The sequence below is a fragment of the Streptomyces sp. HP-A2021 genome (assembly GCF_022807935.1).
GTDB classification, from domain to species: Bacteria; Actinomycetota; Actinomycetes; order Streptomycetales; family Streptomycetaceae; genus Streptomyces; species Streptomyces afghaniensis.
On the sequence record NZ_CP094344.1, the window covers coordinates 7,567,024 to 7,622,294 of the forward strand.

Here is a 55,271-nt window from a genome sequence, read left to right on the forward strand (position 1 = left end):
GTCCCAGGACTCCTCGTCACCGCCCGCCGAGGCCTGCGAGGCGTGGGTGCCGCCGGCGGCGAGGACGGTGGCGACGAGGGCGTCCGCCCGCCCGAGGATCTCGTACAGCCCCGCGTCGGCCCCGCGCAGCGAACCGCAGTACACGGGCAGCGCGTTGGAGCCCCGCGCCTCGATCGCGTCGCACAGGGTGTCCACGAAGGCGGTGTTGCCGCTCAGCTCATGCGCCCGGTAGAAGAGCACGCCGACGGTCGGCCGGCCCTCGACCCGTGCACGCTCGCCCCGGACGCCGTACTCCGGCATCCGCTGCGGCGCGGCGAACCCCTCGCCCGTGAGCAGCACGGTGTCGGACAGGAACCGCGCCAGCTCGGTGAGGTTGTCCGGCCCGCCCTCCACGAGGTACTTCAGCGCCTCCGCCACGACACCGGCCGGCACCGACGACTCGGCCATCAGCTCCGCGTCGGGCACCGCCTCGCCGCCCAGCAGCACGGTCGGGACGCCGGACGCCCTCAGCGCGGCGAGCCCGTCCTCCCAGGCCCGCTTGCCGCCGAGCAGCCGTACGACGGCGATGTCCGCGCCGTCGAGGAGGGCGGGAAGCTCCTCCCGGACGTCCACGCGGGTCGGGTTGCCGATCCGGTACGAGGCACCGGAGGCGGCCCGGGCCGCCAGCAGGTCCGTGTCGGCGGTCGACAACAACAACACAGTGCTCATGCGGGCGCTCCCGGTGGAATGAAGGGCAGTCCTCGCGGCGCGCCCGACTCGATGAGCCGCCACAGCGCGTCCGTGTCCGCGTGCTGTTCGATCAGGTCGCCGAGCCGGTCGAGCTGCTCCTCGCGCAGCGCGGCGAACGAGGTGTCGGGCGCCGGCTCGAAGCGGCGCCCCGCGGCGGCCGCCACCTCGCGCAGGAAGGCCCGCCGGAACCCGTCCGACTCCAGCGAGCCGTGCCAGTGAGTGCCCCAGGTCTGGCCGACCCGGCAGCCGTCCAGGAAGGGGTCCCCTCCGGTGACGTCGGCGACGCCGTGATGGATCTCGTAGCCCTCGACGCGTTCCCCGAGGGCCTCGCCCTCCGGCCGCGTGAGGGTCTTCTCGGGGGCGAACCGCACCCGCACGGGCAGGACCCCGAGCCCCTCGACATGACCCCGGCGGCTCTCCACGTCGTCCTCGATGTGCTCGCCGAGGATCTGGAAGCCGCCGCAGATCCCGAGGACGGGCCGCTGCTCGGCGGCCCTGCGGACCAGGGCCTCGGCGAGCCCCCGCTCCCGCAGCCACTCCAGCGCACGGACGGTCCCCCGGGTCCCGGGCACGATGACGAGGTCGGCGTCGGCGAGTTCCTCGGGCCGGTCCACGAACCGCACGACGACACCGGGTTCGGCGGCCAGCGCGTCGACGTCCGTGAAGTTGGACATCAGCGGAACGGCACAGACAGCGACGCGCAGCACGTCCTCGCCGACCGGCGGTGCGACGACGGACTCCCGGACCGTCCCCCGCAGCGAGACCCGCAGCCCGTCCTCCTCGTCGATCCCCAGCCCGTGCCGGAAGGGCAGGACGCCGTACGTGGGCCGTCCCGTGAGTCCCTTGAGCATGTCGAGCCCCGGCTCCAGCAGGGACACGTCCCCCCGGAACTTGTTGACGAGGAACCCGGCGACGCACTCCTGGTCCTCGCGCGACAGCAGGGCGACGGTCCCGAAGAACGAGGCGAAGACACCGCCCCGGTCGATGTCGCCGACGACGAGCACGGGGATCCCGGCGCCCCGGGCGATCCCCATGTTGACGATGTCGGTCCGGCGCAGATTGATCTCGGCGGGACTGCCCGCCCCCTCACAGATCACCGCGTCATACGTGCCCCGCAACTGCTCCAGACAGTCCAGCACGGTTCCGAGCAGCTTCTGCTGTCGTCCCCCGTGGTACCCGCGTGCGCTCAGCTCCCCGACCGGCTTGCCCAGCAGCACGACCTGACTGCTGCTCTCGCCACCGGGCTTGAGCAGCACCGGGTTCATCAGCGCGGTCGGCTCGACACGGCAGGCCTGCGCCTGCATGGCCTGCGCGCGCCCGATCTCGGCCCCTTCCTTCGTGACGAAGGAGTTGAGGGACATGTTCTGCGCCTTGAAGGGCGCGACCTTGACGCCCTGTCGCACCAGCCACCGGCAGATCCCGGCGGTCACGACGCTCTTGCCGGCGTCGGAGGTGGTACCGGCGACGAGGAGTCCACCGCCCGTCATGACGTACGCCCTTTCGCGATGCGGCGCGCGGCGACACAGACGCCGAGCGCGAGCCAGCCGACCCGCCTGGACAGCCGTACGGCCCGTTCGATGTCCCGGGTGCGGACGGCGCGCCCGGACCCGTTGAGCACGGGCCGGTGCTCGACGCGCCCGCCGTACGACAGGGTCCCGCCCAGCCGCACCCCGAGCGCCCCCGCGAACGAGGCCTCCACGGGCCCGGCGTTGGGGCTCGGATGCTTGGCGGCGTCGGCACGCCAGGCGCGCACCGCTGCCCGTGGATCGTCTCCTGCCAGGACCGCGAGCACGGCGGTCAGCCGGGCCCCGGGCCAGCCCGCGAGATCGTCCAGCCGCGCGGAGGCCCACCCGTAGCGCCGGTACCGGGCCGACTTGTGCCCGACCATGGCGTCGAGGGTGTTGACGGCCCGGAACCCGACGAGTCCCGGCACACCGCCGACGGCCCCCCACACGAGCGCCCCCACGACCGCGTCGGAGGTGTTCTCGGCGACGGACTCGACCACGGCCCGGGCGATCCCGTCGGCGTCGAGCGCCTGAGGATCCCGCCCGCACAGATGCGGCAGCCGCGCCCGGGCCCCCTCGACGTCCCCCGCCTCCAGGGCACGCCCGATGGCCCGGGCCTCCCGCGCGAGTGAAGTCCCCCCGACCACGGCCCAGGTGGCGGCAGCCGTCAGCGCGGCGGACGCGACGGCGGAGTCCCGCACGGCACGGGCGGCGACGCCCCCGAGCGCGACGGCACCTCCGGCGCACACCGCGGTGTGCAGCGCGCCCCACCCCCGGTGGTCCCGCCACAACACCCGTTCCACGGCGCCCGCGGCCCGCCCGAACACGGCGACCGGATGCCCCCGGCGGGGATCGCCGAGCAGCAGGTCACCGATCAGACCGGCGGCGGCGCCGTACGCGAAGACGCGACCGGCACCCATGGGCTCAGCCGGCCGCTGGGGCAGGCAGGGGTGGGGTACTGAACCTCGATCGGCAGCCGCGCATGGCGATATGTCCTCACTCAGGGTGTCCACGCCCTGGTTCGACTAGACCGGCGGTGAGAGTTCCTGGCTCCCGGGGATTGCTACCCCGGTGACAGTGGCGGGACCGCGCCGGACTCGCACCGGCTTCCTCTCCTGCCGCCGTACTGGCCCCGGCAGTCCACCACGGCCGGGAACAGCCGTCAACTTGCCGTTGACCTGCGAGGGGAGAGTGTGGAGAAGCCCACACCGCCGCTCTGACACCGAGTTGGTGTCCCCCCACCACACGACGACCGGGCGGTACGGGACCCAAGTCCCGTACCGCCCGGCGGAGTCGATCGTGATCAGGCCACGATCAGATAGATCCCGTATCCCACGGCAGCCGCACACGCCGCGAAGCACGCGTACGCGCCCGTCACCGCGAGCCCCGCGGACCCGCCCTCCGCGGCCGCCCGCTCGCGGCGGGACAGGCCGGTGATGCCGAGGGTGAACAGGCCCACCAGGGCCACGGTGACCACGAGGCTGACGCCGAAGACGGAGCCGAGGGCCGCCCAGTCGATCTTCATATCGGAGACTCTTCCTTGTTACCGGTCGGCGGGGTCAGACCGTGGTGGTCGTCGAGGGCGTCCGCTCGGCGGCGGCCTGAGCCGGGAACGACGGCACCGGGTCCTCCGTCGCCGTGCCCGCCGGAGGCGGGGTCACCGCGGCCATCGCCGTGGTCACCACACCGGCCGGCTCCGCCTCGTCGGCGTCGTTGACGTTGGTGTGGTCGACGACCTCACGCCGCGAGATCTTCCAGATCGCCGCGCTGGAGGCCACGAGGAAGACGGCCACCACCGCGGTGCCCCAGCTGCCGAAGCCGGTGACGTACTCGGCGAGCGCGCCCACCAGGGCCGCCGCCGGCAGCGTCAGACCCCACGCGACGAACATCCGCGTCGCCGTCGACCAGCGGACGACGCCGCCCCTGCGGCCGAGCCCCGCGCCCATCACCGAGCCGGACACGGAGTGGGTGGTGGAGAGGGAGAAACCGATGTGCGAGGAGGCCAGGATGACCGTGGCCGCGCTGGTCTGGGCGGCGAAGCCCTGCTGCGGCTGGAGGTCGGTCAGGCCCTTGCCCATGGTGCGGATGATGCGCCAGCCGCCGAGGTACGTGCCGAGCGCGATCGCGAGACCCGCCGAGAGGATGACCCACATGGGCGGGTCGGAGTCGGGGGCGACGGCGCCGCCGGCGACCAGGGCGAGGGTGATGACACCCATCGTCTTCTGGGCGTCGTTGGTGCCGTGGGCCAGCGAGACCAGGCCCGCGGAGGCGATCTGGCCCGCCCGGTAGCCCTTCTCGGAGGCCTTGCCGTCGGCCTTCTTGCCGAGGGAGTACGTCAGCCGGGTGGCGAGCAGTGCCGCGATGCCCGCGACCACCGGGGCGGCGATCGCCGGGATCAGCACCTTGGTGACCAGGACGTCGCCGTGCACCGCGCCGACGCCCGCCGAGGCGATCGTGGCGCCGATCAGGCCGCCCATCAGGGCGTGCGAGGAACTGGACGGCAGACCGACCAGCCAGGTCAGCAGGTTCCAGAGGATCGCGCCGACCAGGGCGGCGAAGATGACCTCGGGACGGATGCCGGCCTCGTCGACGAGGCCTTTGGAGATCGTGTTGGCGACTTCCACGGACAGGAAGGCGCCGACCAGGTTGAGGACGGCGGACATGGCGACGGCGACCTTGGGCCTCATGGCGCCCGTGGAAATGGTCGTGGCCATCGCGTTCGCGGTGTCGTGGAAACCGTTCGTGAAATCGAACGCGAGTGCGGTTACCACCACAATCGCGAGGATCAGCGAGAAGCTTTCCATTTACCCAGGCAATCGTTCGAGGTCGTTGGCCCGTCGAACGTAGGTAACCCGAGTGAACGGAAGATGAACTGGGAGGGGCGCAGGGGTGTCCGCAAACGAGGACTGTCGTTCCGTCCTCCTTGGGCTCCCCGCGCCCCGAAGGCTAGGCGCCGCGCGCGAACTGTTTCAGCCGATCGAGTGACCCGTCGAAGAGGTTCTGATCACCCGGAAGGGTCCCCGATCCGTTGTCGTACTGCCAGAAGGTCCACGAGGACCAGCCGGCCGGCAGGGTGCCCGCGCTCGCGGCGTCGTAACGGGCGATCCACAAGGGGTGGTCGGCGGCGAAGGCGCGGCTGCTGCCCGTGCAGGTGTTCCACCAGTGGGTGGTCGTGTAGATCACCGGGCGGCGTCCGGTGAGCCGCTCGACCTCGTCGCTGAACGACCTGATCCAGCCGACCATCCTCGCCTTGCTCAGGCCGTAGCACTTGTGCTTCTTGTCGTACGGGTTGTACTCGATGTCGAGCGCGGGCGGCAGCGTCCAGCCGTCCGCGGTCCAGCCGCCGCCATTGCGTACGAAATGCGCCGCCTGTGCCTGGCCCGACGACCTGTCGGGCACCGCGAAGTGGTAGGCGCCGCGGACGAGACCCGCCGTGCGCGAGCCGTTGTACTGCCGGCCGAAGTAGGGGTTGCGGTAGGTGGTGGACTCCGTCGCCTTGACGTAGACGAACCTGGCGCCCTTCGCCTTCGCGTCCTGCCAGTCGATGTTCTTCTGGTGCGACGAGACGTCGTGTCCCTTCGGGCGGCTCGCCCCCGAGGCGGGAGCCTCGGCGAGGGCGGTGCCTCCCAGGGCGAGTGCCGCCGCGTACGCGGCGAGCCATCGGGTTCGGCGTCGGAACGGTATGCGGTCACGGGCCATGGTTCCCCCCGGAATGGCGACGTGCACGGCAAATCCCCCAGAGAGTACTGGGAGATCGTTGAATGCCCGAAGATCTCCGGCCAAGAGAGGTGCATGGGGTGTCTGTCCCGGTATGCGCCCTTACGGAGGCGCGGCTTCCGGCCTAAAGTGCCCCCGCCCGGCGGCGCGTTGAGGGCCCGCCTGGCAGGATCGCCGCATGGCTGAGGAGCGAGGGAACGGGCGGGGCGCGGGGGACGTCCGGGGTGGCGGACAGGGTGCGGGGGAGCCGCGGCGGAGAAGTGTGCGCCCCGAGGAGGCGCGCGCCTGGGAGGAACTCGTCACGACGGCCCGCCGGACCGTCTCCGACGGACTCGTCGTCGGAACGTCCGGGAACGTCTCGGTGCGCGTCGGGGACACCGTGCTGGTCACGCCGTCGGGCGTCCCCTACGACCGGCTGAGGCCGGAGGACGTGACCGGCGTCGGCCTCGACGGCCGGCAGGTCCTCGGCACACTCGTGCCGACCAGCGAGCTGCCCATGCACCTCGCGGTCTACCACACGACCGGCGCCCGTGCCGTCGTCCACACCCACGCCGTGCACGCGACGGCCGTCTCGACGCTCGTGAACGAGCTGCCGCTGATCCACTACATGGCCGCCGCGCTCGGCGGACCCGTCCGGGTCGCCCCGTATGCCACGTACGGCACCGACGAGTTGGCCGAGAACATGCTCCGCGCCCTCGCCGACCGCTCCGGCTGCCTCCTCCAGAACCACGGCACCGTCACCCACGGCGCGTCCCTGGACCAGGCCTACGACCGCACTGCCCAGCTGGAATGGATGTGCCGCCTGTGGCTGACCGCCGCATCGGTACCGGGCCTGTCCCCGAGCCTGCTGTCGGGGGAGCAGCTGGCGGAGGTGGAGAAACAGCTACGGGGCTACGGCCAGCGCCGCTGACCTCCCGCCCCGGCCGTCCGCCCCCGTCACCCCGCGGCTGCCTCCCACTGGTCCGTCGCCCGGTCCGCCGGGACACTGGAGTCGTGCGCACTGCCAGAGCGACGGCCGCTGCCGTCACCGCCGTGGTCGGAGTCGGTGCGGCCGCCGTGGCCGCCGGACGGTTCGCCAGTGACGCGGCGCTCAAGGCGCCTCCCGGCCGGCCCCTGCCCACCGAACCCCGGCTCACCGTGCACGGCACCACCGCGGGGAAGATCAGCCTCACCCGGGACCTGGCCGCCCTGAGGCCAGGCCGCTACGGCCTGTCCGGCAACGGCTCCCACGCGGTCGTCGGCCCGGTGCTGACCGACGCCCCGCACTCCGCCGACACCGTCGTACGCCGCCTGGAGCGCGTCACGCACGGCACCCTGAAACCCGGCGACAAGGTCTGGCTCACCCCGAACGTGTACGTCGGCAACCCGAGCGCCGCCCTCGGCATCGAACACACCGACGTCGACATCCCGGGCGAACTCGGCGCCCTGCCCGCGTGGTTCGTACCCGGCGCCCGGGACACCTGGGTGATCGCCGTGCACGGCCTCGGCACCACCCGGGAACTCGCCATGAACGTCATGGGGTTCCTGCACCGCAGCCACATCCCGGTGCTCGCCCTCGCCTACCGCGGCGACCTGGGCGCACCCCGCCCACCCGACGGCCTGAACCACCTCGGCGAGACCGAGTGGCGCGACCTCGACGCGGCGATCCGCCACGCCGTACGCCACGGCGCCCGGCAGGTCGTCCTGCACGGCTGGTCCACCGGCGCCACCATGGCCCTGCGCGCCGCCGCACACTCGGAGCTGCGCGACCGCGTCTCCGGGCTCGTCCTGGACTCCCCGGTGCTCAGCTGGGAGGCCACCCTGCGCGCCCTCGCCGCGGCCCGCCGCACCCCGGGCGCGCTGCTGCCCCTGGCGGTCCGCGCCGCACAGGGCCGCACCGGCCTCCACGGCGACCGCGCTCCGGACGCGGCCCTCGCCGCCGGGCTCCGGGTCCCGGCGCTCGTCCTCCACGGACCGGACGACACGGTGGCCCCCTGGCACCTCTCCCGCCGGCTCGCCGACGCCCGCCCCGACCTGGTCGCCCTCCGTACCGTCGGCAACGCGCCCCACGGAGCCATGTGGAACGCCGACCCGCAGGCCTACGAGGAGGCCCTGCGCCGCTTCCTGACCCCTCTCATGTGACCCCGGCGCGTCAGCACCCCCCCGTTCACGCCCCCTTCGCCCCGTCGCAACCACGTCCTGTCCCGCACCCCGACGACCGGTCGTGATGATTCCGTTTAGCGTCGTACCACTGGCCTGTTTGCGGCCCTCGACCACTCGCGGGACCCCGTGCGTTGGCCATCCCCGTCGCCCGCCGTGACATTCCGTTTGGGTTTTCGGACCGTCAACCGGAAGACTGCCCTCGTGACGTCCCGTATCCCGCGCGACTCCAGGCTTCGACTCGTCCGCCCGCGACCCCTGGCCGCCGCCCCGCAAGCGATGAACCAGCGGCGCTCGCGCCGCCCCGCACCGCGCCCCCCGGAGGGCACCCCGGCACCGGCGGAGCTGGCCAGAATGGCACGCTCAGGTCTGGCCGACGCGGCCCGCGTCGCCCGCTGGGCCGACACCGAGCTCGGCCCCGGACGGGGCAGCGCCACCGCCGACGGCAAGGCCACCCTCTCCGCCGCGACCGCCGAACGGGCCGCCCGCGAGCTGGGCCTGACCCCGGATCAGGTCAGAGCCGACTGGGACACCGCCCGTCTCGCCGGTCTCGTCGAGGTGCACGGCGACAGCGCCCGTCCCGGCTGGCGGCTGCGCGCCTGGGACCGCGACGACAGCGCCGTACTGCGCGGCTGGGTCGCCCTCTTCGACGCCTGGTCGCTCGCCTATCCGGAGCCCGACGACCACGAGCCCGCCGCCGTCGCCGAGGTCGTCTCGGCCATGCCGCAGGCGCTGTCGTTCCTCCAGCTGTCCGCCGGCCCCGTCCCCGTGGAGCAGCTCCTCGACCTCCTCGAGCAGCGCGTCACCGAGCTGCGCACCGCGCGCTGCGAGATCCCCTACGGCCCGCAGCCCGAGCCGCCGGCCGAACCGGCGCCCGCCGACGCCCCGCTCGCCCCGCTCCTGGACTGGGCCCTGCGCGCCCTCGCCTCCGTCGGCGCCCTCACCTACGGCGACGGCCAGGCCACGCTCACCCCGCTCGGCAGCTGGGCCGTCTGGGTCAAGCTGGAGCAGATCTGCGTCGCCGCCCAGAGCCCCGCCGGGAACATCGAGCAGGCGGCCGAGGACATGCTCCGTGGCTGCGCCCAGCTGCGCCCCAACGCGGCCCGCGCCGAGTACCGCGCCTGGCTCGCCGCCCGCCCCGTCGGCAGCGCCGTCACCGAACTCCTCGGCGCCGCCCGCGGTGAGGACGCCCTGCTGCGCGGCCTCGCCTTCGAGGCGCTGCGCGTGGTCGGCGCCCCCGCGGAGCCGGACGTCCGCGCCGTGCTGGACGAGCCGACGCTCAGGCCGTACGCACTGCTGTGGCTGGCCGAGCACGACGGGGCCGACCCCGAGGACGCCCACGAGGTCCTCACCCGGGAGGAGGCGACCTGGCTGTGGGTGGACACCGCCGCAGCCGTCGCCGACCACGGTGAGGCCCCGCTGCTCGTCCGCCATCTGGAGTCCGCCGTGCAGCCGACCATCCCGATGCTGCTGGACGAGGTGCGCGCCGTGGGTCATCCGAGGACCGTGCAGGTCCTGGTCGCCCTCGCCGCGGCACACCCCGACCCGGCCCTGGCCAAGGCCGTCCGCCGGGCCGCCTTCCAGGTGCACACCGGCGGCAGCTAGGGCCGACGACAGGCCCTGGAGCCCGGCCGGGACGTCAGCCGGACATCTCCGGCGCGTACGTCCCGAAGCTCCACACGTTGCCCTCGAGGTCCCGGGCCATGTAGTCCCGCGAGCCGTAGTCCTGGTCCGTCGGGGGCATCAGGATCTCCGCGCCGTGATCCACGGCGCGGCGGTGGTGCGCGTCCACGTCGTCCACGACGACGTACACCCCGGTCGTGCCCGCGTCCTTCATCGCCTTGTCGAAGACGCTGCCCGTGCCCTTGCTGCCGATCATCACCGCGCCGTTGCCCTGCACCAGCTCGGCGTGCATCACCGCGCCGTCCTCGCCCTCGAACACCGACAGCTCCGTGAAACCGAAGGCCTGCGTGAGCTGCCGGATCGCCGCCTTCGCGTCGGCGTACAGCACCGTGGGATAGATGCTCGGACGCCCGCCGGACGTGCCTGCCATACCGACCACTCCCTCCTGCTGCCCAGTCTGGCACCCATCACTGACACCGACCCGGCGAGACCAACCGAACACCCGCACGCAGAAAAAGTGGTTGCATCGCCCCGTTAGACTGTCCCCCATGGCCTTTCTCCTCGCGCATTAGACGGCGGGAACGTCCTCAGCCGCCCATCCCGCCCCCGTATCCGCCCTGGAGTCTGTCCGTGATCTCCGCCTCCGGTATCGAGCTGCGCGCCGGTGCCCGCGTCCTCATCGAAAACGCCACCTTCCGTGTCGCCAAGGGCGACCGCATCGGCCTCGTCGGCCGCAACGGCGCGGGGAAGACCACCCTCACCAAGTGCCTCGCGGGCCAGGGCGTGCCCACCGGCGGCACCATCACCCGCTCCGGCGAGGTCGGCTACCTTCCGCAGGACCCCCGCACCGGCGACCTCGACGTCCTCGCCCGCGACCGCATCCTCTCCGCGCGCGGCCTCGACGTACTGATCCGCAAGATGCGCGACAACGAGCAGCGCATCGCCAACGGCCAGGGCGCCACCCGCGAGAAGGCCCTCAAGCAGTACGAGCGGCAGGAGACGGAGTTCCTCACCAAGGGCGGGTACGCCGCCGAGGCCGAGGCCGCCACCATCGCCGCCGCGCTGAACTTGCCCGACCGGGTGCTCGGCCAGCCCCTGCACACGCTCTCCGGCGGTCAGCGCCGTCGTATCGAGCTGGCCCGGATCCTGTTCTCCGACGCGGACACGCTGCTGCTCGACGAGCCCACCAACCACCTCGACGCCGACTCGATCGTCTGGCTGCGCGACTACCTCAAGACCTACCGCGGCGGCTTCATCGTGATCTCCCACGACGCCGACCTGGTGGAGACGGTCGTCAACAAGGTGTTCTATCTGGACGCCAACCGCGCCCAGATCGACATCTACAACATGGGGTGGAAGCTCTACCAGCAGCAGCGCGAGGCCGACGAGAAGCGCCGCAAGCGCGAGCGGCAGAACGCCGAGAAGAAGGCCTCCGCGCTGCATTCGCAGGCCGACAAGATGCGGGCCAAGGCCACCAAGACCGTCGCCGCGCAGAACATGGCCCGCCGGGCGGACAAGCTGCTGGCCGGCCTGGAGGCCGAGCGCAAGTCCGACAAGGTCGCCAAGCTCCGCTTCCCCGAGCCCGCGCCCTGCGGCAAGACCCCGCTGATGGCCGAGGGCCTGTCGAAGTCGTACGGCTCGCTGGAGATCTTCACCGACGTCGACCTGGCCATCGACAAGGGCAGCCGCGTCGTCATCCTGGGCCTCAACGGCGCCGGCAAGACCACCCTGCTGCGGCTGCTGGGCGGCGTGGAGCAGCCCGACACGGGCGCGGTCGTCCCCGGCCACGGTCTGAAGCTCGGGTACTACGCGCAGGAGCACGAGACCCTCGACCCGGAGCGCACGGTCCTCGAGAACATGCGCTCGGCCGCCCCCGACCTGGACCTGGTGGAGGTCCGCAAGACGCTCGGCTCGTTCCTGTTCTCCGGCGACGACGTCGACAAGCCCGCGGGTGTCCTCTCCGGCGGCGAGAAGACCCGCCTGGCGCTCGCCACCCTCGTGGTGTCCTCGGCGAACGTGCTGCTCCTCGACGAGCCGACCAACAACCTCGACCCCGCCAGCCGCGAGGAGATCCTCGGCGCGCTGCGCACGTACAAGGGCGCGGTCGTCCTCGTCACGCACGACGAGGGCGCCGTCGAGGCGCTCCAGCCGGAGCGGATCATCCTGCTGCCGGACGGCGTCGAGGACCTGTGGGGCGCCGACTACGCGGATCTCGTCGCCCTCGCTTGATCGAATGCGTGATCAACGGCGTATGGATCATTCGGCCTAGCGGTGATCCATCATCTGTGTGAGATCTCCTCGTACCGAGGTGTGTCCTACATCGATTTCGCGGCCGAGTCCCCGATTCTTCCGGGCTCGGCCGCGACGCCTTTCTGACCTGGCCTTTCCCGTGGGAATCCGTTCGGGTGTACGGACCGCACTCTTCGGAATTCTGTATTCCGTTTGTGGGGACGCGCTCCCGTCGTCACAACCTTGTCTCACGGACCTTGCCGAATGGGTGGCCATCGGCGCCCGGAGGGGTGATCATGAGGAGACCAGAGCGCACTTCCCATGAGGAGGCACGGGTGGCCGAGACTCTGAAGAAGGGCAGCCGGGTGACCGGCGCCGCGCGCGACAAGCTCGCGGCAGACCTGAAGAAGAAGTACGACGCCGGTGCGAGCATCCGGGCGTTGGCCGAGGAGACCGGCCGCTCGTATGGCTTCGTGCACCGCATGCTCAGTGAGTCGGGCGTCACGCTGCGAGGGCGTGGCGGGGCGACGCGGGGCAAAAAGGCCACGGCCTGATCCCCGGGTGGCCCCTTCGGCTTCGATGGTGGCCACCCGGTCGGTCGGCTGATCGGCCGGGTGGTTACTGTGCAGTCACTTAGCTGACCGCACACATCGGAGGCGTCCCATGGCTTCGCCCGACAAGGACCTCGTTCCCGTACTCGACAAGGACGGCGTACGGCTCACCGTCGACGACGCCATCGCCACGGTGACGCTGACCAACCCGGACAAGCGCAACGCGCAGAGCCCCGCTCTGTGGCGGGCGCTGACCGAGGCCGGGCGGCAGCTGCCGGGCTCCGTCCGCGTCGTGGTGCTGCGGGCCGAGGGCAAGTCCTTCTCGGCCGGTCTCGACCGGCAGGCGTTCACGCCCGAGGGCTTCGACGGGGAACCGTCGTTCATCGACCTCGCGCGTGGCAGCGACGCCGAGCTGGACGCGACCATCGCCGAGTACCAGGAGGCGTTCACCTGGTGGCGGCGCAGCGACATCGTCTCCGTCGCCGCGGTCCAGGGGCATGCCATCGGGGCGGGCTTCCAGCTCGCCCTCGCCTGCGACCTGCGCGTCGTCGCGGACGACGTGCAGTTCGCCATGCGCGAGACCAGCCTCGGGCTCGTGCCCGACCTGACGGGTACGCATCCGCTGGTGGGACTCGTCGGATACGCCCGCGCGCTGGAGATCTGCGTGACCGGGCGCTTCGTCACGGCCGAGGAGGCCGTGCACACCGGGCTGGCCAACGTGGCCGTGCCCGCCGGCCAACTCGACGACACGGTCCGCGACCTCGTGTCGGCCGTGCTCGCCGCGCCCCGCGACGCGGTCGTCGAGACCAAGGCACTGCTGCGCGGCGCCCAGGACCGCACCTACGAGGACCAGCGCACCGCGGAACGCCAGTCCCAGGCCCGCCGCCTGCGCGACCTCGCGGGCGTCGGGGACTGAGCCGGCCGTAGGACGGGCGCCGGCACGGGAGTTACCGCCGACCACGCGGTGTCCCGCGCCGCCGCTGGGCCGGCGCGGGCGGACGGCAGCGCCACGCCATGTCGCCGGGTGAGCGGGCGCCACGTGGGCGCGGTGTCTGTGCTGCCGCTGGGCCGGCGCGGGCGGACGGCAGCGCCACGCCGTGCCGCCGGGTGAACGGGCGCCCCGCGGGGGCGGCACAGGCGGGCGCAGGGGCACCTCGTGTCGCCGGGTCGGCGGACGCCCCACGGCGGGTGCCGCTCCGTCAGCCGATCCCGCTCACCAGGACCGCCACCGTCGGGTGGTCCGGCAGTGTCGTGCGCACCGCGGTGCGGACCTGGCGCGCCACGTCCCGGGCCCGGTGGTCCTCGCGCACCGCGAGTTCCAGCCGGACGTGGCGGTGCGGCAGCGCGGCGTCGCCCGGGAGTTCCTCGATGTGCACGGGGTGGCCCAGCGCGCCGGTCAGCCGGAGCACGCCCGGGACCTCGAGCGCGGCCGCGGCGACGCGACCCTCGTCGTCGCCCCCGGCCTGCGCGGCGCGCGGCGGCTCGGGCAGCGGCGCGCCGCGCAGGCCGGGCGCTTCCGCCTCCTCGTCCAACAGGCCCGTCACGCGCAGATCCACCTCCGACACCGTCAGACCGAGCCGCTGCGTCGCGGCCGTCGCCAGCGTCGCCCGCAGCAGGGACGCCGTCGTCGGCAGCGGCTGCGAGGCCGTGGCCGCGAACTCCGCCGTCACCCGCAGCGGCCCGGGCGGCAGACCGCTCGGCGGGGCCGGCACGGCCGGGCTCCCGGTGTCCGCCGGATCGGCGAGCGCGACCCGGAGCGCGTCGAGGCGCACGCCCGGAGCGTCCGCCACCGCGCGCCGCAGCACCGCCTCGGCTGCCTGCTCGGCGATCCAAGCGCCGTCCCGCGCATCACCCAGCGGCAGGAGCCTGCCGAGGCCCAGCTGATGTCTCACTGTTTGCGTCCATCGGTCGGCCGTCATTCCTCCAGCCTGCCGTATCAAAGGCGCGTATCCACGCAACCGTGCTTACCGTGGTCGAAGGATGACAACCCGAAAAGGACGTGCGGCGATGACTGACATGACCGAGAACCGGGGCGGGGAGACCGAGACGTCGGCGGCGCGCAGGAGTCCGCTGGCCAAGCGTGGCGGGGGAGACCCCGGGTCCCGGGGACGGACGACCATCGCGGACGGCGTCGTGGAGAAGATCGCCGGACTCGCCGCTCGCGATGTGGACGGCGTGCACGCCATGGGCAGCGGCCTGTCCCGCACTTTCGGAGCCGTGCGCGACCGCGTGCCCGGCGGCGCGAAGTCGGTGTCGCGCGGTGTGAAGGTCGAGGTCGGCGAGGTGCAGGCCGCCTTGGACCTGGAGATCGTGGTCGTCTACGGCGTGTCGATCGCCGATGTGGCCCGCGACGTACGGGAGAACGTCATCACCGCCGTCGAGCGGATGACGGGCCTCGAGGTCGTCGAGGTCAACATCGCGGTGAGCGACGTGAAGCTGCCGGACGAGGAGGAAGAGGAACAGGAGCGCCGGATCCAGTGAGGCACCCGGCACCGCAGAGCGCAGCGACCGAGAAGCTGAGGAGCGCAGCATGAGCATGGCCGTCGCCGGCATGATCGCCGGCATGGCACTGGCATTCGCCGGGTACTTCGGTGGGTTCGGCGCCTTTCTGCTGGTGGCGGCGCTGGGCGCCGTCGGCTTGGTCGTCGGCCGGTTCCTGGAGGGGGACATGGACTTCGGCGACTTCTTCCGTCCCCGTGATCGGCGGCGGTGACGGCCGTGAGCGCAGGGGCCGGTGAGCTCGACAGACCCCTGACCGTCGTCCCGCCGGGCGAGCGGGGTGCCACCCGGATCGCCGACCGGGTCGTCGCGAAGATCGCCTCGCAGGCGGCCCGCGAGGCCGTCGGGCCGCTGCCGCCCGACGCCGACCGGCCGTCCGCCTCCGTCGCCGTGCGCCACGACGTCGCGCACGTCCGGGTCCACGTCGAGCTCGACTACCCCTGCGACGTCGGCGCGCGCTGCCACCAGGTGCGTCGCCGAGTCGTCGAGCGGGTAGGCGACTTGGTGGGAATGCAGGTGCCGGAGGTCGTCGTCCAGGTGGAGCGGCTGCACCTGGCCGCCGGGCCCGGCACGGTACAGGGGAGGACGCGATGAGCGAACCCCGGGGCACCGAACAGCCCGAGCCCGAGGGCACCACCCAGCGGCTGCCCGTCCTCGAGAAGTCGCAGCCCGGCACCGGACCGGACCGGTCCGCGCCCGGGAGCGGAACGCCGCCCGTAGGCGAGGGCGGGGGCGGCCGCGAAGGCCGCTTCTGGTCGGCACGCCGCGTCCCGGCGGGCATCGTCGCCCTGCTGCTCCTGGGACTGGCCGGACTGTTCCTCTACGACATCGCGTCCGTGCGCGCCGACCGGCCCGTCATGAGCTGGCGCCGGGAGCTGGCCCGGCAGCTCGCCGAACGGCCCCTCGACGACACCTGGGTGCTCGTCGGGGCCGGGGTCGCCGCGGCTCTCGGGCTCTGGCTGCTGGTCCTGGCCGCCACGCCCGGCCTGCGGCACGTGCTCCCGATGCGGCGGACGCACGCCGACGTACGCGCCGGACTGGACCGGGACGCCGCCGCGACCGCGTTGCGCGACCGGGCCATGGAGGTGGCCGGCGTGCATTCGGTACGGGTGCGGGTGCGCCGCAGGCGGGCGGACGCCCGCGCCGTGTCGCACTTCCGTGAAGTGGACGATGTGCGAACCGACTTGGACGCCGTGCTCACCGACGCGATCCGCGGGCTGGGACTCTCCCGGCCGCCCGCGCTGTCGGTGCGCGTCCGGCGGCCCGGCCGGAAGGAGTGACAACGATGCTCAGGGTCCTCAACCGCGTGTTCCTGGGGCTCGTCGGCCTCGTCCTGCTGGTGCTGGGCGGCTCCGTACTGGCCGTCGGCCTCGGCGCTCCGGCACCCTCCTGGTGGATCCACCACAGCCGCCACGACGTGCTGCTGAGCGACGCCGAGCGCACCCGCTGGCGGGACGACGGCTGGTGGTGGCCGGTCGTCATCGCCGTACTCGCCGTCGCGCTGCTGCTCGCCCTGTGGTGGCTGGTCGCGGTGCTCCGCCGGCGCCGCCTCGCCGAGGTCCTCGTGGACACCGGCGACGGCGAGGGCGCCCTGCTGCGCGGCCGGGCCCTGGAGGACGCCCTCACCGAGGAGTCGGCCCGGGTCGACGGTGTCGGCCGGGCCCACGCCCATCTGACGGGCCGCCGCAGCGCCCCCGAGGCCCGCGTACGGCTCGCACTGGAACCGCACGTGGACCCGGGCGCCGCCCTGCACGACCTGACGACCGGCGCCCTGACCCACGCCCGGACATCGGCGGGACTCGCGTCGCTGCCGGCGGAGGTACGGCTGCGGGGTGTCAAGCACGGTGCGGAGAGGGTGAGCTGACCGTTCGGGACCGAAACGGCACGCTGACAGTCCGGGACGAAACGGCGCTCAGAACCCGTGCCGTGCTCCGCCGTCCACCGGCACCATGACCCCGGTCAGATAGGAAGCCGCCGGAGACAGCAGGAACGCCGCCACCCGCCCGAACTCTTCCGGCGCCCCGTACCGCCGCAACGGAATGCGGGACTCCGACGCCGCCCTGGTCGCCTCGGGATCCGCCGACAACGCGTCCAGCTCGCGCACGCGGTCCGTGTCGATGCGCCCGGGCAGCACACCGACCACCCGAATCCCCCGCGGCCCCAGTTCGTCGGACAGCGACTTGGCGAACCCGGCCAGCCCCGGCCGCAGCCCGTTCGAGATCGTCAGCCCCGGAATCGGCTCGTACACCGACCCGGACAGCACGAACCCGATGACACCCCCCGACTCCAACTCCGCCGACGCCGCGCGAGCCAGCCGCACCGCGCCGAGGAACACCGACTCGAACGCCGCCTGCCACTGCTCGTCCGTGTTGTCGGCGACGAACCCGGCGGGCGGCCCGCCCACGCTGACGAGGACACCGTTGAAGCGCCCGAAGTGCTCCCGCGCGGCACCGATCAGCCGGGCCGGTGCGTCGGGGTCGGCGTTGTCGACGGCCACCCCGACCGCGTTCGGGCCCAGCGCGGCCGCCGCGTCGGCGACGCTCTTCTCGTCCCGCCCCGAGACGACCACCTTCGCCCCGTCCGCGACGAGCTCGCGCGCGGTGGCGTTGCCGAGGCCCCGCGTGGCCCCGGTGACGACGTACACCCGGTCTTTCAGTCCAAGATCCATGGTCCCTATCCTGCCCCGTCCTCACCGAACAGGGCCATGGCGGTGTTCACCAGGCCGATGTGGCTGAACGCCTGCGGGACGTTGCCGAGCTGCCGGCCGGACACCGGGTCGAACTCCTCGGACAGCAGGCCGACGTCGTTGGCGAGTCCCGCCAGCCGCTCGAACAGCTCCCGGGCCTCTTTCGTACGGCCCGTCATGTGCAGGGCGTCCGCGAGCCAGAACGAGCACACCAGGAAGGCGCCTTCGGAGCCGGGCAGTCCGTCGACGGCCGCGTCGTCCTCGTGGTCGGTGGTGTAGCGGCGCAGGAAGCCGCCGTGGTCCAGCTCCTCGCGGACCGCGTCGATGGTGCCGACCACCCGTGGATCGTCGGGCGGCAGGAAACCGACGCGCGGGATGAGCAGCAGCGCGGCGTCCAGTTCGGGCGAGCCGTAGGACTGCGTGAAGGTGTTGCGTGCGGGGTCGTAGCCCTTGTCGCACACCTCGCGGTGCACCTCGTCGCGCAGCGCGCGCCAGCCGTCCAGGTCACCGTCCAGCTCCGGGTGGCGCTCCAGGGTGCGCACGGCACGGTCGGCGGCGACCCACACCATCACCTTCGAGTGCACGAACTGGCGCCGGCCGCCGCGCACCTCCCACAGCCCCTCGTCCGGCTGCCGCCAGTGGGTGCGCAGGAAGTCCATCAGGGCTCTCTGCAGTGCCCACACGTCCGGCTGGGCGGACAGGCCCGACTCGCGGGCCAGCGACAGGGAGTCCATGACCTCGCCGTAGACGTCCAGCTGAAGCTGTTTCACGGCGTCGTTCCCGATCCTCACGGGGGCGGACCCGGCGAAGCCGGACAGCCACGGCAGCTCGAACTCGGGCAGCCGTCGCTCGCCCGCCACGCCGTACATGATCTGGAGGTCCGCCGGGTCACCCGCGACCGCGCGCAGCAGCCAGTTGCGCCAGGCCTCGGCCTCCTCCTGGTAGCCCGCGGCCAGCAGCGCGCCCAGGGTGAGGGTGGAGTCGCGCAGCCAGCAGTAGCGGTAGTCCCAGTTGCGCACCCCGCCCGGCTCCTCGGGCAGTGAGGTCGTCGCGGCGGCGACGATGCCGCCGGTCGGGGCGTAGGTGAGTGCCTTGAGGGTGATCAGGGAGCGGACGACGGCGTCCCGGTACGGTCCGTCGTAGCGGCAGCGCGACGCCCAGGCCCGCCAGTCCTCGACGCTGTGCCGCAGCGACTCGTACGGGTCGACGAGCGGCGGGCGCTCTTCGTGGGAGGGGTGCCAGGTGAGGACGAACGCGACCTTCTCGCCCTTGCGGACCGTGAACTCCGCGTGCGTCCCGAAGTCCTCGCCCCAGCTGCGCACCTCCGGTTCGCTGCGCAGCCAGGTCGAGTCGGGTCCGGCGACGGCGACGCGGTGACCGTCGGCCCGGCGTACCCAGGGGATGATCGAGCCGTAGTCGAAGCGCAGCTTGAGGACGCTGTGGAGCGTCACCTCGCCGTCCAGGCCCTCTACGACGCGTACGAGGTCGGGGGCCTGGTCGCGCTGGGGCATCAGGTCGGTGACGCGGACCGTCCCCCGCCCGGTTTCCCACTCGGTGTCCAGGACGAGGGTGTCGCGGCGGTAGGCGCGCCGGGTGCACCGGTCCGCCCCCACGGGGGCGATGCGCCAGAAGCCGTTGTCCTCGTCGCCGAGCAGCTTGGCGAAGCAGGCGGCCGAGTCGAAGCGGGGCAGGCAGAGCCAGTCCACGGATCCGTCCGTGCCGACCAGGGCGGCGGTCTGTTCGTCGCCGATGAGCGCGTAGTCCTCGATGCTCGGGTGCACGGAGTGCGGGTTCCCGGCAAGTCGGCGCGGCAATCAGGGCAGGGGCCGGGGGAGTGACGGGCCTTCGGCGACCGGGGCGCGCGTGCCCGAGAAGATCACCCCCGGGTCCGACGGGGCCTGGTTGAGCACCCACAGGCCGATCAGGGTGGCCAGCGTGAACACGACGGCGATCAGCACGGCGAGCACGAGCCGCCGCCGGCGCTCGCGCCGCAGCCACTCACCGCGTGCCGTGCGGTACGCGTCGGGGTCGGGGAGCACCCCGCCCGCCAGCACCCGGAGCGCCTCGCGGAGCTCCTCCTCGGTGCGGCCGTGACCGGCCCGGTCCGGACTGGTGCCACGCGACGGAGTGTGGTCTCGATTCGTCATCGCCGGGCCTCCATCGCCTGGGTCAGGGCGGCGATGCCGCGTGCCGTGTGCGTCTTGACCGAACCGCCGGATATGCCCATCGCGGCGGCTATCTCGCTCTCCTTGAGACCGAGCCAGTGCCGCAGCACCAGCGCCTCGCGCTGCCGGGGTGGCAGCTGCTGGAGCGCGTCGATCAGCACGCGCTGGTCGTCCCGCAGCAGCGCGGCGTGCTCGGCGGAGGCGACCGTGTCGTCCGGCGGGTTCTCCTCGTGTCTGCGGGCGACTTGAAGGTGCCGGATCCGCATCCGCGTCAGATTGCAGACGGTGGAGCGCAGATACGCCTCCGCCGCGGCCGCGTCCCGCAGCCGCCGCCACTTGCGGTAGATCTGGTAGTACGCCTCGGCCACCACGTTCTCCGGGTCGTCGGCGCCGAGCAGGACGGCGAGGCGCAGCATCGAGGAGTAGTGCAGCTCGAAGAGGCGGGCGACACCGGCCTCGCGCTCCAGGTCGGCGGAGTCGCCGGCCGGGGGAGCGAGGGGCTCGGCCGGTGCCGGTGCCGGTGTCGGCACCGGTGGCAGCGTGGGGTTCTGTCTGCGTCTCACGAGTTGTTCGCTCCGGTCTCCGGGCGTCGCCGGACGGTCAGGCGGGACGGCAGGTCGGTCGCGTCGGCGCCGCGCGGGACACCGAGGCGGGTCAGCACCGCGGTGGCGGTCAGCGCGACGGTCAGATTGAGCAGCAGGGCGGCGAGCCCGGCGTAGATCTCCAGCGGCCGGGCGCCGACGCCGAGCGGCACGATCGGGGAGAACCCCTCGCGCACCACCAGGTACGTCCCCGACGCCATGCCCACGGCCCATCCGGCGAGCAGCGCCCGCGGGTGCGGCCACCGGGTGAACAGCCCCACGGCGACGGCCGGGAAGATCTGCAGGATCCACACGCCGCCGAGCAGCTGGAGGTTGACGGCGTCCTGGTCGCGCAGACCGAACACGAACGCCACGGCCCCCACCTTCGCGGTGAGCGACACCGCCTTGGCGATCCGCACCTGCCGCTTCGGCGTGGCCGTCGGATGGACGTACTCGACGTACACGTTGCGGACGAAACTCGTGGCCGCGGCGATCGACATCACCGCCGCCGGGACGAGCGCCCCCACGGCGATCGCAGCGAACACCAGGCCGGCCAGCGGCGCCGGCATCAGCCGGTCCACCAGCATCGGCACGGCCGCCTCGGCACCGCCGCGCGGAGCCCGCACCCCCGCCGCGAGGGCGGCGATGCCGAGGAACCCGAACAGCGCGAGCAGCCCGGTCCAGGCGGGCAGCGCGACCGAGACCTTGCGCAGGGTGCGGGGGCCGTCGGCGGCGAAACCGGCGGTGAGCACGTGCGGGTACATCAGCAGGGCGAGGGCGGAGCCGAGCGCGAGCGAGGCATAGGCCGGCTGCTGGGCGGGGGACAGGAGCAGCGCCGGGCCGCCCAGCCGCCGCGCCGCGCCGTCGAAGACCGGGCCCGGGCCGCCCAGCCGCGCGAGGACCAGCCAGGTCACCGCGGTGAGCGAGACGAACACCGCCACCGCCTTCAGCGCGGAGATCACCGTGGGCGCCCGCAGCCCGTGCCGGTACGTGGCCACCGCGAGCCCCGCGAACAGCGCGACCAGCACCAGGTCCCCGGCAGCGCCCCGCGGGTACACGCCCCCGGCCGTCAGGACCGCCCTGATGCCCAGCAGTTGCAGCGCCAGGTACGGCATCGTGGCGAGGATCCCGGTCAGCGCCACCACCAGGGCCAGCGGCGGCGACCCGTACCGGCCGCGCACGAAGTCGGCGGCAGTGATGTAGCCGTGCCGCCGGGCCACGCTCCACAGCCGGCTCAGCAGCACGAAGGCGAGCGGGCAGACGATCACCGTGTACGGCACGGCGAAGAAGGCGGGGGCGCCGTTGCCGTAGGCCAGTCCGGGTACGGCGGTGAAGGTGTACGCGGTGAAGATCGTGCCGCCCAGCAGCAGCCAGGTCCAGCCGGGGCCGAGGGAGCGGTCGGCCAGGGCCCAGCCCTCCAGCGAGGGCAGCCGGTCGACCGGGCGCAGCCACCGCGCGGTGACGGCGAGCAGCGACGCCCCGCCGATCACGGCGAGGAACGTCGCGGTCATGGCGCCGTCAGCCATGGGTCACCGTCCTTGGTGTGCCTGTGCCCTCGCGCGAGAGTTGCGCGGACGGCCCGTCCGGAGGACAGGAAACCGGCGGGAAATCTTTCTCGAACACCGTGTCAACCACTTCCGGCGAGTGCGCAACTCTTGCACAGACCGACAGCGAGCGGGAGAGGAGCACAGGTCATGGCACACACCGGGCACCCCCGGCTACGGCGCGTCGCCGTCGCCCTGCTGCTGCTCGCACCCGCGGCCGGGTTGCTGTGGGTCCCGCTGTACGCCGGTGCCGGTCCGCGGCTCGCGGGGACGCCGTTCTTCTACTGGTACCAACTCGCGTGGGTACCGGGCTGCGGCCTGTGCCTGCTCGCCGCGTACGCGCTGACGGATCGGCACCGCTGATCCGCACGCCCTGATCCGCACTCCCCGTTGTGCACACCCGTCGAGGTGAGGAGCCGCCATGCCCGCATCAGCCCTGCCCGAATCCGGGCCCGAGGTGCCGGAAAAGTCCAGAACACGGCCGATTCTGCTGTGGACCGCCGTCTCCCTGCTCGGCGCGGTCGCCTGGGGCGTCCTCGCCCTGGCCCGCGGCGAGCGGATCTCCGCGGTCTGGCTGGTGATCGCCGCGCTCGGGTCGTACGCCATCGCCTACCGCTTCTACTCCCGGTTCATCGCCCGCCGGGTCCTGGAGCCGGACGACCGCCGGGCCACCCCCGCCGAACGCCTCGAGGACGGCGTCGACTACCACCCCACCGACCGCCGGGTGCTGCTCGGGCACCACTTCGCCGCGATCGCCGGCGCCGGACCCCTGGTGGGACCGGTGCTCGCGGCCCAGATGGGCTACCTGCCGGGGACCCTGTGGATCGTGGCGGGGGTGATCTTCGCGGGCGCGGTGCAGGACATGGTCGTGCTGTTCCTGTCGATGCGACGGGACGGCACGTCGCTCGGGCAGATGGCCCGCGACGAGATCGGCCGGGCCGGCGGGGCCGCCGCCCTGATCGCCGTGTTCGCCATCATGATCATCCTGCTGGGAGTCCTGGCGCTGGTCGTCGTCAACGCCCTCGCCCACAGCCCCTGGGGCACCTTCTCCGTCGCGATGACCATCCCCATCGCCCTGTTCATGGGCTTCTGGCTGCACGTCATCCGCCCGGGCCGGGTCGTCGAGACCAGTCTGATCGGCGTGGTCCTGCTGCTGCTCGCGATCGTCGGCGGCAGCTGGATCCAGGAGTCCTCGCTGGCCTCCGCCTTCACGCTCAGTCCCACGACCCTGGTCTTCTGCCTCGTCGGCTACGGCTTCGTCGCCTCCGTCCTGCCGGTGTGGATGCTGCTCGCGCCGCGCGACTACCTCTCCACCTTCATGAAGATCGGCACCATCGCCCTGCTCGCGGTCGGCGTGGTCGTCGCGGCGCCGGTCCTGCGCACGGACGCGGTGAGCGACTTCGCCTCGTCGGGTGCCGGGCCCGTCTTCGCCGGGGCCCTGTTCCCCTTCCTCTTCATCACCATCGCCTGCGGCGCGCTGTCCGGCTTCCACGCGCTGGTCTCCTCCGGGACCACCCCGAAGCTGATCCGGAAGGAGTCCCAGGTCCGGATGATCGGCTACGGCGCCATGCTGATGGAGTCGTTCGTCGCGATCATGGCGCTGATCGCCGCGGCGACCCTGGAGCCGGGCCTCTACTACGCCATGAACGCCCCGGCGGCCCTCCTCGGCACGACGGCCGAGTCGGCCTCCCACGCCGTCGCCGGCCTCGGCTTCACCATCACCCCCGACCAGCTCACCCAGGCCGCCAAGGCCGTGGAGGAACAGACGCTGATCGCCCGCTCCGGAGGGGCTCCGACCCTGGCCGTCGGCATGTCGGAGATCTTCTCCGGGGTCTTCGGCGGCGCCGGGATGAAGGCCTTCTGGTACCACTTCGCCATCATGTTCGAGGCGCTGTTCATCCTGACGACGGTGGACGCGGGCACCCGCGTCGGCCGCTTCATGCTCCAGGACATGCTCGGCAACGTGTGGAAGCCGGCCGGCCGGGTCAACTGGAAGCCGGGCATCTGGCTGTGCAGCGCCCTCGTCGTGACGGCCTGGGGCTACTTCCTGTACACCGGAGCCACCGACCCGCTCGGCGGGATCAACCAGCTCTTCCCGCTCTTCGGCATCGCGAACCAGCTCCTCGCCGCGATCGCCCTGGCCGTCTGCACCACGATCCTGATCAAGTCCGGCCGGCTGCGCTGGGCGTGGGTCACCGGCGTCCCGCTCGCCTGGGTCGTGGCGATCACCTTCACCGCGGGCTGGCAGAAGATCTTCTCCGCCGACCCGAAGATCGGCTTCTTCGCCCAGCGCGCGCGGTACGCCGACGCCCTCGACGCCGGTCAGGTCCTGCCACCCGCCAAGAACCTCGACGACATGCACACCGTGGTCACCAACTCCACGGTCGACGGTGTGCTGATCGCCCTGTTCCTGCTGCTGGTCGCCGTCGTGATCGGCAACGCCGCGGTGGTCTGCGTGCGGGCGATACGGGCCCCGGGCTCCACTCCGGTCACGGAGGCGCCGTACGTGGAGTCCCGCCTCGACGTGCCGGACGTGCCGGACGAGCCGCTGGCGGGAGTCCGTACGTGAGGGTGGTGCGCTGGGCACGGGCGGTGCGCTGGTACGTGCGGGAACTGACGGAGGTACTGAACCGGTCACACCGCGAGGAGTGCCGGCAGGGGCGCTGCTGCTGACGCGGCCGAGGGGCGGCCGGCCGGGGTCACACCGCCGCCGGCTCCGTCTCACTCACGTCGGCTTCCCGGGCCGCCGCCTGCGCCCGGTCGCGGGCCTCGCGGCGGGCCAGGACCACCCAGCCGACCGGGACGGCGGCGGAGAACAGCCACCACTGGATGGCGTAGGCGTAGTTCAGGGCGGCGTCCTCCTTGCCGGGGTCGCCCAGCAGTTCGGGGATGTCGCCCTTGGGCTCGGGGGCCGTCTGCGCGATGTAGCCGCCGAGCACCTGCGCGTCCAGGCGCCGGGCCTCCTGCTCGCTGTTGATCAGCATGATCTGCCGGTCCGGCAGGCCCTTGAGGTCCTTGATCCCGCTCGCCGCGGTCGTCTCACTCGGCATCAGCCGCCCCTCGACGGTCACCTCGCCGGCCGGCGGTGCGGGGACCTTCGGGAACGTGGTCTGGCTCGGGCCGTCCGAGGGGATCCAGCCCCGGTTGACCAGCAGGACCTTGCCGTCGTCAAGGACGAACGGGGTCAGGACGTGGTAGCCGACCTCGTCGTCGGAGTTGGTGCGGCGGCGGACGACGACCTCGTCCTCCGTGTCGAAGCGGCCCTTCGCGGTCACGGTCCGGTACCGCTCGGCGCTCGTGACGGTGTGCCCGGGCGCGGTCAGCTTCTCCACGGGCACCGGCTCGGCCGCCAGCGCGTCGGTGACCAGCTGGTTCCGGGCGGTGCGCTCCTCGTAGCGGTGCATCTGCCAGATGCCCAGCCTGATCATCGTGGGGATGAGAAGCAGGGCGATCAGCGTGAGGATCACCCACTGCCGGGACATCAGGAAGCGGTACACCCCACGACCGTACAACTCGGTCGTGGGGTGCATTCAGGCGGGTGTGGGTTCAGACCTTGTCGACAATTCCTACCTTTCCCTCCGCGCGGGCGCAGTGGGCTCCGCAGAACCAGTGGCCCTCGACCTCGACACCCTGGCCGATGATCTGGACCCGGCAGTGCTCGCAGATGGGGGCCATGCGGTGGATCGCGCAGGCGAAGCAGTCGAAGACGTGCACCGCCCCCTGCGCATGCACCTCGAAGGTCATTCCGTACTGATTGCCACATACCTCACAGGTCGCCATGCGCCACAGGGTGAGCCGTCGTCCCCGCCCGGGCGAGCGGCCGCCGGGCGAGTCGCCCGTCAATCACCCATCCGTACGGTCACCCATCCGTACGGTCACCCCTCCGAAGCCGGCTCCACATCCGCGAGGAGTTGCCCGAACGCCGCCTCGTCCACGATCGGGGTGCCGAACTGCCGGGCCTTGACCACCTTGGACGTGCCCGAGTCCGGGTCGTTCGTGACGAGCAGGCTGGTCAGCCTGGACAGGCTGGTGGCCACGTGCAGCCCGGCCTCGGTCGCCCGGTCCTCCAGCAGCTCGCGCTCGGTCGAGGTGTCGCCGGAGAAGGCGACCCGCATGCCCTGCTTGAGCCGCCCGCCCGTCTCGTAGCGCCCAGGGTTGGGGTAGGGGCAGGCGGGCCGCTTCCGGGACGGGCGCCAACTGGTCTGGCGGTAGCCGCCGTAGCCCCGCGGGCCCGCCTGCTGCCCGATGCGCGGCGTGGCGGGGCGGTCCGACCACTCCGTCAGCGGCCGGCACTCGTGCAGCGGCAGCCGCACGCCGCTCGCCGCCGCGGCCCTGAGGCTGGGGCGGAACGCCTCCGCCAGCACGCGCGCGTCGTCCAGCGCGTGGTGCGCCCGCCGCTGGACGACGCCGAAGTGCGCGGCGAGCGACTCCAGCTTGTGGTTGGGCAGCGGAAGCCCGAGCTCCTTGGAGAGCGCGATGGTGCACAGCCGCTGCCGCACCGGCGCCTCGCACTTCGCGCGGGCGTACTCCCGGGCGATCATCTGCCAGTCGAAGACGGCGTTGTGCGCGACGAGCACCCGCCCCTGGAGCCGGGCCGTGAACTCCTCGGCGATGTCCTGGAAGAGGGGCGCGCCCTCGAGTGCCTCGCTCGTCAGTCCGTGGATCCACACGGGGCCGGGGTCGCGCTCCGGGTTGACCGTCGTGTACCAGTGGTCCTCGACCTCGCCGCGCGCGTCCAGCCGGTAGACGGCCGCCGAGATGATGCGGTCGTCCCGGGCCAGGCCCGTGGTCTCCACGTCAACGACCGCGTACCCCTTGGGATACGCGGCCGGCCACGACGTGGGAGAGAACGCTGCGGTTGTCAGGTCTTCCAGCATGGTTCCTGAGGATACGGGCCACGACTGACACCGCCGTCCGCCAGGTGCGCAAGCTCCGCTCTTCCGATGCCCCCTCAGGCGCCTTGTCCGGTCTGTCCGTTCGTGAGGCGTACGTCTGATCGACGGTCAGGTGCTGTCGTCCCGCTCCGTTTGGCGGAGATCGCCAAGAAGCAAGCGCGTACCGTCGGTAATACTTGTGGGTAACAACGTCTGGCCGGGGCGGGGCTGCCGCCCTACGGTTCAGGCATGCCGAACCTGCCCGATGTCGTGCTGTGGTCGATACCCGCATTTGTGCTGCTCACCGTGATCGAGGTGGTCAGCTACCGCCTCCACCCCGACGAGGGCGCGGCGGGCTACGAGGCGAAGGACGCCGCGACGAGCGTCGGCATGGGGCTCGGCAGTCTCGTCTTCGACTTCGTCTGGAAGATCCCGATCGTCGCCCTCTACACGGCCCTCTACGAACTCACGCCCCTGCGCGTGCCCGTCCTGTGGTGGACCGTCCCGCTGATGCTGCTCGCGCAGGACTTCTTCTACTACTGGTCCCACCGCGGCCACCACGTCATCCGCATCCTGTGGGCCTGCCACGTCGTCCACCACTCCAGCCGGAAGTTCAACTTCACCACCGCGCTGCGCCAGCCCTGGACGTCCCTGACGGTGTGGCCGTTCTACGTCCCCCTCGTCGCCGCCGGAGTCCACCCGGCCGCGCTGGCGTTCTGCTCCTCCGCGAACCTCGTGTACCAGTTCTGGATCCACACGGAGCGGATCGACAAGATGCCCCGCTGGTTCGAGTTCGTCTTCAACACCCCGTCGCACCACCGGGTCCACCACGCCTCCCAGGGTGGTTATCTCGACCGCAACTTCGGCGGCATCCTCATCGTGTGGGACCGGCTGTTCGGATCCTTCGTCGCCGAGACCGTGCGGCCCGTGTACGGACTGACCAAGAACATCGACACGTACAACCCGCTGAAGGTGGCGACGCACGAGTACGTGTCCATCGCCAAGGACCTGAAGGGGGCGCGCGACTGGCGCGAGCGCGCGGGGCGCGTGTTCCGGGGGCCGGGGTGGGGGCCCGCGCCGGCCGCGCCACCCGTGGCTCCTACCGGTACGACTGCTGAGAGCGCGTCGGCGTGAGCCGCTCCCGGCTCCTCCTCGGCGCCTTCGGTCTCGCCGCCGTCGTCGACCTCCTCTCCCTCGCGGCCGGCTTCGACGCCGGGCACGCCGTCGCCAAGCCGCTGCTGATGCCGCTCCTGGCACTCTGGGCCGTCCTGCGCCGGGCGCCCCGGCCGCTCATGGCCGCCCTGCTGTTCGGCTGGGGCGGGGACGTGCTGCTGCTGTCCGACGCCGAGCCGGCCTTCCTCGCCGGCATGGGCTGCTTCGCGGCGGGACACGTCTGCTACCTCGTCCTCTTCGGGAGGTACGGCAGCCGGTACGCGGTGCCGCGCGCGCGTGCGGCCCTCCTCGCCCTGGGCTACGCCACCGCCCTCGTCGCGACCGTCGCGCTGCTGTGGCCGGACCTGCCCGCGGACCTGCGGCTGCCCGTCGCCGGGTACAGCCTCCTGCTCACGGCCATGGCGTACCGGGCCGCCATCCGGCTCGGCCTCTTCACCGGACTCGGCGGTGCGCTCTTCCTGCTGTCCGACTCGCTCATCGCGACCGGCGTCGCCGACTGGCCGCAGCCGCCCGCGCCGGACTTCTGGATCATGCTCACGTACATCGCCGCACAGGCCCTGCTGGCCGGCGGCACGCTCGGGGCGCTCAACGCGCGCAGGGCGCCGGCCGCGACGTACGGAGAGATGCGGGCCGTCTGAGGGTCGCCGGCGGGTGGCGAGCGTCACCAGCGGATGGGCAGCGGGAGGGCCGTCAGCAGCCCGGACACGGCGACCGCCAGGCCCAGCGCGACCACCTCCGCCCGCGCCGGTGCACAGGCGGTCAGCGGGTCGGCCGCCCGGCGCAGCCGCAGCCGCGCCCACAGGGCGAGGGCGGCGACGGCGGCCACGAGGAGCACCTTGGCGAGCAGGGCCCGCCCGTACGCCGTCGCCGTCAGCTGCTCCAGGACCGTCTCCGGCGGCATCCGGCGCAGTGAACTCCACACGCCCGTCGCGGTGACGGCGGCGAGCAGAACGGCCGCCACGCGCGCGTAGAGACCCAGCAGGGCCGCACCCGCCTCCGCGCCGTACCGGCCGTGCCACAGCCGCAGTGTGCGCAGTGCGTGCAGCAGACCGCCCGTCCACAGCGCCGCACAGGTGAGGTGGACGAGCGTCAGCCCGGAGCCGGTCAGCGGGGTGTGCTCGGTAGCGGGGTGCGCGCGCAGGGCTTCGGCGACCACCACGGCGGCCGGCGGCCACAGCTGCGTGGCCGGCCGGCGCGAGCCGGCGCACAGCCCCGCCACGAGGAAGGCGTTGACCTCCAGCAGGGCCAGCTTGCCGTCCCGGGACGCGTAGAGGCCGCCGACGTCGATGTCCGACAGGCCGTCAGGGACGAGATTGCCCGTGGCCACGACCGAGGCGAGCCCGAGCGCGGCGACGAAACCGGCGGCGGCCGCGAACGCCGACCAGCTGCGCGGCGCGACGGGACGGCCGCCGGCTGTCTCCGTACCCGGCACGGAACGCGCCAGCCGGTTCACGAACAGTTCGCCGATCGGTACGCACAGGGCCGCGAACAGCACCGTGCGCAGCAGGGCTATGCCGCCGGCGCCGGGCGCGGCGGCCTCCCCGGTGCCGTGCAGCGCCGAGGACGGGCCGAGCAGCGGGATCAGCGCGGCCAGTGCCACCAGCACCAGGACGGCGACGGGTCTTGTCAAAGTCACCCCGAGATCTTCACCAGCCTTCACACGGCTGGGCAAATCCTCGAGGACGGACTCAGGCGACCTTCGACGCGGCCGACCACCACAACCGGACTTCCTTGCGCACGTCCGTCGGCCGCAGCTCCCAGCCCTGCGCGAGCGCGACTTCGGCGACGTACCAGCCGCCGACGCCGCGGTAGGCCCGCAGCGGTATCGCGCACTCGGCCGGCGGCCGCGGCTTGTTCGGCTCGACCGGAGCCGAGGCCCGGGCGGTCCGCTTCGCGACCGCCTTGTCCACGCGTGCCTTGTAGTACTCGGCATCGCCGCGTTCGAGGGTGTTGCTGAACGCCGTGACCACCTCGGCGAACATGCCGACGACGAGAAACGCGGCCACCACCGCCACCCACAGCACACACACCACTGACAAGGAATCCTGCCGCAGACAGGAAGCGGGCCGGGCGGGTGCCCCCGCCCGGCCCGGACTACCTCCACACGAGTTCTACTTGGTCACCGCGTCCAGCGCGTCAGCGATGCCCCAGCCGTAGAAACCGTTGCGGTTCTTCGAGCCCTCGCACACCGCGTCGGTCTTGCCGTCGGCGTCGATGTCGTACGGGTCGGTGCACGGGGTGGCGTCGGCCTCGGCGTACAGGAGGGCCTTCACCAGGGCCGGAGAGGCGTACGGATGCGTCGACTTGATGAGGGCGGCGACGCCCGCGACGTGCGGGGACGCCATCGACGTACCGGCCATGTAACCCCACTTGCCGCCCGGCAGCGTGCCCAGGATCAGGCCGCTCGTGGCCGGCGCCTCCGGCTTCTGGTAGGCGGTCGAGTCGCCGCCCGGGGCGGCTATGTCCGCGACACCCAGACCGTAGTTGGAGAAGGACGACTTGATGCCCTTCGCACCCGTCGAGGCGACCGTGACGACGCCCGGCAGCTGGGTCGGGATGTCGAGGCACTTCGACGGATCGACGACCCGGTCGCCCGGCGTGGTGTCGTTCGGCGAGGACGGGTCGGTGATCTCGTCGGAGGCCAGGTCGTAGTTCTCGTTGCCGGCCGCCGCGACGTTGACCGCGCCCTTCTTCTCCGCGTACCGCGAGGCCCGGCCGACCGCGTCCAGCAGCGCCTTCTGGTCCGGGTCGTTCTTGCAGTTGAAGTACCAGGGGTCGGTGTAATAGCTGTTGTTCGTCACGTCGACCCCGTGCTCGGCCGCCCACACGAAGCCGCACACCACGGCCTCCGTGTAGAAGAAGCCGGACGGGTTGGACACCTTGATGCCGGAGACCTTCACCCCGGGTGCGACACCGGTCATGCCGACACCGTTCTTCGCGGCGGCGATCTCACCGGCCACGTGCGTCCCGTGCGGGCTCTCCCCGGCGCCCGGCCGCCAGGCCCCCTCGGACGTGTCCGGCTTGCCCGAGACACAGTTGACCGACGCGCCCCGGTCGAAGTTGGGCGCGATGTCGGGGTGGGTGTCGTCGACGCCGGTGTCGATCACGGCGACCGTGACCTCTTTGCTGCCCAGCGACTTCTCGTGCGCCTTGTCCGCCTTGATGGCGGGCAGATCCCACTGCTGCGGCTCCAGCGGGTCCTGCCCGGCGGGGGCCTCGGCCTCGGCGACCTCGGCCGCGCTCAACGCCTTCGGCGTGCCCAGGTCGCCCGTCGACGCCGACGGCAGCGGCTTGGTGCGGGTGGCACCGGCCGACTGCACCCCGCGCACCTTACGGATGCTCTTGGCGAAGTCGGGGTTCGAGGAGTGGACGACGATGACGCCGATCTGGTCGTACGACGTCACGATCGTGCCCCCGGCCTTGCCGACGGCCTTCTTCACGTACGCCGAAGTGCCCTGGCCCGGCTCGACGTTGACGACGTAGCTGAGCGAGGTCGCGTCGGCCGAGACCGCCGTGGGTGCCTCGTCGGCGGCCGTGGCCGTGGTGTTCGGCAGGAAAGCGAGGGCCGTGGCCACGGCCATCCCGGCCGGGATCGCGACGGCGCGGCGGTAACGCGCGTGCGGCGCAGTCATGGAGTCTCCAGTTCGTTCGCGGTTACGGGCGGACTGTGCGGAAAGTCTGGGCAGCGCGCGTCACTTGACGGCGCGCAGCGCGTTGACGATGCCGTACCCGTAGAAGCCGTTGACGCGCTTGCCGCCCTCGCACACCGCGTCCTGCGTGCCGTCACCGTCCTGGTCGTACGACTCGGGGCAGGCGGTCCGGTCGGCCTGCGCCTTCAGCAGGGCCTGGAGCTGGGCCGCGGACGCCCACGGGTGCTTGGACTTCAGCAGCGCGGCCACAGCGGAGGCGTGCGGGGAGGCCATCGAGGTGCCCTGGAGGAAGCCGTACGCGCCGTTCGGCAGCGTTGACAGGATGCGGCCGTCCTTCGAGGGCGTGTCGGGTATCTGGTAGCGCCGGTCGCCGCCCGGCGCCGCGACGTCGACGACGCCCTCGCCGTACGTCGAGAAGTACGACTTCACGTTGTCGACGCCCGTCGAGCTCACCGTGACGACACCCGGAAGCTGGTTCGGCACGTCGAAGCACTCGTGCGGGTCGATGGTGCGCTCGACGGGGGTGGAGTCGTCCGGGCTGGAGTCGTCGACGATCGCGTCCGCGTCCAGGTCGTGGTTGGAGTTGCCCGCCGAGGCGACGTTGAGCGTGCCCTTCTTCTGCGCGTACAGCTGCGCCCTGTTGACCGCGTCGACGATGGCCCGCTGGTCCGGATCGTCCATGCAGTTGTACAGCCACGGATCGACGTAGTAGCTGTTGTTCGTGATCTCGACGCCGTGGTCGGCGGCGAACACGAAGGCGCACACCACGCTCTCCGGGTAGAAGAGACCGTTCGCCCGGTCGGTCACGTTGATGCTGGAGACCTTCACACCGGGTGCGACGCCGGCGACGCCGATTCCGTTGCGCGCGGCGGCTATCTCACCGGCGACATGCGTGCCGTGGTAGTCGTCGGCGGTGTACGGCCGCCAGGCGCCCTGGCTGGTGTCGGGCTTGCCGCCGGCGCAGTTGGCGGACTGGGACGCGGAGAAGTTCGGGGCGATGTCGGGGTGGGTGTCGTCCACGCCGGTGTCGATCACGGCGACGGTCACCTTGCTGCTGCCCGGGTTGATCTTCGCGGCCTTGTCGGCGCCGATCGCGCGCAGATCCCACTGGTCGGCCTCGAGGGGCTCGCTCTCGGGAGTCTTCGCCGAGGCGGCCTCGGTGCGCTTGGCCTGGGCGGCCGTCAGGTACTCGACCGCGCCCTCCTCCTTCGTCCCCGCGGCCGTCAGGGGCGTCGTGCGCGTCGCGCCCGCCGACTGGACCCCGCGGGCCTTGCGTATGGTCTTGGCGAAGTCGGCGTTCGAGGAGTGGACGACGATCACGCCGATCCGCTCGTACGTGGCCACGACCGAGCCGTCGGCCTTCCCGATCGCCTTCTTCACCGACGCGATCGTGTGCCGGTCCACCTTGGTGTTGACGACGTACGCCAGCTTCGGCGCGTCCGCCGTGCGGGCGGCCGACTCCGCCTGGGGGGCCGCCGACGCGGCGGCGGGCAGGAAGCCCAGCGAGGCCGTCAGGGACAGCACGACGGGCACGGCGAGGGCGAGCCGGCGTCTGGAACGCAAGTGAGACATGGGGTCTCCACATCCTCCGGAAACGAAACCGGCCCGAGGCACAGGTGGTGCTCGGGCAGGTACATGACGAGGTGGTGCAGGGCGAAGCTATCTCGCGCTCTCGCTGGCCAGCAACGTTTTGTCGAAACGACTTCGGAAAGAACGCCGCGCGGTTGAACCGGTTCTCGCGTGCCGCCGTGACGTTGGACAAGGAGCGCGAGGACACTCGCCTCCGTCCCTGTTCACAACCGCTTCCGTCATCGCGAGGAGACTCTCCGTGGCCACCGACGCACCGCCCCCCTCGAAAGAGCAACACAAACTCCCCTCACCCGAGGAGTTCAGCGAGGTGCAGGAGAGCGCGGAGTTCGGTGAACTGCGCCGCTCCTACCGCTCCTTCGCCTTCCCGCTGACCGTCGCCTTCATCGCCTGGTACCTGCTGTACGTCCTGCTGTCGAACTACGCGGGCGGCTTCATGGGCACCAAGCTGTTCGGCAACATCAACGTCGCCCTCGTCTTCGGCGTCGCCCAGTTCGTCACCACATTCCTCATCGCCTGGTGGTACTCCAAGCACGCCGCCGCGAACCTCGACCCCAAGGCCGAGGCCATCAAGTCCCGGATGGAGGGCGGCGCATGAGCACCGCACAGCAGACGCTTCTCGCCGCGAACGAGGCCAGCGAGCACCGCCCGCTGATCATCACCCTGTTCGCGCTGTTCGTCCTGGCCACACTCGGCATCACCATCTGGGCGGGCCGTCAGACCAAGGACGCCGCCGACTTCTACGCGGGCGGACGCCAGTTCAGCGCCTTCCAGAACGGCCTCGCCGTCTCCGGCGACTACATGTCGGCCGCGTCGTTCCTCGGCATCGCCGGCGCGATCGCCATCTTCGGCTACGACGGCTTCCTCTACTCCATCGGCTTCCTCGTCGCCTGGCTGGTCGCCCTGCTCCTGGTGGCCGAGCCGCTGCGCAACTCCGGCCGCTACACCATGGGCGACGTCCTCGCGTACCGCATGCGCCAGCGCCCGGTCCGCACCGCCGCCGGCACGTCCACCATCGTCGTGTCGATCTTCTACCTGCTGGCCCAGATGGCCGGCGCGGGCGTCCTCGTCTCGCTGCTGCTCGGCATCACCTCCGACGCCGGCAAGATCCTCATCGTCGCCCTCGTCGGCGTCCTGATGATCGTCTACGTCTCCATCGGCGGCATGAAGGGCACCACCTGGGTTCAGATGATCAAGGCCGTGCTGCTCATCGGCGGCACCATCCTGATCACCTTCCTGGTGCTGCTGAAGTTCAACTTCAACATCTCCGACCTGCTCGGCACCGCCGCCGAGAAGAGCGGCAAGGGCGCCGCCTTCCTGGAGCCCGGCCTCCAGTACGGCGCGACCGGCACCTCCAAGCTGGACTTCATCTCCCTCGGCATCGCCCTGGTGCTCGGCACCGCCGGCCTGCCGCACATCCTGATCCGCTTCTACACGGTGCCCGACGCCAAGGCCGCCCGGAAGTCCGTGAACTGGGCCATCGGCATCATCGGCGGCTTCTACCTGATGACGATCGCGCTCGGCTTCGGCGCCGCCGCGCTCATCTCGCAGGAGGAGATCATCGCCTCCAACCCGTCCGGCAACACGGCGGCACCCCTGCTCGCCCTGCACCTGGGCGGCGTCGACTCGACCTGGGGCGCGATCCTGCTCGCCACGATCTCGGCGGTGGCCTTCGCGACGATCCTCGCCGTCGTCGCCGGCCTCACCCTCGCCTCGTCGTCGTCCTTCGCGCACGACATCTACGCCAACGTCATCCGCAAGGGGAAGGCCTCCGGCGCCGAGGAGGTCCGCGCGGCCCGCTGGGCGACCGTCTTCATCGGCGTCGTCTCCATCGGCCTGGGCGCCCTGGCCCGCGACCTGAACGTGGCCGGCCTGGTCGCGCTCGCCTTCGCGGTCGCGGCCTCCGCCAACCTGCCGACGATCCTCTACAGCCTGTTCTGGAAGCGGTTCACCACCCAGGGCGCCCTGTGGTCGATCTACGGCGGTCTGATCGTCGCCGTCGGCCTGGTGCTGTTCTCGCCCGTCGTCTCCGGCGACCCCAAGGCGATGTTCCCCGAGGTCGACTTCGCCTGGTTCCCGCTGAAGAACCCGGGCATCATCTCCATCCCGTTCGGCTTCCTCATGGGCTGGCTCGGCACGGTCCTGTCCAAGGAAGAGCCGGACGTCAAGAAGTACGCCGAGCTGGAGGTCCGGTCCCTGACCGGCACCGGCGCCCACTGAGCACGAACCCCCTCGCGCGGCCGCGTCGTAGGAACCTCCAGGTCCCTGCGGCGCGGCCGCGTTCCACGTCGTGGGATCGGGCCTGTGGTGATGTCAGTGCGGTCACGTAGGCTCTCAGGTGTCGGAGAAGAAGTGCTCCGGGCACGATCCGCGTCGAGGGAGGGGGCCCACGTGCTCATCGACACCTACGGCCGAGTGGCCACCGACCTGAGGGTCTCGCTGACCGACCGGTGCAACCTGCGCTGCACGTACTGCATGCCCGAGGAGGGCCTGCAGTGGCTGGCCAAGCCGGACCTGCTCACCGACGACGAGATCGTCCGCCTGATCGACATCGCGGTCACCTCCCTCGGTATCGAGGAGGTCCGCTTCACCGGCGGCGAGCCCCTGCTGCGCCCCGGCCTGGTCGGCATCGTCGAGCGCGTCGCGGCCCTCGAACCGCGCCCCCAGATGTCCCTCACGACCAACGGCATCGGCCTCAAGCGCACGGCGGCGGCCCTGAAGGCCGCAGGCCTGGACCGGGTCAACGTCTCCCTCGACACGCTCCGCCCGGACGTCTTCAAGACCCTCACCCGCCGCGACCGCCACAAGGACGTCATCGAGGGACTGCACGCCGCGCGCGACGCGGACCTCACGCCGGTCAAGGTCAACTCGGTCCTGATGCCGGGGCTCAACGACGACGAGGCCCCCGACCTCCTCGCCTGGGCCGTGGAGCACGACTACGAGCTGCGCTTCATCGAACAGATGCCCCTGGACGCCCAGCACGGCTGGAAGCGCGACGGCATGATCACGGCAGGCGACATCCTCACCTCCCTGCGCACGCGCTTCGAGCTGACCCCCGAGGGCGACGAGGCACGCGGCTCGGCACCGGCGGAGCGCTGGCTGGTCGACGGCGGCCCGCATGTCGTCGGCGTGATCGCCTCCGTCACCCGCCCCTTCTGCGCGGCCTGCGACCGCACCCGCCTCACCGCCGACGGACAGATACGCACGTGCCTGTTCGCCCGGGAGGAGACGGACCTGCGTGCCGCCCTGCGCTCGGGCGCCCCGGACGAGGAGATCGCCCGCATCTGGCGCCTGGCGATGTGGGGCAAGAAGGCGGGAGCGGGGCTGGACGACCCGACCTTCGTGCAGCCGGACCGCCCCATGTCAGCGATCGGGGGCTAGCTAGGGGTTCTGCGAGGACTCCCATTCCTGCAGCAGCACCACGTCCTTCAAGAACCCCCGCACCCCGAGGAACTGCGACAGATGCTCGCGATGCTCCTCGCACGCGAGCCACGTCTTGCGCCGCTCCGGCGTATGGATCTTCGGGTTGTTCCACGCCAGCACCCACACGGCATCCGTACGGCAGCCCTTCGCGGAACAGATGGGCGTCTCGTCACTCACAGCTTCGTCTCACCACTGCACACAGAAAAGGCGACGCCGAGCAGCCACGGGGGGAGCTGCCCGGCGTCGGTCCGTCGCTCCGACGGGGGATGCGGAGCGCGTACGAAGTATGTCACGGGTAACCCCGCGCCCGGCACCTGAACAACATGATTGATCTGAGCTTTTCTTGAGCTTGGCGGGAAGATGACTTCCGTTTGTGATCGCCCCCGAGGGCCCCTACCGCTCCTGCGAATCGGTCCGCGCCCCCGGCACCGTCCCGGACACGGCGTCTTCCGCGACGGATTCCGCGGGACCGTCCTGCGTCCCCGGCGGCGCGATCATCGGCCGCACCGGCGGCACCACGAACGTCGACGGCAGAGACGGCGCGTTCTCGCGCCCGGCGTTCGCGATCACCACCGCGATGTACGGCAGCACCAGCCCGAGCACCAACGCCACGACGGCGACGTGCCGTTCGACGTTCCACAGGGTGGCCGCGAGGATCACGGAGATCGTGCGGACCGTCATCGAGATCACGTACCGGCGCTGCCGCCCGCGGACGTCCTCCTGGAGTCCGGCCCGGGCGCCGGTGATCCGGAACACCTCGACGTGTCCGCCGCCATGCTGCTTCCGCATCGCATTCCACCATCCGCCCGTATCGGATCTCCCCGCCCCGTAGCCGCCCTGGACCGGTCGGGGAGCCTGGCCAGGACAGCTTCCACGGTACGCCGCACCTGCGTCGGCTACGAGACCGGGGCCGGTCCGGCCCGGACGAACGGCCTGAGCCGTGATAGGTACGGCCATCCCTGGCATGCGGCGTAGGGCACCTGGGCCGACACTGGGCGTAGTGCTCACGTCGAGCCGTACGAGGAGGCAGCGATGGGCTGGTTGTGGGCGATCATCGTGGGACTGGTACTGGGTCTGCTCGCCAAGGCGATCATTCCGGGCAAGCAGCACGTCCCCCTGTGGCTGACCGTCATCCTGGGCATGATCGGCGCCGTCGCCGGCAACGCCATCGCCCGGGCGGCCGGTGTCGACGCCACAGCGGGCATCGACTGGTGGCGGCACGTCTTCCAACTGGCGATGGCGATCATCCTCGTCGGTCTCGGCGACCGGGCCTGGACGGCGGCCAGGGGAAGCAGACGCAGGGCATAACGGGGCGCACGGCAACGGGGCGGTCTCCGGGCACCGGAGACCGCCCCGTTCCGCACGCGCTCAGGCGCCGGTGACCTCCACCGCCGCCAGGTTCTTCTTGCCCCGGCGCAGCACCAGCCAACGGCCGTGCAGCAGGTCCTCCTTGGCGGGGACCGCGTCCTCGCCGGCGACCTTGACGTTGTTCACGTAGGCGCCGCCCTCCTTGACCGTGCGGCGCGCGGCCGACTTGCTGGCCACGAGGCCCACCTCGGCGAACAGGTCGACGACCGGACCGAGCTCGACGGCCTGGATGTGCGGCACCTCGGACAGGGCCGCGGCCAGCGTCCGCTCGTCGAGCTCCGCCAGCTCGCCCTGCCCGAAGAGGGCCTTGGACGCGGCGATCACGGCGGCCGTCTGGTCGGCGCCGTGCACCAGGGTCGTCAGCTCCTCGGCCAGCGCACGCTGCGCGGCACGGGCCTGCGGACGCTCCTCGGTCTGCTGCTCCAGCTCCTCCAGCTCCTCGCGGGAACGGAAGGACAGGATGCGCATGTACTTGGAGATGTCCCGGTCGTCCACGTTCAGCCAGAACTGGTAGAACGCGTACGGCGTCGTCATCTCCGGGTCGAGCCAGACGGCGCCGCCCTCGGTCTTGCCGAACTTGGTGCCGTCCGCCTTGGTCATCAGCGGGGTCGCCATGGCGTGCACCGTGGCGTCCGGCTCCAGCCGGTGGATCAGGTCCAGACCCGCCGTGAGGTTCCCCCACTGGTCGCTGCCGCCCTGCTGGAGCGTGCAGCCGTACCTCCGGTACAGCTGGAGGAAGTCCATGCCCTGGAGGAGCTGGTAGCTGAACTCCGTGTAGCTGATGCCCTCGGAGGACTCCAGGCGCCGGGCGACGGAGTCCTTGGTCAGCATCTTGTTGACGCGGAAGTGCTTGCCGATGTCCCGCAGGAACTCGATCGCGGAGAGGTTCTCCGTCCAGTCGAGGTTGTTGACCATGACGGCGGCGTTCTCGCCCTCGAAGTCCAGGAACGGCTCGATCTGGGAGCGCAGTTTGCCGACCCAGCCGGCGACCGTCTCCGGATCGTTCAGCGTGCGCTCCGCGGTCGGGCGCGGGTCGCCGATCAGGCCCGTGGCGCCGCCCACCAGCGCCAGCGGCCGGTGACCGGCCTGCTGGAGCCGGCGCACGGTCAGCACCTGCACCAGGTGCCCCACGTGCAGCGACGGCGCCGTCGGGTCGAAGCCGCAATAGAACGTGACGGGACCGTCCGCGAGCGCCTTGCGCAAAGCGTCCTCGTCAGTGGACAGGGCGAACAGCCCGCGCCACTTCAGCTCGTCGACGATGTCCGTCACGGTTCTCGTGTCTCCTTGATGATCTTCGGGCAGTCGGGTGACAGCCGACTACGAGGTTATACGCCCTGACTGACAGAGCTCATATTGAAATCCGGTACGCGCAGCGCGGGCATCGCGGCCCTGGTGAACCAGTCGCTCCACTCCCTGGGCAGCGTCTTCTCGGTACGCCCCGCCTCGGTGGCCCGGCCGAGCACGCCGACCGGCGACTCGTTGAACCGGAAGTTGTTCACCTCGCCGGTCACCTCGCCGTTCTCGACCAGGTAGACGCCGTCCCGGGTCAGACCGGTGAGCAGCAGCGTCGCCGGATCGACCTCCCGGATGTACCACAGGCAGGTCAGCAGCAGCCCGCGCTCGGTGTTCGCGACCATCTCCTCCAGGGAGCGGTCGTCGCCCCCGTCCAGGACGATGTTGTCGATGCCCGGCGCCACGGGCAGGCCGGTGAGGCCCGCGCTGTGCCTGCTGGTCGTCAGATGCCGCAGCTCGCCCCGGCTCATCCACTCGGTGGCCGCGAGCGGCAGCCCGTTGTCGAACACCGACTGGTCACCGCCGGAGGAGTGCGCGATCACGAAGGGCGCCGACTCCAGACCGGGCTCGTGCGGGTCGCTGCGCAAGGTCAGCGGCAGGTCGGTCAGCTTCTCGCCCACCCGCGTGCCTCCGCCCGGCTTGGAGAACACCGTGCGGCCCTCCACCGCGTCCCGGCCCGACGCCGACCACATCTGGTAGATCAGCAGGTCCGCGACGGCCGTCGGCGGCAGCAGCGTCTCGTACCGGCCCGCGGGCAGCTCCACGCGCCGCTCGGCCCACCCGAGCCGCACGGCCAGCTCCGCGTCCAGCGCCGCCGGGTCGACGTCCTTGAAGTCCCGGGTGGAGCGACCGGCCCAGGCGGACCGGGTCCGGTCCGGCGACTTGGCGTTCAGCTCCAGCGTCCCGTTCGGCTGGTCGTGCCGCAGCCGCAGCCCCGTGGACGTCCCCACGTACGTGGACACCAGTTCGTGATTGGCGAAGCCGTACAGCTCCCGGCCGCCCGCACGCGCGCGTGCGAAGGCTTCGCCGAGTGCCGGAGCGAAGTCGGCGAACACGGCGGAGGAGGTCTCGACGGGCGCCTCCGTGAACTCCGGCGCCTGCGTCACACCCGTGACCAGCGGCTGTGCGTCCTCGGCGGGCCCGGCGCCGCGCGCGGCGGCTTCGGCGGCCCGCACCAGGGGCTCCAGCTCGTCGGCCGTCACGGCGGACCGTGACACGACCCCCGAGGCCGTGCCCTCCTTGCCGTCGACCGTGGCGACGACGGTGAGCGTGCGCCCGCGCGTGACCCCGTTCGTGGTCAGTGCGTTGCCTGCCCAGCGCAGGTTGGCGGTGGACTGCTCGTCGGCGATGACGACACACCCGTCCGCCCGGGACAGTTCGAGGGCGCGCTCGACGACCTCGTGCGGCTTGCTGGTTCGCGCGCTCATCGACCGGCCTCCTGGGTCGTGTTCAGAATGTTGACGCCCTTGAAGAGGGCCGACGGGCAGCCGTGCGACACGGCCGCGACCTGGCCCGGCTGGGCCTTGCCGCAGTTGAAGGCGCCGCCCAGGACGTACGTCTGCGGACCGCCCACCGCGGCCATCGAGCCCCAGAAGTCGGTCGTCGTCGCCTGGTAGGCCACGTCCCGCAGCTGCCCGGCGAGCCGCCCGTTCTCGATGCGGTAGAAGCGCTGCCCGGTGAACTGGAAGTTGTACCTCTGCATGTCGATCGACCAGGACCGGTCGCCGACGACGTAGACGCCCCGCTCCACGCCCCCGATCAGGTCCTCGGTGGACATCCCGGCCGGGTCCGGCCGCAACGACACGTTGGCCATGCGCTGCACCGGCACGTGCCCGGGGGAGTCGGCGTAGGCGCATCCGTTGGACCGCTCGAAGCCGGTCAGTCTCGCGATCCGCCGGTCCAGCTGGTAGCCGACGAGCCTGCCGTCCTTCACCAGGTCCCAGGACTGCGCCGCGACGCCCTCGTCGTCGTACCCGATGGTGGCCAGCCCGTGCTCGGCGGTGCGGTCACCGGTGACGTTCATCAGCTCCGAGCCGTAGCGCAGCTTGTTCAGCTGGTCGAAGGTGGCGAAGGAGGTGCCGGCGTAGGCGGCCTCGTAACCGAGCGCCCGGTCCAGCTCGGTGGCGTGCCCGATGGACTCGTGGATGGTCAGCCACAGGTTGGACGGGTCGACGACCAGGTCGTACAGGCCCGCCTCGACGCTCGGTGCCCGCATCTTCTCGGCGAGCAGTTCCGGGATCTGCTCCAGCTCGCTCTCCCAGTCCCAGCCGGTGCCCCGCAGGTACTCCCAGCCGCGCCCCACGGGTGGGGCGAGGGTGCGCATCGAGTCGAACTCGCCGCTCGACTCGTCCACCGACACGGCGTTGAACACCGGGTGCAGCCGCACCCGCTGCTGCGTGGTCACGGTCCCGGCGGTGTCGGCGTAGAACTTGTTCTCGTGGACGGTGAGCAGCGAGGCGTCCACATGGTCGACCCCGTCGGCCGCCAGCAGCCGCGCGCTCCAGTCCCCGATCAGCCCGGCCTTCTCCTCGTCGGGCACGGTGAACGGATCGATCTCGTACGACGAGATCCAGGTCTTCTCGGCGTGCACCGGCTCGTCGGCCAGCTCCACGCGCTCGTCGGACCCGGCCGCCTTGATCACTTGCGCCGAGAGCTTCGCCATGGCCACCGCCTGGGAGGCCACCTTGGCGGCGGCGTCCAGTGTGAGATCCACCCCGGAGGCGAAGCCCCAGGTACCGCCGTGCACGACACGCACCGCGTACCCGAGGTCGGTGGTGTCCGACGACCCGGCGGGCTTGGCGTCCCTGAACCGCCAGGAGGCGCTGCGCACCCGCTCGAACCGGAAGTCCGCGTGCTCGGCGCCCAGCGCACGCGCGCGTGCGAGGGCCGCGTCGGCGAGGGCGCGTAGGGGGAGGGCCGTGAAGGCCTCGTCGATGGTATGAGGCACCGCCGTCTCTTTCTGTCGAGGTGAGGGTGGTCGCCGTACTTCGTGACTGCTCCGATCATGTCGTCTCGGCCCGTGCGCGGGCCACGAGTTTCCCGACCCGGGTGCGCGGGTTTCTGTAGGGACCCGACAGTGAGTCCCGTACGCCACTGTCGGTGCCCGATTGTCCGCGGGCCTGCCCGGACCGATAGGTTTTCGGAGAAGCCGCCTGTCATCGCCGCCTGTCGTCCAGGCGCCCGGGCGGGGTACCAGACCGCTACCGAAAGGGTGATCCGTTGAGCCGCTCGGTTCTCGTCACCGGAGGCAACCGGGGCATCGGCCTCGCCATCGCCCGCGCTTTCGCCGATGCCGGCGACAAGGTCGCCATCACGTACCGCTCGGGTGAGCCCCCGGCGGCCCTGACAGAATTGGGCTGCCTCGCCGTCAAGTGCGACATCACCGACGCCGAGCAGGTGGAGCAGGCCTACAAGGAGATCGAGGAGGCCCACGGCCCCGTCGAGGTCCTGGTCGCCAACGCCGGCGTCACCAAGGACCAGCTCCTGATGCGCATGTCCGAGGAGGACTTCACCTCGGTCATCGACACCAACCTCACCGGCACCTTCCGCGTCGTCAAGCGCGCCAACCGCGGCATGCTGCGCGCCAAGAAGGGCCGCGTCGTCCTCATCTCCTCGGTCGTCGGGCTGCTCGGTTCCGCGGGACAGGCCAACTACGCCGCCTCCAAGGCCGGCCTCGTCGGCTTCGCGCGCTCCCTCGCCCGTGAGCTGGGCTCGCGCAACATCACCTTCAACGTCGTCGCGCCCGGCTTCGTCGAGACCGACATGACCGCGGTGCTCTCCGACGAGCAGCGCGCCGGCATCGTGAAGCAGGTCCCGCTCGGCCGGTACGCGCAGCCGGAGGAGATCGCCGCGACGGTGCGGTTCCTCGCCTCGGACGACGCCTCGTACATCACTGGAGCCGTCATCCCCGTTGACGGCGGACTGGGAATGGGTCACTGATCACCATGAGCGGAATTCTCGAGGGCAAGCGCGTCCTGATCACCGGTGTGCTGATGGAGTCCTCCATCGCCTTCCACGCCGCCAAGCTGGCCCAGGAGCAGGGCGCCGAGATCATCCTGACCGCGTTCCCGCGGCCCACGCTGACCGAGCGGATCGCCCGGAAGCTGCCCAAGCCCACCAAGGTCATCGAGCTCGACGTGACGAACGACGAGCACCTCGGGCGCCTGGCCGACATCGTCGGCGAGGAGCTCGGCGGCCTCGACGGCGTCGTCCACTCCATCGGCTTCGCCCCGCAGGACGCCCTGGGCGGCAACTTCCTCAACACGCCGTTCGAGTCGGTCGCCACGGCCATGCACGTCTCGGCGTACTCCCTGAAGTCGCTCACCATGGCCTGCCTGCCGCTGATGCAGAACGGCGGCTCCGTCGTGGGTCTGACCTTCGACGCGCAGTACGCCTGGCCGCAGTACGACTGGATGGGCCCGGCCAAGGCCGCCCTGGAGGCGACCAGCCGCTACATGGCCCGTGACCTGGGCAAGCAGAACATCCGCTGCAACCTGATCTCGGCGGGCCCGATCGGTTCCATGGCCGCGAAGTCCATCCCTGGCTTCGGCGAGCTGGCCTCCGTGTGGGACTCGCGCTCCCCGCTGGAGTGGGACCTGAAGGATCCCGAGCCGGCCGGCCGCGGCATCGTCGCCCTGCTGAGCGACTGGTTCCCGAAGACCACCGGCGAGATCATCCACGTGGACGGCGGTCTGCACGCCATCGGAGCCTGATCTCCCGTACGCCGTCGGCGCCCCGTTTCCCGCAGCGCGCGGGGAGCGGGGCGTCACCCGTTCGGCTCATCCGGCCGGGCGGGGGAGGCGCACAGCCGGGCACCCTGGAGTACGCGTCACCACGCGATCCCCTCCCCAGCACGGCCGAGGAGGTCCCCTTGTGCGCTTGTCCCGCCGAACGGCCTCACTGTCCCTCGCCGTCGCCCTCGTCCTGACCCTGGCGTACGAGGCGGTTCCCCACGCGCGCGTGCCCGCCGGCGAGCCGGAGTCGGCCGACCCCTTCGGCGCCGCCTGCCGGACCCGCGTCACCGGCTCCAAGGTGACCGTGTACTGCCACAACCCGTACCCCGAGGCCGACCGCGTGAGCCTGCACGTCGAGTGCGCCCGCTGGTGGGACATCGACACCGACAGCTCCCCGGTGGAGGCCGGGCCCGCGCAGACCGTGCGGCTGACGGGACGCTGCTGGAAGGAAGTCGGCGACGTGTGGATCAGTCACCGGCGGGCGAGCTGATCCCGCCCAGGCGGCACTGGAACGGATAGCGGGCGGCTTCCGCCGCCGCCTGCTCCGCGTCGCCCGTGCGGATCGCGTCGAGCAGCCGCGCGTGCTCCATGTACGTCTCCGGCGTCAGCTCCTCGCCGACGTCCTCGCGCAGCCAGTCCCGCAGCACCTCGCCCAGGTCCGCGTACATGGCGGTCATCACGTCGTTGTGGGAGGCCGACACCACGGCCAGGTGGAAGGTCGCGTCCGCCGTCACGAACGCCTCCGCGTCACCCGACTCCCAGGCCTCCTCACGCCGCAGCAGCAGCGCGTCGAGCTGCTTGAGGTCCTTCTCCGTACGCCGCTCGGCGGCCAGCCTGGCCGCGGCCGACTCCAGCGTGGACCGCAGCTCGGCGATGTGCCGGGGGTCGGCGCCGGCGAACCGCCGCTGCATCACCCCGGCCAGCTCACTCGTCGCCACGACATACGTGCCGGAGCCCTGGCGGATGTCCAGCAGGCCGTTGTGCGACAGGGCGCGGACGGCCTCGCGGACGGTGTTGCGGGCGACACCCAGCTGCTCGACCAGTTCGGGCTCGGTCGGGATGCGGGAGCCGACCGGCCACTCGCCGGAGGTGATCTGGGCCCGCAGGGCGGCGATGACCTGCTCGGAGAGCGCCGAGCGTCGGGGATGGCTCAGGGGCATGGCACACCTTCGCACGACCGGGGCGCCGGAGGGCAGCCGGGGACGGGACGGACTGGACAGTCAATCATCCTATGATTCTATGATGGGCCTCATGGCTAGTGAGGAAACCCGGACGATGACGCCCCCGACCGTACGCAGCTCGGCCGCGCACGAGGCCCGGGAACCCGGCGGCTCCTCCACGCGCGCGTGGACGATGCGGCTGCTCGTCCTCGGCATCGTGCTGTCCGCGCTGAACCTCCGCCCCGCCATCACCAGCCTCGGCGCCCTTCTGGAGGAGGTCCGCGACGGGCTCGGCATGAGCGGCAGCGTGGCCGGACTGCTCACCTCCGTGCCGCCGCTGTGCTTCGCCGTCTTCGGCGTCATGGCCCCGCGGCTCGCCCGCCGCTTCGGAGCCGGCGCCGTGGTGTGCGCCGGCATGGCCGCCATCGCCACCGGCCTGGCGATCCGGCCGTACGCCGGCGGCACGGCCGGCTTCCTGGCCGCCAGCGCCCTCGCCCTCATGGGCATCGCTGTCAGCAACGTGCTGATGCCGGTCATCGTCAAGCACTGGTTCCCCGACCGCGTCGGCTCCATGACCGGCCTGTACTCCATGGCGCTCGCCCTGGGCACGGCCCTCGCGGCCGCGGTCACGGTGCCCCTGACCGACACCCTGGGCGGCAGCTGGCAGTCGGGCCTCGCCCTGTGGGCGGGACTGGCCGTGGCGGCGGTCCTGCCGTGGCTGCCGTTCGTACGGGGGCGTGCGGCGGCGCCCGGGGCGGGGGAGCGGGGCGGAGACGGGCCCGCGTCTGCCGGGGGTGCCGTGGCGGAGACGCCGGCCTCCGACGGGACGCAACCCGGGCGCAAGGAAACCTCTGCCCCTGCCTCGACGGGACACGCGCGCGAGGAGACCTCTGCCTCCGCTTCGACGACACCCGCGCGCGAAGAGGCTCCGCGGCTGCGGATCACCCGGAGCCGCACCGCCTGGGCCCTGGCCGTCTTCTTCGGGCTCCAGGCGACCGCCGCCTACATCACCATGGGCTGGATGGCGCAGATCTTCCGGGACGCCGGCGTGCCCGCGGGCACCGCGGGGCTGCTGCTCGCGGTCACCATGGTGATGGGCGTACCCCTGGCCTTCGTCATACCGCGCCTGGCGACGCGGCTGCCGCACCAGGGCCCGATCGTGCTCGCCCTGGGCGTCTGCGGCCTCGCCGGCTACGCCGGGCTGTACCTCGCGCCGGCGGGCGGCGCCTGGGCCTGGGCCGTGCTGCTCGGCGTCGCCAACTGTGCCTTCCCGCTCGCGCTCACCATGGTCGGCATGCGAGCCAGGAGCGGCCCGGGCGTGGCCCAGCTGTCGGCGTTCGCGCAGAGCACCGGCTACCTGATCTCCATCCCGGGGCCGCTCCTGGTGGGCGTCCTCTACCAGCACAGCGGCGGCTGGGGCCTGCCGATCGCGCTGATGAGCGCCCTGATGATCCCGCAGATGGCGGTCGGCTACCTGGCGGGCCGGGACCGTACGGTGGAGGACGAGGCGGGCCGCTGAGCCCGCCGCGGAGCCGTTGATCTCACCCCGGGGCGCCCGGTCTCCGCGGCGGGTGCGAGACTTGCCCCATGCCAGTGCTCGACCCGAATCCCCAGCACGGTCAGAAGAAGATGCTGCTCGTGTTCGGCGCCTTCTTCGCGATCTTCATCATCATCGGCGTCATCGCGACCATCGCCTCGCCATGACCGGCCCTCGCCCCGCCCATGGTGGGGCTAGCCCCCCTGTCCCCTAGGGGGTGAGGGTCAGGGTCAAGTGGGTGGATCACCGGATGGGTCGGCCGCCTCGGATTCCGTAACTTCGACGTGTGACCGCGAGACGCGGGCCACGGACCATTCGAAGAGCGGAGGCACCCATGTCGGCTCCTACGCACACCCGGCCCCATCCGGCGACCCGGGCCGGCGTCGGCAGCCGGCTGCCCTGGTGGGCGCTCGCCCTGCCCACGCTCGCCTTCGTCGCGCTGCTCGTGCTGATCCTGAACCCGTCCGACGCCCAGGCGGCCACCGGCGACCCGGTGATCACCCACCTCGTCGAGCGCGTCCAGCAGCTGACAGCCCGCTGAGCACGGCGGAAAGCCGGTGGTCAACTCCCTGCGCCCCGTGGCCTGTTTCGTGCGAAGCTGGATCTCATGAGCGTCGCAGAACCCCGCAGGATTGTCCTCTTCCGCCATGCGAAAGCCGACTGGCCACAGGTGAGCGATCACGAGCGTCCGCTCGCCGACCGGGGCCGAAAAGAAGCGGCGGAGGCCGGGCGCAGGCTGGCCGACACCGGCATCGCCTTCGACTTGGCCCTGTGCTCCACCGCGGTCCGGACCCGGGAGACCTGGAAGCTCGCCGTCCAGGAGTTCCCACAGCGGCCGAAAACCGTCTACGAGGAGCGGATCTACGAGGCCTCACCCGGCGAACTGATCGCCGTGCTCAACGAGACCCCCGACGACGCGCAGAACCTTCTCCTGATCGGCCACAACCCGGGCGTCCAGGGCCTCGCCGACATCCTGGCGGGCACGGCCGAGGGCGACGCCCGCGACCGGATGACCCGCCGTGGATTCCCGGCCGCCGCCTTCGCCCTGCTGTCCTTCACCGGCTCGTGGAAGAGCCTGGAGCCGGGCGTGGCCACGCTGGGGGACTACTGGGCACCGACCGAGTGACCGACTCCGCGTGAGCGGGGCCCGGCACCGTGCGGTGCCGGGCCCCGCTCGGCCGGTTCAGACCGCGTCGAGGGTGTCCGCCGCCTCGACCTCTTCGCGCGTGATGCCCAGCAGGTACAGCACGGTGTCAAGGAAGGGGAAGTTCACCGCGGTGTGCGCGGCCTGGCGCACCACCGGCTTGGCGTTGAAGGCGACGCCGAGACCGGCCGCGTTCAGCATGTCCAGGTCGTTGGCACCGTCACCGATCGCCACGGTCTGCGACAGCGGCACACCCGCCTCGGCGGCGAACCTGCGCAGCAGCCGGGCCTTGCCGGCACGGTCGACGATCTCGCCCGTGACCTTGCCCGTCAGCTTCCCGTCGACGATCTCCAGCGTGTTGGCGTGGGCGAAGTCCAGCCCGAGCCGCTCCTTCAGGTCGTCGGTGACCTGGGTGAAACCGCCGGAGACGACGCCGACTTGGTAGCCGAGCCGCTTCAGTGTGCGGATCAGGGTGCGGGCGCCCGGCGTCAGCCGCACCTCGCTGCGTACCTTGTCCACGACCGAGGCGTCGAGCCCCTCCAGCAGCGCCACGCGCGCGTGCAGGGACTGCTCGAAGTCCAGCTCGCCGCGCATCGCGGCCGCCGTCACCTCGGCGACCTTGTCCTCGCAGCCGGCGTGCGCGGCGAACAGCTCGATGACCTCGTCCTGGATGAGCGTCGAGTCGACGTCCATGACGACCAGGCGCTGTGCGCGCCGGTACAGACCCGCGGCGACGACCGCCACGTCGATGCCGAGCTTCGCCGCGTCGGGCGCCAGGGCGGTCCGCAGCGGCTCGGTCTCCACGCCGGAAACGGCGAACTCGACCGCGGTCACGGGGTACTTGGCGAGCCGGAAGATACGGTCGATGTTGCCACCGGTCTTCGTGATCCGTGCGGCGATCGCCGCAGTGGCCTCCGCGGTGAGCGGATGCCCGAGCACGGTCACCAGGGAGCGGCCCAGCCCGCGCGGCCGGTTGTCGCCGAGGCCGGAGATGATCTCCGCCTGCATCTTCATCGACTCGGCCCAGCTGTGGACGGTCGCCCGCAGATCGCCCTCGAGCCCCTTGGGCGGCTCGGTCACGAGCGCGCACAGCACCATTCGGCCACGGGTGACGACCTGCTCGATGTCGACGACGTCGACGGAGTAGGCGGCGAGGGTGTCGAAGAGGCCGGCCGTGATGCCCGGACTGTCCTTGCCGAAGATCTTGACAAGGAGGGTGGGGACGTCGGAGGACGAGGTCTGCGAAGCGCTCATGGTGGTTCCACCGTATCCGGCAGGCAGGTCGCACCGCCCGTGAGGTCCGCCTGGCGGACAGCGAACACTGGGTGACGCACGGGTGGCGCGGACCTTGCGTCCCCCGTCCCCGGGGGCCTGCTTCCGTCCCCAAGGGGCCTACTTCCCCCCACGCGGCTTCCGCGGCGGCGGGGGAGGCGGCGGAGGCGGTGGCCCGTCGTCCGGCCGGGCCGGCGGACGGTTCCCACCCTTCGGCCCGGGCGGCTGCCGGGGCCCACGCGGCGGCGGCCCGACCGGCCGCGCCACGGTGGGCGCGCCGTACACGTCCCCGTCCCGGTGAGCAGCCGGGTCACTGCCCGACCGTGGTTCGTGAGGTGCCCTGGGTTCGCCGGGGCGTGGCCGCGCGTCCTCCGGTTCTCGCAGTTCGTCCGGCACCCGGAGGTACGGATTGGTGGCCGGGTTCGGCGGCCGGTACGGCACTCCCGGCGCGTAGGGCCCGGCCTCCTCCCCGTACGACGACGCCCGCCCGGCGCCGGCCGCGCTCCAGCCCTCCGACCGCCCGGCGCCGGCGTCGTACTCGGCCGGCTCCGTCCCGGCCCCGGGCCCCGCCGCATGCCCGGCACCGGCGTCGTACCCGGTCTGCCCCCTGCTCGCCCCTGGTCCGGCCGCCTCCTCCCCCCGGGCCAAAGCCGTAGCCGACCGCCCCGCGGCCCCGCTCGCCCACGCGAGCAGCGCCCCCACCGCCCCGGCCCCCGCACCCCACACCGCGCCCAGCAGCAGGGACATGCCGAGGTGGCCGTGCAGTTCGATGCCCGCGCCGAACGCGTCGAAGCCGAGCACGGACAGGGAGGCGGTCACGGACACGTCCGTCAGCCAGGCGAGCAGCGGCAGGGCCGGCGCGGTCACGACCCCCAGCCGCAGCGCACACCGCCCCGCGAAACCGAGGGCCCCCGAACCCCGTACGTCCGCCGGACCAGGCACCGGTGTCCGCGCCGCCGCCAACACCCCCGCCAGCAGCATCATCAGCGCCGCCGCCACTCCCAGCAGCCACACCCGCCCGTCCAGCTCGGCCAGCCGCCCCAGCGTCACCGGCTGGTCGGAGCGGACCGCGAGCAGGTCGTCCAGGGGGTCCGGCAGGAGACGGGCCAGTTCACCCGTCGCCCGGCCGTCCCACGGCACGAGCAGGCCGATCGGGACGCCCAGCCACACCCCGTTCGGCGCCCCGAGCAGCGCCGCGCCGGCGATGCGCCGGGGATGGTCGTCACCGGCCGCCGCGTACGCCGCCGCCGCGAGCCCCGCCGCCACCGCCACCAGCAGCACGGTCACCACCGCGGAAACGGCGGGCCGTACGACCCGGTGCACGGCCTCCCAGCCCCGCGGCAGCGGCGTACGCCGCGAGGCCAGCAGGGCGATGACGAGGATCCCGGCCGACCAGCCGAGCCCGCCGAGCAGCGTGGGAGCGGTGTCGACCGTGAACCCGACCGCCGCCCGCGCGTCGACCAGGTCGCCGATCCGGTCCGGCAGCAACCCGCCGATGTCCCCCAACCCGGGAATCTCCAGGCCGTCTCCACCGCCCCCGCCCGTCAGGTCGTCCAGGCCCAGCGCGCCGCCGTCGATCGTGATGACATCGTGCCCCGCCCAGGCCAGCCCGCCCAGCATCGCCACGAACAGCGCGACCACCGCGCCCGCACGCGCGAGGAGTTCGGCCGGCGATATCACAACTCCCGCCGCCCGCAAGGACCGTAGGAAGAAGTACGACAGCAGCACCGCCCCGACCAGACTCACCCCCAGTGGCGTGATCTCGATGGCGGTGTCCGCCTCCGCGCCCGTGAGACCGAACGCCGACACATCACCGGACGGTGTGACCGAACCACCCGCCCCAAGGGCCACCACCGCCGCGGTCATCGGCCCCAACGAGCCCGCCGTGTCCGCCTCCAGCAGCCGCAGACCCAGCGCAGCCGTACCCGCCATTCCGATCAACGCCCAGCTCACGGCGGCCACGGCGGACATCAGCACGTCCCCCCACGGCACGCGCGCGCCGCTCCTCGCCGTCTCCGCATCTGTACCGGCACCCATGGCAGACCCCCCGATCCGCTACGCGGCGGGAACACCGCGCCTGTCCCCCTCGCGTCGAAATACCACTCTCCGGTCCGTTTTCAACCCCGTCAACGGAAACGGCTGATGCGTCCGAACGCGGTCTTCACAAGGCCCGACTTTCGGTCAGGCGGCCGCTACTGAAATAGTTCCCCCCGATGTTCGACATCCCTAGACTCCCCATGTCGGGGGTAACTCGGGGGACAACTCAGTGGGGCATGGAGTGCCGGAACTCGTACTGGAATCAAACGGACGTACCTGGACGCTCGATCCGTCCAGGGCATACACCCTCGGACGTGATCCGCAGGGGGACGTCGTCTTCGACGACGCCAGGGTCTCCTGGCGTCACGCCACGGTCAGCTTCAACGGCCGCACTTGGGTCATCGAGGACCATGGCAGCACCAACGGCACCTTCGTACAGGGGCAGCGGATCCATCAGTTGGAGCTCGGCCCGGGCTCGGCGGTAAACCTCGGCAACGCGACCGACGGCCCGCGCCTGGACTTCTCCGGTGCCGCCGCCTCCGTCGCCACGCCGCAGGCCCAGCCCCAGCAGCAGCCGTACGCCGCACAGGGCGCGAACCCCGGCTGGGCCCAGCAGGCGCCGCACCAGCAGGCACCCCATCAGCAGCCCCAGGCCCCGCAGCAGCAGGCCCAGGCCGGCTGGCAGCAGCCGCAGCAGCACGCGGCGCACATCCCGCAGCAGCAGGGCCCCGGCGGCGTCGCGGGGGCGCCGCCGGTCTACGGCGACCGCAGCCCGACCACGTTCCACCAGTTCTCCCTCGGCCGCGTGATGCGCATCGGCCGTGCCCTGGAGAACGAGCTGGTCGTCTCCGACCTCCAGGTCTCCCGGAACCACGCGGAGTTCCACTCGACGCCCGACGGGCGCATGGAGATCCGCGACCTGGGCTCGCACAACGGCACGTACGTCAACGGCCAGCCGATCCCCAAGGGCGGCACGCAACTGCTCGGCCCGGCCGACGTCGTCGGCGTCGGCCACTCGACGTTCCGGATCGTCGGCGACCGGCTGGAGGAGTTCGTCGACACCGGTGAGGTGTCCTTCTCCGCGCGCCACCTGACCGTCACCGTCGACGGCGGCAAGCAGATCCTCAAGGACGTCTCCTTCGGCGTCCCGGAGAAGTCGCTGATCGCGGTCATCGGCCCGTCCGGGTCCGGCAAGTCCACCCTGCTCAAGGCGCTCACCGGCTACCGCCCGGCCGACCAGGGCGAGGTCCTCTACGACAACCGGAACCTCTACAAGCAGTTCGCCGAGCTGCGCCAGCGCATCGGTCTGGTCCCGCAGGACGACATCCTGCACAAGGAGCTGACCGTCAAGAAGGCCCTCAAGTACGCGGCCAAGCTCCGCTTCCCGGCCGACACCACGGCCGCCGAGCGCGACGCCCGTATCGACGAGGTGCTGCGCGAGCTGAAGCTGGACATCCACAAGGACAAGAAGGTCACGTCCCTGTCCGGCGGCCAGCGCAAGCGCGTCTCCGTGGCCCTGGAGCTGCTCACCAAGCCGTCGCTGATCTTCCTGGACGAGCCGACCTCCGGCCTCGACCCGGGCATGGACCGCGATGTCATGCAGCTGCTGCGCGGCCTGGCCGACGACGGCCGTACGGTCCTCGTCGTCACCCACTCGGTGGCGGAGCTGGCGATCTGCGACAAGCTGCTGGTGATGGCGCCGGGCGGCTCGGTCGCCTACTTCGGCCCGCCCGAGGAGGCGCTGAACTTCTTCGGCTACGACACCTGGGCCGATGTCTTCTCCGCCTTCGAGAACTACCGCGACTACGACTGGGCGGGCCGCTGGAAGGGCTCGCAGCACTACCAGATGTACGCCGCGGACATCGACGCCGTAGCGCCGCAGTCCGTACAGGTTCCGCCGATGCAGGCGATGAAGCCGCCGAAGCCGCAGGGCTGGATGTCCCAGTTCGTCACGCTCGTCCGGCGGTACGTCTCGGTGATCGCGTCTGACAAGGGCTTCCTGGCCCTGATGGTGATCCTGCCGGCCGTGCTCGGCGCGGTGAGCCTGCTCATCGACGCGGACAAGGGCCTGCTGCCCAACCCGGCCAACCCGCAGACCGGCCGGATCATCCCGAACGGCACGGCCACCACGGTCCTGCTGATCCTCGCGGTCGGCGCCTGCTTCGCGGGCGCGGCGAACTCGGTCCGCGAGCTGATCAAGGAACGGGTCATCTACGAGCGGGAGCGCGCGACCGGCCTGTCGCGTTCGGCGTACCTGATGTCGAAGGTGTTCGTGCTCGGCATGATCACCGTCCTGCAGGGCCTGCTGGTCGGCGTCATCGGCTTCTCCAGCCGGGAGATCCCCGAGGAGGGCCTGGTCTTCGGCAGCGCCACGCTGCTGGAGCTGTCCGTGCCGATCATGGCCCTGGGCTTCACCTCGATGATGTTCGGCCTGATCATCTCCTCGCTGGTCAAGACCGCCGAGAAGACCATGCCGCTGCTGGTGATGTTCGCCATCATCCAGGTCGTCTTCACGGGCTGCCTGTTCACCCTGCACGGCTCGATCGGCGTCAACCAGTTCTCGTTCCTGATGCCGTCGCGCTGGGCGGTCGCCGCCTCCGGTGCCACGCTGGACTTCAACAAGATCAGCCCGCCCGAGACGGCCGGCGACACCGACCCGCTGTGGGAGCACACGGTCGGGGCCTGGGCCATGGACATGGGCGCGCTCCTCGTCCTCGGCGTGATCTGCGGCTTCTTCGTGGCCCGCTTCCTGCGCCGCCACGAGCCCGAGGTCATGCGCAAGTAGTCCCCGCTCCACCGCGCCCGAAGGGCGGCACCCCGTCAGGAGGGTGCCGCCCTTCGGCGTTCAGTTCAGCGAAGCAGAGGTCCGCGCCAGCCTCAGTACGCGCTGTTGACGTTGTCCATCGAGCCGTACTTGTCGGCCGCGTAGTTGCAGGCGGCGGTGATGTTGGCTACCGGGTCGTAGATGTCCCAGGAAGTGCCGGGGACGTGCCAGTGCTTGAAGGTGGGCGGGATGACCTGGAGCAGGCCCTTCGACGGGATGCCGTTGATGGCGTTGATGTCCCAGTTGTTGATCGCCTTCGGGTTACCCGAGGACTCTCGGATGATGTTGCGCTTGATGCCGTCGTAGGAGCCGGGAATCCCGTGCTTCTTCATGACGTCGAGCGACTCGCGGATCCAGCCGTCGAGGTTGTTCGGGTAGCTCTTGGCGGCCTTCTTGACCTGGGCGCGCTTGGCGTCCCGGCTCGCGGCCTCCTTGGCCTTGCGCGCGGCCTCGGCCTTCTTCTTCGCGGCCTCGGCGGCGGCCTTCTTCTTGGCGGCGGCCGCGGCGTCGGCCTTCTTCTTCGCCGCGATCTGCTCCGCCTTCAGGCTGGCACCGGCCATCTGGTCGGTGACGCTCGCCTTGACGTCCTTGATCTGCTCGGTGCTGAACGCCACCGCAGCCGGCTGAGCGGCCTCGGTCGTGGTCTTGGTCGACGCGCCGCTCGGCACCGCGGAGAAGCCGATGGCGGCGGCGCCGAGGGTGGCGACACCCGCCATGGCGATCTTGTGGTGACGGGTCAGGCTACGACTCTGAACACGGCTGAAGATGTTCTTGGGCATGCTGCTGTGGACCTCTTCGAATAGCGCGGGAGTCGCTCGGCGTCCGGCGTTGGACTCGGTGTGTTTCCGACACGAACGCCGCGGAGGTGAACCCACGGCGCTGAGCGACGCCAGCAATTCTTAGCGGCCGCAAAATGGCGTGGCAAAGGTGTGACGTACGATGCCCAATAGTGGATCAGGGAGGGGCAAATCGGGGCAGACTGGACCGTCTGCGCCGCTCAATAGGTGGGGCTTTGTCTCCTATGCACTTTCGTACGTGACGTGGGTCCTATGCGCGGGCTCACACCAGGCGAGGGGCGGTCTCACCGCTGGTTGCACAAGCGATGCTCTCTGTGAGGGTTCGCCACGGCCCGGGCAGCTCCTGCTACGGCAGGACGAGGTGCACGTCCCCGAACTCGTGCCACAGGTAGCGGCCCCGCACCGCCGCCTCGTACCCGCGTCGGATCGCC

General features: G+C 71.7%; 57 protein-coding genes and 1 riboswitch (2 of these 58 only partly in view). Of the genes, 27 read left to right on the top strand and 30 right to left on the bottom strand.

The features are described 5' to 3' along the window. The 6 genes from cobN to MQE23_RS34195 all read right to left on the bottom strand — a co-directional run. Positions 1–708 carry the 5' portion of a cobaltochelatase subunit CobN gene (gene cobN / locus MQE23_RS34170; RefSeq protein WP_243381140.1) on the bottom strand. The gene continues 2,949 nt to the left of window position 1, outside the view, so the window shows 708 of its 3,657 coding nt (coding positions 1–708); it begins with the start codon at positions 706–708; its stop codon lies off the left edge, out of view. Beyond that, positions 705–2,216: a cobyric acid synthase gene (locus tag MQE23_RS34175; RefSeq protein ID WP_243381141.1), complete on the bottom strand. Its 1,512-nt coding sequence runs from the start codon at positions 2,214–2,216 to the stop codon at positions 705–707. Before MQE23_RS34175 ends, cobN begins: the two co-directional genes overlap by 4 nt. Beyond that, a complete protein-coding gene (locus tag MQE23_RS34180) occupies positions 2,213–3,154 on the bottom strand; it encodes a cobalamin biosynthesis protein (RefSeq protein WP_020272834.1) in 942 nt (313 codons plus the stop codon). Before MQE23_RS34180 ends, MQE23_RS34175 begins: the two co-directional genes overlap by 4 nt. A gap of 100 nt (positions 3,155–3,254) precedes the next feature. Further along, positions 3,255–3,394, bottom strand: a riboswitch (cobalamin riboswitch). Positions 3,395–3,537: 143 nt separating this feature from the next. Then, positions 3,538–3,759, bottom strand: a complete 222-nt coding sequence (locus tag MQE23_RS34185) for a hypothetical protein (protein ID WP_010037803.1) — start codon at positions 3,757–3,759, stop codon at positions 3,538–3,540. A 34-nt stretch (positions 3,760–3,793) separates the two neighbouring features. Further along, the gene (locus MQE23_RS34190; RefSeq protein WP_020272835.1) at positions 3,794–5,038 is read right to left on the bottom strand and encodes an inorganic phosphate transporter; all 1,245 of its coding nucleotides are present in this window, start codon (positions 5,036–5,038) and stop codon (positions 3,794–3,796) included. A 142-nt stretch (positions 5,039–5,180) separates the two neighbouring features. Further along, on the bottom strand, positions 5,181–5,933 hold the full coding sequence (locus MQE23_RS34195; protein ID WP_243381142.1) for a lysozyme: 753 nt from the start codon (positions 5,931–5,933) through the stop codon (positions 5,181–5,183). Between the two features lie 196 nt (positions 5,934–6,129). Between MQE23_RS34195 and MQE23_RS34200 the strand changes: the two genes are divergently transcribed. From MQE23_RS34200 to MQE23_RS34210, 3 genes are all read left to right on the top strand, one after another. Continuing rightward, a complete protein-coding gene (locus MQE23_RS34200; RefSeq protein ID WP_037669393.1) occupies positions 6,130–6,861 on the top strand; it encodes a class II aldolase/adducin family protein in 732 nt (243 codons plus the stop codon). Between the two features lie 83 nt (positions 6,862–6,944). Continuing rightward, the gene (locus MQE23_RS34205; protein WP_243381144.1) at positions 6,945–8,072 is read left to right on the top strand and encodes an alpha/beta fold hydrolase; all 1,128 of its coding nucleotides are present in this window, start codon (positions 6,945–6,947) and stop codon (positions 8,070–8,072) included. 297 nt (positions 8,073–8,369) lie between these two features. Then, on the top strand, positions 8,370–9,695 hold the full coding sequence (locus MQE23_RS34210) for a hypothetical protein (protein WP_020274097.1): 1,326 nt from the start codon (positions 8,370–8,372) through the stop codon (positions 9,693–9,695). A 34-nt stretch (positions 9,696–9,729) separates the two neighbouring features. Here the strand turns inward: MQE23_RS34210 and MQE23_RS34215 are convergent, their stop codons facing one another. Further along, a complete protein-coding gene (locus MQE23_RS34215) occupies positions 9,730–10,143 on the bottom strand; it encodes a VOC family protein (protein ID WP_243381145.1) in 414 nt (137 codons plus the stop codon). Between the two features lie 200 nt (positions 10,144–10,343). Between MQE23_RS34215 and MQE23_RS34220 the strand changes: the two genes are divergently transcribed. The 3 genes from MQE23_RS34220 (at position 10,344) to MQE23_RS34230 (ending at position 13,409) form a co-directional block, all read left to right on the top strand. After that, positions 10,344–11,942 carry an ABC-F family ATP-binding cassette domain-containing protein gene (locus MQE23_RS34220; protein ID WP_243381147.1) on the top strand — a complete coding sequence of 533 codons (1,599 nt, stop codon included), beginning with the start codon at positions 10,344–10,346 and terminating at the stop codon, positions 11,940–11,942. Between the two features lie 335 nt (positions 11,943–12,277). Continuing rightward, entirely contained in the window at positions 12,278–12,496 is a 219-nt protein-coding gene (locus MQE23_RS34225; RefSeq protein WP_010037790.1) for a helix-turn-helix domain-containing protein, read from the top strand. Between the two features lie 109 nt (positions 12,497–12,605). Next, entirely contained in the window at positions 12,606–13,409 is an 804-nt protein-coding gene (locus tag MQE23_RS34230) for an enoyl-CoA hydratase/isomerase family protein (protein WP_020274101.1), read from the top strand. Between the two features lie 283 nt (positions 13,410–13,692). On the opposite strand, the gene MQE23_RS34235 is transcribed toward MQE23_RS34230, so the two are convergent. Beyond that, the gene (locus tag MQE23_RS34235; RefSeq protein ID WP_243381149.1) at positions 13,693–14,412 is read right to left on the bottom strand and encodes a nucleopolyhedrovirus P10 family protein; all 720 of its coding nucleotides are present in this window, start codon (positions 14,410–14,412) and stop codon (positions 13,693–13,695) included. An 88-nt stretch (positions 14,413–14,500) separates the two neighbouring features. Here MQE23_RS34235 and MQE23_RS34240 point away from each other — a divergent pair, with 88 nt between their 5' ends. From MQE23_RS34240 to amaP, 5 genes are read left to right on the top strand one after another with little or no spacing between them, the layout of a single operon-like run. Next, positions 14,501–14,974 (top strand): Asp23/Gls24 family envelope stress response protein, encoded by a 474-nt coding sequence (locus MQE23_RS34240; RefSeq protein ID WP_020274103.1) that lies wholly within the window; start codon positions 14,501–14,503, stop codon positions 14,972–14,974. A 49-nt stretch (positions 14,975–15,023) separates the two neighbouring features. Further along, entirely contained in the window at positions 15,024–15,206 is a 183-nt protein-coding gene (locus MQE23_RS34245; protein ID WP_037670573.1) for a hypothetical protein, read from the top strand. Further along, positions 15,203–15,586, top strand: coding sequence for a hypothetical protein (locus MQE23_RS34250; RefSeq protein ID WP_020274105.1), 384 nt, complete (start codon positions 15,203–15,205; stop codon positions 15,584–15,586). The genes MQE23_RS34245 and MQE23_RS34250 overlap by 4 nt, the downstream gene beginning before the upstream one ends. Beyond that, positions 15,583–16,272, top strand: a complete 690-nt coding sequence (locus tag MQE23_RS34255; RefSeq protein ID WP_243381151.1) for a DUF6286 domain-containing protein — start codon at positions 15,583–15,585, stop codon at positions 16,270–16,272. The genes MQE23_RS34250 and MQE23_RS34255 overlap by 4 nt, the downstream gene beginning before the upstream one ends. Beyond that, complete coding sequence (gene amaP / locus MQE23_RS34260) at positions 16,269–16,856, top strand: alkaline shock response membrane anchor protein AmaP (protein ID WP_243381152.1); 588 nt, start codon at positions 16,269–16,271, stop codon at positions 16,854–16,856. The genes MQE23_RS34255 and amaP overlap by 4 nt, the downstream gene beginning before the upstream one ends. A gap of 48 nt (positions 16,857–16,904) precedes the next feature. Here the strand turns inward: amaP and MQE23_RS34265 are convergent, their stop codons facing one another. Genes MQE23_RS34265 through MQE23_RS34285 form a run of 5 tightly spaced genes read right to left on the bottom strand, consistent with a single transcriptional unit; the run spans position 16,905 to position 21,950 of the window. Then, the gene (locus MQE23_RS34265; RefSeq protein WP_020274108.1) at positions 16,905–17,660 is read right to left on the bottom strand and encodes an SDR family oxidoreductase; all 756 of its coding nucleotides are present in this window, start codon (positions 17,658–17,660) and stop codon (positions 16,905–16,907) included. Between the two features lie 5 nt (positions 17,661–17,665). Further along, positions 17,666–19,459, bottom strand: a complete 1,794-nt coding sequence (locus tag MQE23_RS34270; protein WP_020274109.1) for a glycoside hydrolase family 15 protein — start codon at positions 19,457–19,459, stop codon at positions 17,666–17,668. A gap of 33 nt (positions 19,460–19,492) precedes the next feature. After that, positions 19,493–19,825: a hypothetical protein gene (locus tag MQE23_RS34275; protein ID WP_020274110.1), complete on the bottom strand. Its 333-nt coding sequence runs from the start codon at positions 19,823–19,825 to the stop codon at positions 19,493–19,495. Further along, positions 19,822–20,373 carry a SigE family RNA polymerase sigma factor gene (locus MQE23_RS34280; RefSeq protein WP_020274111.1) on the bottom strand — a complete coding sequence of 184 codons (552 nt, stop codon included), beginning with the start codon at positions 20,371–20,373 and terminating at the stop codon, positions 19,822–19,824. Before MQE23_RS34280 ends, MQE23_RS34275 begins: the two co-directional genes overlap by 4 nt. 29 nt (positions 20,374–20,402) lie before the next feature. Continuing rightward, a complete protein-coding gene (locus MQE23_RS34285; RefSeq protein WP_020274112.1) occupies positions 20,403–21,950 on the bottom strand; it encodes a symporter YodF in 1,548 nt (515 codons plus the stop codon). A 168-nt stretch (positions 21,951–22,118) separates the two neighbouring features. Between MQE23_RS34285 and MQE23_RS34290 the strand changes: the two genes are divergently transcribed. Both MQE23_RS34290 and MQE23_RS34295 read left to right on the top strand, forming a co-directional pair. Continuing rightward, a complete protein-coding gene (locus MQE23_RS34290; RefSeq protein ID WP_020274113.1) occupies positions 22,119–22,331 on the top strand; it encodes a DUF3311 domain-containing protein in 213 nt (70 codons plus the stop codon). A 58-nt stretch (positions 22,332–22,389) separates the two neighbouring features. Beyond that, entirely contained in the window at positions 22,390–24,537 is a 2,148-nt protein-coding gene (locus MQE23_RS34295; RefSeq protein ID WP_020274114.1) for a carbon starvation CstA family protein, read from the top strand. 130 nt (positions 24,538–24,667) lie between these two features. Here MQE23_RS34295 and MQE23_RS34300 read toward each other — a convergent pair whose 3' ends face one another. The 3 genes from MQE23_RS34300 to MQE23_RS34310 all read right to left on the bottom strand — a co-directional run bounded on the left by MQE23_RS34300 (position 24,668) and on the right by MQE23_RS34310 (position 26,845). Further along, positions 24,668–25,465 carry an SURF1 family protein gene (locus MQE23_RS34300; RefSeq protein WP_020274116.1) on the bottom strand — a complete coding sequence of 266 codons (798 nt, stop codon included), beginning with the start codon at positions 25,463–25,465 and terminating at the stop codon, positions 24,668–24,670. A gap of 49 nt (positions 25,466–25,514) precedes the next feature. Then, positions 25,515–25,748, bottom strand: a complete 234-nt coding sequence (locus tag MQE23_RS34305; protein WP_082319948.1) for a hypothetical protein — start codon at positions 25,746–25,748, stop codon at positions 25,515–25,517. A 95-nt stretch (positions 25,749–25,843) separates the two neighbouring features. After that, positions 25,844–26,845, bottom strand: a complete 1,002-nt coding sequence (locus MQE23_RS34310; RefSeq protein ID WP_020274118.1) for a DEDDh family exonuclease — start codon at positions 26,843–26,845, stop codon at positions 25,844–25,846. Between the two features lie 246 nt (positions 26,846–27,091). Between MQE23_RS34310 and MQE23_RS34315 the strand changes: the two genes are divergently transcribed. Both MQE23_RS34315 and MQE23_RS34320 read left to right on the top strand, forming a co-directional pair. Continuing rightward, positions 27,092–27,976: a sterol desaturase family protein gene (locus tag MQE23_RS34315; RefSeq protein ID WP_020274119.1), complete on the top strand. Its 885-nt coding sequence runs from the start codon at positions 27,092–27,094 to the stop codon at positions 27,974–27,976. Beyond that, positions 27,973–28,653, top strand: a complete 681-nt coding sequence (locus MQE23_RS34320) for a lysoplasmalogenase (RefSeq protein WP_243381154.1) — start codon at positions 27,973–27,975, stop codon at positions 28,651–28,653. The genes MQE23_RS34315 and MQE23_RS34320 overlap by 4 nt, the downstream gene beginning before the upstream one ends. A 23-nt stretch (positions 28,654–28,676) precedes the next feature. Here MQE23_RS34320 and MQE23_RS34325 read toward each other — a convergent pair whose 3' ends face one another. The 4 genes from MQE23_RS34325 to MQE23_RS34340 form a co-directional block, all read right to left on the bottom strand. Continuing rightward, positions 28,677–29,651 (bottom strand): CopD family protein, encoded by a 975-nt coding sequence (locus tag MQE23_RS34325; RefSeq protein WP_128092616.1) that lies wholly within the window; start codon positions 29,649–29,651, stop codon positions 28,677–28,679. A gap of 52 nt (positions 29,652–29,703) precedes the next feature. Beyond that, complete coding sequence (locus tag MQE23_RS34330) at positions 29,704–30,048, bottom strand: hypothetical protein (protein WP_020274122.1); 345 nt, start codon at positions 30,046–30,048, stop codon at positions 29,704–29,706. 78 nt (positions 30,049–30,126) lie between these two features. Next, positions 30,127–31,647: a S8 family serine peptidase gene (locus MQE23_RS34335; RefSeq protein ID WP_243381155.1), complete on the bottom strand. Its 1,521-nt coding sequence runs from the start codon at positions 31,645–31,647 to the stop codon at positions 30,127–30,129. 60 nt (positions 31,648–31,707) lie between these two features. Then, complete coding sequence (locus MQE23_RS34340; RefSeq protein ID WP_037670582.1) at positions 31,708–33,237, bottom strand: S8 family serine peptidase; 1,530 nt, start codon at positions 33,235–33,237, stop codon at positions 31,708–31,710. 256 nt (positions 33,238–33,493) lie between these two features. On the opposite strand from MQE23_RS34340, the gene MQE23_RS34345 reads away from it, so the two are divergent. From MQE23_RS34345 to moaA, 3 genes are all read left to right on the top strand, one after another. Next, positions 33,494–33,850 (top strand): DUF485 domain-containing protein, encoded by a 357-nt coding sequence (locus tag MQE23_RS34345; RefSeq protein ID WP_020274125.1) that lies wholly within the window; start codon positions 33,494–33,496, stop codon positions 33,848–33,850. Then, positions 33,847–35,472: a cation acetate symporter gene (locus tag MQE23_RS34350; RefSeq protein ID WP_020274126.1), complete on the top strand. Its 1,626-nt coding sequence runs from the start codon at positions 33,847–33,849 to the stop codon at positions 35,470–35,472. Before MQE23_RS34345 ends, MQE23_RS34350 begins: the two co-directional genes overlap by 4 nt. 171 nt (positions 35,473–35,643) lie before the next feature. Further along, complete coding sequence (gene moaA / locus MQE23_RS34355; RefSeq protein ID WP_020274127.1) at positions 35,644–36,633, top strand: GTP 3',8-cyclase MoaA; 990 nt, start codon at positions 35,644–35,646, stop codon at positions 36,631–36,633. On the opposite strand, the gene MQE23_RS34360 is transcribed toward moaA, so the two are convergent. Further along, on the bottom strand, positions 36,634–36,852 hold the full coding sequence (locus tag MQE23_RS34360) for a hypothetical protein (protein WP_037670584.1): 219 nt from the start codon (positions 36,850–36,852) through the stop codon (positions 36,634–36,636). Between the two features lie 216 nt (positions 36,853–37,068). Continuing rightward, positions 37,069–37,464, bottom strand: coding sequence for a DUF3099 domain-containing protein (locus MQE23_RS34365; RefSeq protein WP_020274129.1), 396 nt, complete (start codon positions 37,462–37,464; stop codon positions 37,069–37,071). A 243-nt stretch (positions 37,465–37,707) separates the two neighbouring features. On the opposite strand from MQE23_RS34365, the gene MQE23_RS34370 reads away from it, so the two are divergent. After that, positions 37,708–37,983 carry a GlsB/YeaQ/YmgE family stress response membrane protein gene (locus tag MQE23_RS34370; RefSeq protein ID WP_243381157.1) on the top strand — a complete coding sequence of 92 codons (276 nt, stop codon included), beginning with the start codon at positions 37,708–37,710 and terminating at the stop codon, positions 37,981–37,983. Positions 37,984–38,043: 60 nt separating this feature from the next. Here the strand turns inward: MQE23_RS34370 and tyrS are convergent, their stop codons facing one another. The 3 genes from tyrS to MQE23_RS34385 are packed head-to-tail and all read right to left on the bottom strand — an operon-like array spanning position 38,044 to position 42,283. Further along, entirely contained in the window at positions 38,044–39,312 is a 1,269-nt protein-coding gene (tyrS, locus tag MQE23_RS34375) for a tyrosine--tRNA ligase (RefSeq protein ID WP_243381159.1), read from the bottom strand. Between the two features lie 56 nt (positions 39,313–39,368). Then, a complete protein-coding gene (locus MQE23_RS34380; RefSeq protein ID WP_020274132.1) occupies positions 39,369–40,763 on the bottom strand; it encodes a metallopeptidase TldD-related protein in 1,395 nt (464 codons plus the stop codon). Then, complete coding sequence (locus MQE23_RS34385; protein WP_020274133.1) at positions 40,760–42,283, bottom strand: TldD/PmbA family protein; 1,524 nt, start codon at positions 42,281–42,283, stop codon at positions 40,760–40,762. The genes MQE23_RS34380 and MQE23_RS34385 overlap by 4 nt, the downstream gene beginning before the upstream one ends. A gap of 272 nt (positions 42,284–42,555) precedes the next feature. Here MQE23_RS34385 and fabG point away from each other — a divergent pair, with 272 nt between their 5' ends. The 3 genes from fabG (at position 42,556) to MQE23_RS34400 (ending at position 44,559) form a co-directional block, all read left to right on the top strand. After that, positions 42,556–43,275, top strand: coding sequence for a 3-oxoacyl-[acyl-carrier-protein] reductase (gene fabG / locus MQE23_RS34390; protein ID WP_020274135.1), 720 nt, complete (start codon positions 42,556–42,558; stop codon positions 43,273–43,275). Positions 43,276–43,280: 5 nt separating this feature from the next. Then, the gene (gene fabI, locus MQE23_RS34395) at positions 43,281–44,048 is read left to right on the top strand and encodes an enoyl-ACP reductase FabI (RefSeq protein ID WP_010037733.1); all 768 of its coding nucleotides are present in this window, start codon (positions 43,281–43,283) and stop codon (positions 44,046–44,048) included. A 160-nt stretch (positions 44,049–44,208) separates the two neighbouring features. Beyond that, positions 44,209–44,559, top strand: a complete 351-nt coding sequence (locus MQE23_RS34400) for a hypothetical protein (RefSeq protein ID WP_037670587.1) — start codon at positions 44,209–44,211, stop codon at positions 44,557–44,559. Here the strand turns inward: MQE23_RS34400 and MQE23_RS34405 are convergent. After that, positions 44,537–45,229 (bottom strand): FadR/GntR family transcriptional regulator, encoded by a 693-nt coding sequence (locus MQE23_RS34405; protein ID WP_243381161.1) that lies wholly within the window; start codon positions 45,227–45,229, stop codon positions 44,537–44,539. The genes MQE23_RS34400 and MQE23_RS34405 overlap by 23 nt on opposite strands. 79 nt (positions 45,230–45,308) lie before the next feature. Between MQE23_RS34405 and MQE23_RS34410 the strand changes: the two genes are divergently transcribed. The 4 genes from MQE23_RS34410 (at position 45,309) to MQE23_RS34420 (ending at position 47,892) form a co-directional block, all read left to right on the top strand. Continuing rightward, positions 45,309–46,748 (top strand): CynX/NimT family MFS transporter, encoded by a 1,440-nt coding sequence (locus tag MQE23_RS34410; RefSeq protein ID WP_243381162.1) that lies wholly within the window; start codon positions 45,309–45,311, stop codon positions 46,746–46,748. A gap of 68 nt (positions 46,749–46,816) precedes the next feature. Then, positions 46,817–46,933, top strand: a complete 117-nt coding sequence (locus tag MQE23_RS43550; RefSeq protein ID WP_086012488.1) for an SGM_5486 family transporter-associated protein — start codon at positions 46,817–46,819, stop codon at positions 46,931–46,933. Positions 46,934–47,100: 167 nt separating this feature from the next. After that, positions 47,101–47,307 carry a hypothetical protein gene (locus MQE23_RS34415; RefSeq protein ID WP_243381163.1) on the top strand — a complete coding sequence of 69 codons (207 nt, stop codon included), beginning with the start codon at positions 47,101–47,103 and terminating at the stop codon, positions 47,305–47,307. Positions 47,308–47,373: 66 nt separating this feature from the next. Further along, positions 47,374–47,892: a histidine phosphatase family protein gene (locus MQE23_RS34420; RefSeq protein ID WP_037670591.1), complete on the top strand. Its 519-nt coding sequence runs from the start codon at positions 47,374–47,376 to the stop codon at positions 47,890–47,892. A gap of 57 nt (positions 47,893–47,949) precedes the next feature. Here MQE23_RS34420 and serB read toward each other — a convergent pair whose 3' ends face one another. Both serB and MQE23_RS34430 read right to left on the bottom strand, forming a co-directional pair. Then, positions 47,950–49,164: a phosphoserine phosphatase SerB gene (gene serB / locus MQE23_RS34425; protein ID WP_020274144.1), complete on the bottom strand. Its 1,215-nt coding sequence runs from the start codon at positions 49,162–49,164 to the stop codon at positions 47,950–47,952. A gap of 138 nt (positions 49,165–49,302) precedes the next feature. Then, complete coding sequence (locus MQE23_RS34430) at positions 49,303–51,219, bottom strand: streptophobe family protein (protein WP_243381164.1); 1,917 nt, start codon at positions 51,217–51,219, stop codon at positions 49,303–49,305. 241 nt (positions 51,220–51,460) lie between these two features. On the opposite strand from MQE23_RS34430, the gene MQE23_RS34435 reads away from it, so the two are divergent. Beyond that, entirely contained in the window at positions 51,461–54,004 is a 2,544-nt protein-coding gene (locus tag MQE23_RS34435; RefSeq protein ID WP_020272318.1) for an FHA domain-containing protein, read from the top strand. A gap of 92 nt (positions 54,005–54,096) precedes the next feature. Here MQE23_RS34435 and MQE23_RS34440 read toward each other — a convergent pair whose 3' ends face one another. Both MQE23_RS34440 and MQE23_RS34445 read right to left on the bottom strand, forming a co-directional pair. Further along, on the bottom strand, positions 54,097–54,822 hold the full coding sequence (locus tag MQE23_RS34440; RefSeq protein ID WP_020272317.1) for a transglycosylase SLT domain-containing protein: 726 nt from the start codon (positions 54,820–54,822) through the stop codon (positions 54,097–54,099). Between the two features lie 364 nt (positions 54,823–55,186). Continuing rightward, on the bottom strand, positions 55,187–55,271 hold the 3' portion of the coding sequence (locus MQE23_RS34445; protein ID WP_243381165.1) for an S-adenosylmethionine:tRNA ribosyltransferase-isomerase. It continues 959 nt past the right edge of the window; 85 of the gene's 1,044 nt are visible here — the last part of the coding sequence; the start codon falls outside the window, past its right edge; it ends in the stop codon at positions 55,187–55,189.

What these genes read in the sequence shown, in the direction of transcription:
- MQE23_RS34175 (WP_243381141.1), bottom strand. Translation starts at nt 2,216, where the DNA reads ATGACGGGCGGTGGACTCCTCGTCGCCGGTACCACCTCCGACGCCGGC.
- MQE23_RS34180 (WP_020272834.1), bottom strand. Translation starts at nt 3,154, where the DNA reads ATGGGTGCCGGTCGCGTCTTCGCGTACGGCGCCGCCGCCGGTCTGATC.
- MQE23_RS34185 (WP_010037803.1), bottom strand. Translation starts at nt 3,759, where the DNA reads ATGAAGATCGACTGGGCGGCCCTCGGCTCCGTCTTCGGCGTCAGCCTC.
- MQE23_RS34190 (WP_020272835.1), bottom strand. Translation starts at nt 5,038, where the DNA reads ATGGAAAGCTTCTCGCTGATCCTCGCGATTGTGGTGGTAACCGCACTC.
- MQE23_RS34195 (WP_243381142.1), bottom strand. Translation starts at nt 5,933, where the DNA reads ATGGCCCGTGACCGCATACCGTTCCGACGCCGAACCCGATGGCTCGCC.
- MQE23_RS34200 (WP_037669393.1), top strand. Translation starts at nt 6,130, where the DNA reads ATGGCTGAGGAGCGAGGGAACGGGCGGGGCGCGGGGGACGTCCGGGGT.
- MQE23_RS34210 (WP_020274097.1), top strand. Translation starts at nt 8,370, where the DNA reads ATGAACCAGCGGCGCTCGCGCCGCCCCGCACCGCGCCCCCCGGAGGGC.
- MQE23_RS34215 (WP_243381145.1), bottom strand. Translation starts at nt 10,143, where the DNA reads ATGGCAGGCACGTCCGGCGGGCGTCCGAGCATCTATCCCACGGTGCTG.
- MQE23_RS34230 (WP_020274101.1), top strand. Translation starts at nt 12,606, where the DNA reads ATGGCTTCGCCCGACAAGGACCTCGTTCCCGTACTCGACAAGGACGGC.
- MQE23_RS34235 (WP_243381149.1), bottom strand. Translation starts at nt 14,412, where the DNA reads ATGACGGCCGACCGATGGACGCAAACAGTGAGACATCAGCTGGGCCTC.
- MQE23_RS34240 (WP_020274103.1), top strand. Translation starts at nt 14,501, where the DNA reads ATGACTGACATGACCGAGAACCGGGGCGGGGAGACCGAGACGTCGGCG.
- MQE23_RS34245 (WP_037670573.1), top strand. Translation starts at nt 15,024, where the DNA reads ATGAGCATGGCCGTCGCCGGCATGATCGCCGGCATGGCACTGGCATTC.
- MQE23_RS34255 (WP_243381151.1), top strand. Translation starts at nt 15,583, where the DNA reads ATGAGCGAACCCCGGGGCACCGAACAGCCCGAGCCCGAGGGCACCACC.
- MQE23_RS34265 (WP_020274108.1), bottom strand. Translation starts at nt 17,660, where the DNA reads ATGGATCTTGGACTGAAAGACCGGGTGTACGTCGTCACCGGGGCCACG.
- MQE23_RS34275 (WP_020274110.1), bottom strand. Translation starts at nt 19,825, where the DNA reads ATGACGAATCGAGACCACACTCCGTCGCGTGGCACCAGTCCGGACCGG.
- MQE23_RS34285 (WP_020274112.1), bottom strand. Translation starts at nt 21,950, where the DNA reads ATGGCTGACGGCGCCATGACCGCGACGTTCCTCGCCGTGATCGGCGGG.
- MQE23_RS34290 (WP_020274113.1), top strand. Translation starts at nt 22,119, where the DNA reads ATGGCACACACCGGGCACCCCCGGCTACGGCGCGTCGCCGTCGCCCTG.
- MQE23_RS34295 (WP_020274114.1), top strand. Translation starts at nt 22,390, where the DNA reads ATGCCCGCATCAGCCCTGCCCGAATCCGGGCCCGAGGTGCCGGAAAAG.
- MQE23_RS34305 (WP_082319948.1), bottom strand. Translation starts at nt 25,748, where the DNA reads ATGGCGACCTGTGAGGTATGTGGCAATCAGTACGGAATGACCTTCGAG.
- MQE23_RS34310 (WP_020274118.1), bottom strand. Translation starts at nt 26,845, where the DNA reads ATGCTGGAAGACCTGACAACCGCAGCGTTCTCTCCCACGTCGTGGCCG.
- MQE23_RS34315 (WP_020274119.1), top strand. Translation starts at nt 27,092, where the DNA reads ATGCCGAACCTGCCCGATGTCGTGCTGTGGTCGATACCCGCATTTGTG.
- MQE23_RS34335 (WP_243381155.1), bottom strand. Translation starts at nt 31,647, where the DNA reads ATGACTGCGCCGCACGCGCGTTACCGCCGCGCCGTCGCGATCCCGGCC.
- MQE23_RS34340 (WP_037670582.1), bottom strand. Translation starts at nt 33,237, where the DNA reads ATGTCTCACTTGCGTTCCAGACGCCGGCTCGCCCTCGCCGTGCCCGTC.
- MQE23_RS34350 (WP_020274126.1), top strand. Translation starts at nt 33,847, where the DNA reads ATGAGCACCGCACAGCAGACGCTTCTCGCCGCGAACGAGGCCAGCGAG.
- MQE23_RS34365 (WP_020274129.1), bottom strand. Translation starts at nt 37,464, where the DNA reads ATGCGGAAGCAGCATGGCGGCGGACACGTCGAGGTGTTCCGGATCACC.
- MQE23_RS34370 (WP_243381157.1), top strand. Translation starts at nt 37,708, where the DNA reads ATGGGCTGGTTGTGGGCGATCATCGTGGGACTGGTACTGGGTCTGCTC.
- MQE23_RS34380 (WP_020274132.1), bottom strand. Translation starts at nt 40,763, where the DNA reads ATGAGCGCGCGAACCAGCAAGCCGCACGAGGTCGTCGAGCGCGCCCTC.
- fabI (WP_010037733.1), top strand. Translation starts at nt 43,281, where the DNA reads ATGAGCGGAATTCTCGAGGGCAAGCGCGTCCTGATCACCGGTGTGCTG.
- MQE23_RS34405 (WP_243381161.1), bottom strand. Translation starts at nt 45,229, where the DNA reads ATGCCCCTGAGCCATCCCCGACGCTCGGCGCTCTCCGAGCAGGTCATC.
- MQE23_RS34410 (WP_243381162.1), top strand. Translation starts at nt 45,309, where the DNA reads ATGATGGGCCTCATGGCTAGTGAGGAAACCCGGACGATGACGCCCCCG.
- MQE23_RS43550 (WP_086012488.1), top strand. Translation starts at nt 46,817, where the DNA reads ATGCCAGTGCTCGACCCGAATCCCCAGCACGGTCAGAAGAAGATGCTG.
- MQE23_RS34415 (WP_243381163.1), top strand. Translation starts at nt 47,101, where the DNA reads ATGTCGGCTCCTACGCACACCCGGCCCCATCCGGCGACCCGGGCCGGC.
- MQE23_RS34420 (WP_037670591.1), top strand. Translation starts at nt 47,374, where the DNA reads ATGAGCGTCGCAGAACCCCGCAGGATTGTCCTCTTCCGCCATGCGAAA.
- serB (WP_020274144.1), bottom strand. Translation starts at nt 49,164, where the DNA reads ATGAGCGCTTCGCAGACCTCGTCCTCCGACGTCCCCACCCTCCTTGTC.
- MQE23_RS34430 (WP_243381164.1), bottom strand. Translation starts at nt 51,219, where the DNA reads ATGGGTGCCGGTACAGATGCGGAGACGGCGAGGAGCGGCGCGCGCGTG.
- MQE23_RS34440 (WP_020272317.1), bottom strand. Translation starts at nt 54,822, where the DNA reads ATGCCCAAGAACATCTTCAGCCGTGTTCAGAGTCGTAGCCTGACCCGT.